Source organism: Burkholderia sp. Z1 (assembly GCF_014893795.1).
In the GTDB taxonomy this organism is placed as follows: Bacteria; Pseudomonadota; Gammaproteobacteria; order Burkholderiales; family Burkholderiaceae; genus Burkholderia; species Burkholderia theae.
Map to the genome: position 1 here is coordinate 3,434,057 of NZ_JACFYL010000002.1, position 41,065 is coordinate 3,475,121.

Here is a 41,065-nt window from a genome sequence, read left to right on the forward strand (position 1 = left end):
GCACCGTCAACCGCAAACGTATGCAGCCTTAATTCCACTCACAAACGCTATGCAAATTTCGACTTTCCCTGCCCCGAATCGCGCATGCGCCCCGGGCGGAAAGCATTTTGAAATACGTCAGGATTTCGAAAGATTCGACGCGATCCGCCGGATTCGGGAGCGCGCGTGCGTCGCCCGGCGCGGCACGTGCCGCCACGCCGGTGTCGAGCCTGCCCTCAAGCCGCCTTCGGCAACGCCGTTTGCGCCGCCCCGATCACATCCGCCGCGACACGCCGGCCTTTCGCGATCATCGGCCGCTCGACGCAGCGATACAGCAGCTCCGTCGCCCCGGCGACGAGCAGCACCATCAACAGCGTGTACTGCGGCCACAGCCGCGCGGTAATGGCAATCTCGTGAGCGCGCGTGTACCGGAACATCAGTTCGTTGGTCAGAAAGAACATCGGCAAATGCACGAGGTACAGCGAGTAGGAGCGCCGGCCGATGCAGTCGAACGCCCATTGCAGCGGCTGCGGAAACGACACGACGCCGCCTTCGCATGCGGCCATGAACACGAGCGCGGCCGACAGCATGCAGACGACCGGCACCGCGACGACGTTGTCGAAGCCGATCGCGGTGATCGAGCCCAGCACCAGCGCGAGCACGAGCACGACGGCGCCGCCGAGATAACCGTTGCCGCGGGCGCTCACGCGTATCGCGGCGAACCAGGGCCGGGTGGTCGCCAGATACAGCAGGCAACCGTACAGCATGCCGTCGCAGCGCGTCTGCGTATAGAAGAACACCTTGAGCGGATCGGCAAGCAGGTACGGGCGAATCGCCACCGAAACGACGAGCAGCGTGAGCGCAAGCCACAGCGCCCGCTGCCGCGTGGAGCGCGTCAGCATCAGAAACAGCGGGAACACGAGATAGAACTGCTCCTCGACCGACAGGCTCCAGTACTGCGCGAGCGGCACGCCCGGCGCGATCTTGTGATCGGGCAGCCAGAAGTTGAACGTGTACGTGAAAATCGACAGCGCCGCCTGCAGGTTGTAAGTGGTGCCGGCGAAATAGCCGCCCGCGTTCAGACATGCCCCGCAGGCGACCACGATCAGGATCACGCACCAGGCAACCGGCAGGATCCGGAACGCGCGGCGCACATAGAACGCCTTGACATGCGCCGCGAGCGCGCCCGGATCGGCGCGCAGCGCATCGAATTCGCTCACGATCGTGCGCGAGATGATGTAGCCGGAAATCACGAAGAACAGGTCGACGCCGGCCCACGCGTTGCTCAGCAGATCCAGCGGGGTCGCGGGCCCGGCGAACTGCATCGTGAACGTCCACGGATAGAACACCTGGCGCCAGTGCACGTAGCAAGTCAGGAGCACGGCGATTGCCCGCAGGCGATCCAGCTCCAGGTTGCGCGGCGTCCGCTGCACGATGTGCGCGAGCGCCGGATGGTCCGGCAATGCCTTCATGATTTCCTCCGTCCGGATAGGGCGGCGCCGGCGCAGCGCATGCGATCCGGCACGCCGGGCCACGTGATTACAGCTTGGTGCCGCCGTCTACCTGGACGATGTCGCCCGTGATCCAGCGTGCGCCGTCCGACGCCAGGAACGCGATGACGTCGGCGATGTCTTCCGGCTGCGCCACCCGCTGCAGCGCCTGGAGCTTGAAGACCTGTTCGCGGCCCGCGTCGCTGCGCACGAACGCCGACATGTCGGTATCGACGACGCCGGGCGCGACGCCGTTCACGCGAATGTCGCGGCTGCCGAGCGCCTGCGCGAAGTGCTTGACGAGCGTGTCGATCGCGCCTTTCGTCGCCGCGTACGCGGAGATCTCGCCCACCGGCGAACGCGCACCGAGCGACGACAGCAGGACGATGCTGGCGCCCTCGCCCATCAACGGCAGCAACTGCTGGGTCAGGAAGTACGGCGCGCGCACGTTGACCGCGAACAGCCGGTCGAAATCGTCGAGCGACATGTCGTCGATCGACGCGTTCATCGCGATGCCCGCGTTCGCGACCAGAATATCGAGGCGGCCGTCGAGGGCCTCGCGCGTCGCGGCGGCCAGCGCATGCGGGCCGTCCGCCGTGCCGAGATCGGCCGCGAGCGCATCGGCGCGCCCGCCTGCGGCCCGGATTTCGGCCACCACGGCCTCCGCTTCCGCCGCCGCGGTCGAGTAATGCACGAGCACGTATGCGTTCTGGCGCGCGAGTGCGAGCGCCGTCGCGCGTCCGATGCCCCGCGACGCACCCGTGACCAGCGCGGTTTTGTTGCCCAGATGTGATTTCATCCGCGATTTCTCCAGCAATGAATGGGAAAGAGGCCGCGCAGCGTGCCGATGCGTGCGATGAGCGGCCTGAAACCGCCGGGGCAGCCCCGGCGTGGAACGTTCGACGCTGCCGGCTCAGCAGACCGCGACCGCAGCCATCGCACCGCTTGCGCGTGCCTCGGCGAGGAGCTGATTCGCGGCAAGCTGCGCGACGGTCAATACGGAGGGCTGAATGTTGACCGCGGGCACTTCGGGAATCACCGAAGCGTCCACGACGCGCAGGTTCTGGATGCCCCACACGCGGAACCGTGCATCGACCACGCTCGTGGCGGGATCGCGGCCCGCCGCGCAGCTGCCGACGAAATGCAGGCCGGGCGCGGCGTTCTGCCGGATGAACGCGAGCTTGTCCGCACGCGTCGCGAGCGGCGCACTCGACTGCAATCCGCCGTTGTACGGCGCCAGCGCGCGCGCCGCGCCGAGCGCCAGCGTGCGGTCGAGTGCCGCGATCATCGTGTCGCGGTCGATCGCCTCGGCCAGGTAGTTCGGATCGAGCGCCAGCGGCTGACGCGGGTCCGCGCTGACGAGCCGGGCCGTTCCCCGGCTGCGCGGCTTCGCGAGGAACGGAATCAGCGTGTAGCCTTCGCCCGCGGCAAGCGGGCCGCCGAACGGATACTGCATGCCGGCCACCTGGATGGTCGGCGCGCTGACCGCCGTGCCGCCGTAATACGCCATCGTCGACACGCCGTTCGACACCTGCGGTGCAATCGCCATGCGGGCCTTGTACGTGACGCTCAACAGCAAGTGATCGTGGAAGTTGCGGCCGACGGCGGGCATGTCCTGCCGCACCTGGATACCGAGCGGCGCCAGTTGATCGAGCGGCCCGAGGCCGGACAGCATCAGCAGTTGCGGCGACACGGCGGTGCCGGCCGACACGATCGTCTCGCGGGTCGCGTGGATCGTGAGCGCGGACGATCCGAGCCGCACCTCGACGCCGCGGCAGGCCGTCCCCTGCAGGACCAGCTTCGAGACCACGGCGTTCGACAGGACCGTCAGGTTCGGCCGGGCCAGCGCGGGCGCCAGGAATGCCTGTGCCGGCCCGGAACGGTGCCCGTCGGCGGTGGCGTTGACTTCGGTCACGCCGGTGCCGTCGAGCCGCCGGCCGGCGTTCAGCTCGATCTGCCCGAGGCCCGTCGACACGCCGGCCGCGAGATAGGCCGCGGTCAGCGGATGCGCGTCGGCATAACGGCCGACCGTGACGTGGCCGGTGGCACCGCCGCAGGTGCGCGACGCCTGCGTCATCTGCAGGTACGCGCGACTCAGTTCGGCCGGATTCCATTCCGGACCGACCAGTTGTTGCCACGCGCGATGATCGCGCGGATCGCCGCGCAGCCAGATCATCGCGTTGATGCTGCCCGAACCGCCCCAGGTCTTCCCGGCCGGCGACGCTTGCTGGCGGCCGTCGAGCTGCCCCTGCGGCACGCTCGTGCGCGCCCAGTCGGTATCGCTGCCGAGATTGCGCAACCAGTCGGCGACGAGTGCGACCTTCGACTGGCCGAGCTGGTTGCTGCCCGCCTCGATCAGCAGGACCGATGCGCCCGACGCGGACAACCGGTCGGCCAGCAGGCATCCGGCCGACCCGGCGCCGACGATGACATAGTCGTAACTGTCGCGCAATTTCCCGGTCTGGCTCGCTTCGGCCGCATCGATGAAATGGCTGAACTCGCCGATCCCGGCAGCCCCCGCGCCCAGCGCGGCCAGTTTCCCCAGAAACGCCCGGCGGCCCCCGGGCCTGCCGGGGTTCGAATCGTTCAGTTGCGGATGCTGCGGATGGTGCTCGGCCTCGTGACTCATGGTCGTCCCGGCAATTGGAATTGGAGAAGGAAGTGGAATGAACGGGCGACGCGACCGCGCCGCCCGATGGACAACCGATCAGGTGCGCGTGATCGACACGCCGCCTTCGACGAGCAGCGCCGTACCCGTCACAAAGCTCGACAGGTCGGACGCGAGGTACAGCGCCGACTTCGCGATCTCTTCCGGATTGGCCATCCGCTTCAGCGCGTGAATGCTCTCGACGAACGCCTTCTGCTCCGGCGTGCTGGCCGCTTCGCGACCCATCTCGGTGTCGGTCCCGCCCGGCATCAGCACGTTGACGCGCAGGCCCGACGGGCCATACTCGGCAGCGAGCGTCTTGGTCAGGCCGACCAGCCCGGCCTTGCTCGCGGCGTACGCCGCCATGCCCGGAAAGCCGACCGTGTGACCGACGAACGACGACGTGAAGATCAGCGAACCGCGCTTGCGCGCGAGCAGCGCCGGAATCTGATACTTCGCGCCGAGGAACGCGCTCGTCAGGTTGGTTTCGAGCGTGTCGCGCCAGCCGTCCAGCGTGATGTCGGTGACGCTGCCGAGCGCGCCCATCGTCGCGGCATTGTTGAACGCGACGTCGAGCCCGCCGAACTTGCCGACGGCCAGTTCAACGGCTTCCTTCGCGCAACGCTCGTCCTTCACGTCGCCTGCCAGTGCAATCGCCTTGCCGCCGAATCCGGCGATCTCGTCGACCAGTGCGTTGAGCTGCGCCGCACGGCGCGCCACCAGGACGACGCTCGCGCCTTCTTTCGCGAACAGCTTCGCCGCCTCGCGGCCGATACCCGAGCTGGCGCCCGTCACGATTGCGGTCTTGTCAGCGAGAAGAGTCATTTTCTTTACCTTGATTAGCATTGCGTATTAACAGATCGCGCCGGCAGATGCGTCCGGCGCTTTCACTCACGAACCTTCGCCCGATTTGAACAGCTTGATCAGGCCCGGCAGGTTCTTGCCGAACGGAGCGACGCCCTCCTCGACCTTCTCGGCGTAGCTCCAGAAATCGGTGCTGAACATCATCCCGAATTCACGCGCCTCGCTGACGGCCTTCAGCTGCACGATCGGGTTGTTCAGCGCGCCCTTGACGCCCGGCAGCATGGGCTTCGCGATCGACTTGAAGTAACCGAGCAGCGACTCGCCCGGCGTGTCGGGCGTCCACACCAGTTGCACGACGACGGTCTTGTCCGACACGTTGAGAAAACCGTGGATGTGATTGCGCGGACCGAACACGAGGCTGCCCTTCTTCATCGGGATCATCCGGATCGTGTCGCGCCCGGCGATGTTCGGCGGCTGGTCGAGATCCTTGTACTTCTTCGTGCCCATCAGCATCACGATTCCGCCTTCCGGCGCGTAGAACCACTCGTCGGTCAGCGTATGCAGGTGCAGCGGCGGCCCCGATCCCGGCGGAATCTCGACCTTCGCCATCAGATACCGGCCGCCCGTGCTGTCGCCGGTGCGGACGAACTTGATCGACGCGCCCTCCGGCTCGCCGTTGACGACCAGCGGCTCGGGGTCGTCCTCGACAAGCGCGAAGGCGGCCGCGTTGGCCTGCGCGTCTTCCGCCCAATCCGACTCGACGTCGTGATCCGCCCGGTGGTGCTGCGAACCGGCGTGATCGGCCGACCCGGTCGACGTTTGCGCTTCCTCCAGCATTTCACTCATGGTCGCTCCTCAGTTGAACTTCCGTGTTAAACCCGTGTGCTGCGCCGGCCGGATGCCCGACGGCGGCCGAACCGGTCGCGCGCCCGGCCACGCGATCGAGCAGTTCGCCTGCGTGGCGCGGCACGAAGTCGCCTCGCCACGCGACATGCTGGTCGGGCCGAACCAGGACCAGCCGCCGCTCGTACAACACCGGTGCCGCGTCCGATACGATCTCGACGATCGACAGCGGGATGGCGCGTGCGTGTGCGGCATCGACGAGCCGCGCCACGCCGTCGTCAGACGCCGACGGTTCAGCCGCCGTCCTCACCCGCAACAACGTGAAACCCATGCCGAGCAGGTCGAATACCGAGCGGCGCACACCGTCCGCGCCGGTCAGCCAAAGATGCGGCAGACGACCGCCCGGCACGCTGCTTGGCCGGTAGGTCAGCGGGTCGTCGTCCGGCGCGTCGCCATCCGGCCAGACGATCGTCGAGCCGTCGTATCGCGCCCCCAGCTCCACACCGATCGCTTCGAACTGCGCACGAAACGCCTGCAGCGCTTCGCCCATCCGTGCGCGCGCCGCGTCGCCCTGCGCGCCCGCCGCCTCCACTTCCGCCGGAACCTGCACCTCGCCGACGCGCTGTGTCAGCCGGCGCGCCGCCGCCGTGTTGCGCAGCGCGATCGGCCGGCGCTCCGCCTCGTAACTCGCGAGCAATGCCGTGCCGCCCCAGCCCTGCACCGCGCCTGCCAGCTTCCACGCCAGGTTCGCGGCGTCGTCGATGCCGGTGTTCATGCCGAAGCCGCCCGTCGGCGAAAACAGGTGAATGGCGTCGCCGCAGAGGAACACGCGCCCGTCCGAGTAACGCTCCGCCACCAGCGCGACACCGCCCTGCCACGGCGCGTGAGCGAGCACGTCCACCTCGACCGGCCGGCCGACCCCTTCGCGAATCCGGCGAATCACCATCGCATCGTCCGGCAGCCCGTCCTCGTCGTCCGCCTTCGACATCAGCAGAAACTCATCCGCTCCGTCGAGACTGATCAGCAGCATCCGCGAGCCGGGCGCCATCACGTTGTACATCCACGACTCGCGCCCCTTGAGCAGCTCGCGATGCAGCGCCGGAATCCGCACATGGCTCGAGATCATCCGGCCGCTCAGAAACCCGTCGCTCGCGCCGCTCGGGCCGAGATAACGAATGCCGAGCGCACGCCGCACGAAACTCTGTCCGCCATCGCAGCCGACCAGGTACGCGGCCCGCCATGACTCGCCCGGCGCCGTGCCGTCCGTGACGTGCGCGTCGAGCGTGACGCCCGCGTCGTCCTGCTCGAACCGGCTCACGCACCAGCCGAACCGCAAGTCGATGTTCGGCCGGGTGCGTGCATGGGCGAGCAGGAACTGCTCCACATACATCTGGTTCGCGCGCAACAGTGGCTCGGGCACCTGGTCGGCGTCTTCGGCGGTGCGCGCCGCCTGCGTCCGTTCGCACTCCGAACCCATCGCGAGCCGCGCCAGCTCCCAGTCGGCGAGCCGCGTGAAATACGCGACATCGCGCGGATGATCGGGCGGCAAGCCCAGCGCGCGCACGGCGTCCGCTATGCCGAGGCGGCGATAGTGCTCCATCGTCCGGGAATTGTGCGTGCTTCCCTTCGGATGCCAGCGACTGTCGGATTCCCGGTTGAACACGACCGACGCGATGCCATGGCGATCGAGAAACAACGCGAGCAACAGCCCTACCGGGCCGCCGCCCACGATCGCCACGGGACGTTCGTGCATTGTTCCGGACCGGGGGCGCGCTTCACATGCAGCGTTCGACATGCACGCTCCGGATTCACGCCGCGTCGACCGCGGACGGCTGCCCGCCCGGCCACAGCCGCAGGATGTCGTAGCGGTGCGCGCCGGCCCCCTCGCCGTAAGCGGACGCCACGATCGTCGACGAGTAGTCGTGTTCGGCCAGCATGTCCGTCAGCGCCCGTTCGTCGCCGAGGCTGCTGAAGCCGATCAGCAACTGCCCGTCCGGCGTCAGGTGCTGCGACGCCTCGCGCAGGAACCGGCGATGCGCGAGATACCCCGCGTCGCAGAACGCCTGCAGGATCGGCTTCTCGAACACGTAGTCTTCCGGGACGAACACGAAATTCGAGTTCCAGAAGATCTGGTCGAACCGCTCGCCGGGCTGCAATACGTCGAACAGGTCGCCGTGCCGCGCCGACACCCGGTCCGCCACGCCGTGCAACAGCACGTTGGCCTGCGTGTTGCGCACGGCGGCCGCGCTGATGTCCGCGGCGACGACCCGCGCGCAACCGGAGAGGGCGGCCATCACCGATGTCACGCCCGCGCCGCAGCCGATTTCGAGAAAGCTGCCCCCGCTGCGGTACGGCAGGTGCCGCGTGAAGATGCCCGTCGACTGAAAATGCGTCGGCGGGAACACCCCCGCATGTACTTCGAAACTGCGGCCGTCGCACACGTAGTGGACAATGCCGTCCGCCTCGGCGGCGGCCAGCCTGCGCCGCACCGATGCAAACGCGTCGGATTCGTAGTCTTGATCGTTCATGTGTCGCTTATCCCTTGTTCAAACGCGCGCGGCCGAACCGCGCGCGACATACAGGACGTCGCGCGTCCCGGCCGCACCGTCGAACGCATCGCGCAGCAGCGAACCCGCCGAATCGCGCAGCAGCCGCTTCAGCACCTTGCCGGTCGCGCCCACCGGCAGGAACGCCAGGCTGCGCACGATCGCCACGGCCACGCCGCGTTCCGGCAGCACCGCGCCGCATTCGGCAAGCAGCGCCTCGAGCACGCCGTCCGCCACACTCGCCGGATCGCCGGCATGCCGGTCGGGCAGCACCAGCGCGAGCAGCGCCGGATCGTCGGCCGTGCCGCCGCCCACGCCGACCACGGCCACGTCGCACACGCCTTCCACCTGCTGGGCCACTTCCTCCAGCTGCAACGTATAGAGCCGGCCCGCCGCCGTCTCGACCACGTCGACTTCGCGGTCGATCTGATAGAAGATGCCGTCCTCGCAGTACGCCACGTCGCCGGTCAGGAAATAACCGCCTTGCCATGCGCCGGCCGTACGCTCCGGCTGCTGCCAGTAACCCGACGTGATCGTCGGCGCACGCACCGCGAGCAGGCCGCGCTGGCCCGGCGCCACTTCGCGGCCCGTCACCGGATCGAGGATCTTCGCGACCGCGATATCCACCGGCCGGCCGATCGCGCGTTGCGGCGCCAGCGCGGCGGCGGTCGATTCGCAGCGGAACAGCGCCATGCCCAGCTCGGAGCTGCCGAACGCATCGATGAAGCGCGATTCCGGCGCGCCGACCAGAAGGCGGCGCGTATGGCTCTGGTGCGCCGCGTCGCCCATGCTGAACCAGCGCCGGACGGAGTCGAATTCACGCGCGCCGACACCGCCCTCGACCAGCTGCATGTAGCTCTTCGGGAACGCGACGACCGTGGTCGGACGAAACGCGCGGATGGCCGCACGCACCGCGTCGCCTTCCTGCGTCCCCATCACGTAGGTCGGAATGCCATGCAGCACGGCCGTTTCGAGATGACTGATCGCCGCCGAATGCGATTGCGGCAGCGCCGTCAGCAGGCGCTCGTCCGGGCCCTCGGCAAAGCGCCCGATGCGGGCCCGCTTGCCCATGAAGAATTGCCGGTGCTCGAAGCGCACCGCTTTCGGGATCCCGGTCGTGCCCGACGTATGGCTCAGCATCACCAGCGTCGAATCCTCCGGCGCCACCGGCCACCAGGCCGGCAACTGCGCATCGCGCCGCAACGCCGCGCGCGATGCGTCCACCAGCCGGCCCGCGTTCGACGCGCGCCAGTGCTGCACGAATGCGCTCGTCGCCTGCGTGTGCGTGTCCGCCACCAGCGTGTCGAAGCCGTTCTCGCTCATGTACGCCGCGCCCACTTCGGCCGGCATCGCGGGATTGATCAGCGCGATCGCGGCGCCGAGGCTCGTCAGCGCGAGGTAGTGGAGAAACGGCGCGATGCCGTCCTCGACGCACACGGCCACCACGTCGCCGCGGCCCACGCCCTGGCCCAGGTACCAGTCCGCCAGTGCCGCGCGATACTGCTGCAGGGTCGCGAGGCTGAACGCCCGGACCGGCACACCGTCGCCATAGTTCACCGGCTTGTCCAGCTGCAGGAACTCGACCTCCTTCGCCGGATTCAGCGCGAGGCACAGATCGACGAAGTTGCCGCTGCCCAGCGACGCATCGGCGCGCAGCATCGCCAGTTCGGGTTCGGGCAAGCGGGCGTCGGTATCGGGCACGTCCTCGCCCGGATACGACAGCAGCTCGGTCAGCATCGCCATCCGGCGCCGCACCATCTCCTCGCCGACCGCGATCACGCGCGCACGCCGGTAGGGCTTCTCGGCCAGCATCCGGTCGATGATTTCGCGCATCACGATCGCGTGCTGCTCATCCTCCTCGACGTGAATCTGGAAGAATCGCGTGGCCTGCAGCGGCGCATCGCGGTGCCGCAGCGCGTCCAGGATCGGGCCATAGACGATCGGCACGATCGCTTCCGCCCCGAGGCACAGCGCGGCCAGGCCATCCAGCGGATCGGCGCCGCGGCAATAGAGGAACATGACGTCGATCAGCGCGCGCGTGCTCGACAGCATCGGCAGGCTGCGCGGCGCCGCCGACATCGCGTCCATCGACTGAAGATACAGTTCCGCGTGCGACACCTGGTCCGTGCCGTCACCCAGCAACTCCTCCGCCAGGTTGTGCGACAGCGCCTTGAACTCGTTCAGCTCGGTCAGGCCGCCCATCAACGAGCACAGGTAACGTGTGAAGTACTGCGAATAATATTGGTGCTGAATCAGGAAGCCGCGCAATTGCGCGTCACTGACGGTGCCGTCGCGGCACGCCGCGAGAAACGGGTTCGCGCCCAGCTCCTCGAGCAGCCCTTCCGGAAACATGTCCGCCCAAAGCTGCGACAGCTGCATGGGGTCGGTCATGACCTGCCCCGCTGCCGGTCGATCGTTCATTGCATTCATCGGATTGGTTCTCCACGGCCGCGCCCCCATGGCGCGGCGAACGGAATCACACGACATCGAGTTCGGCCACCTGCTCGGACCGGCCTTTTACGCTGTCCGCCAGCCTCCTGAGGAGCGCCTGCGGCCGCGCATGCTGAAACACGTTCCGGCCGATGCAGAGGCCAGTTGCGCCATGCCGGATCGCGGCCTGCGACATCGCGACCAGCACCTCCTCGTCCGCCTTTTCGCCACCCGCGAAGAAGATCCGGATGTCGCGTCCGTGAACGGAAGCCAGCTCCTCGATCTCGTCCACCGACGCATACGCGAGCTTCACGGCGTCCGAGCCCAGCTCCGTCACGACCCGCACCAGGTGATGCAGGCGGGCCAGACGTTCCGCGGCAGTCGGCGCCTTCACCTTGTCGTACAGCATCGTCAGCAACGGCAGCCCGGCGGCATGCGCCGCGTCCGTCACCGCGCCGAGCATGGCGAAGTTGTGCGCGAAATTGCTGGTCGTGAAGTTCACCTGAATCGACACCGCGTCCGCGCCCAGCTTCAACGCCGTGTCGATATCGGCCACCATGATCTTCGTGTCCGCATCGGGCGACAGGCTCGCCATGCCGTTCAGGTGCACGATCACGCCCGTTGCCGGATGCAGGCATTGACGCACGATCAGGCGCTCGATCAGCCCCTTGTGACCGAGCACCGCGCTGAGGTCGCGGCTTCCGACCCAGCTTTCCAGTGCCTCCGTCGCCTGCATGCCCGCGATCGGACCCAGCGTCAGTCCATGGTCCACCGGCACGATCAGCCCGCGCTGCGAATCCGGGAACAGGATCCGGCGCTCTCTCAGTTTTCTACCGACGTAGCCCATCGACGTCTCCTACTGTTCGATGATCGTCTCGTTGATCTTGATGCCCACGTGACGCCCCGGCTCCGTCACGTAGCCCAGTACCTTGTCGCCAGGTTTCAGTTCCGAGATGTTGAGCGGCTTGGCGGCGTCGGAAAACACGCGCACGTGCCAGTCGTCCTGCATCAGGACGTTGACGCGCTCTTTGCCCGGAAACTCCACCTCGATCAGGCGCAACGGACGTTGCTCGATCTTCATCCGGCCCACCGTCGCGCGCCGTACGCGGCCCTTCGCGTTCACGAGCATCACCGGCGAGCCCGCCTTGAGCTCGCTCATGTAGTCGGTGCGGTTGCCGGTATTGAAGACATAGGAATGCACGGCCCCCGCGTTGACGCGGAACGGACGCAACTCCATGTAAGGCAGGAAGAACACTTCCGGACAGGCCAGCAGGCCGCCTTGCGACGTGCTGCCCACCAGCATCCCCTCGTCCGGCGCAAACAGCGTCGACGTATCGATGCATGCGCGGTAGCCCATGCCCACCGGGCGGCTCTGGATCACCGTGCCGGTCTGGATCGACAGGTTCTCGTGTTCCGCGTCCGCCATCTGCTCGAGGAACGAGGTCATCGCCTGATGGTCGCGCGGCGAGAAGATCACGCCTTCCGCGCCGTACTCCATCACGCCGTACGACACGATCGCGTCGTCGACGTTGGTCGGCTCGTTGATCTCCTTCATCAGGATCGTGCCCGTCGATTGCAGCGACGCGATCACCAGTTCCAGCGGAATGTTGGTCGGGTCACGGAAACGGATCCACAGATAGTCGAACCCCAGCCCGTCGTTGATGGCGCCGAGCAGGCTGTCGCGATCGTCGACGTAGCTCGTGTAGCAGGTCGAAATGCCTTCCGCACCCAGTTGCCGCAGCGCCGCGATATCCGCGCAGGCCACGCTGCGCCGGCGCTTGCCGTCGTCCTTGAACTCGGCGAACAGCGGACCTTCCCGAAACGCGTTGATGTCCGCGGCATTGCGCAGGCGGAGCACGATCCGCATCCGGGCCGGAATGGCCGGCAGCAGGTTGGCCGCGTTGTCCGGGTAGACCACCACGCCGCTGTACAGCGAATTGACGACCCGCACGAACATGCTGTCGTCGGGATGCGGCCGGGCCAGTTGCGCCGTGTCGTACCATACCAGTTGCCCGTCCAGGGCCGCGCGCTTCGACTGGCCGTTCGCCGACACGTTGGTCAGCTTCACCGATGTCCGCTTCGCAACCGTCTCCTGAGTCTCGAACGGAGTCGGAATCGTCGTCGGTTCTTTCGGCGCGGGCGTTTCCTTGATCTTCGCTGTCACACTCGCATTGCTCATGCGCATCCTCTCCAGGTGGATAAACAAAGACACGGCGCGGCTACTGGCGCCATGCCACGAACTGTCGACGCTCAAGCCTGAACCAGCTCGCAAGGCATCCCTGACTGCGAGACACGGTCGATCTTTTTATTGGAAACCAGTATTTCTCTCGGTGGCGCCTGTTTCAGGCAGTGACGCAACGCGGCGATTGCCGCGGCCATACCGTCGGGAGTAAAGCCAATTGGCTCTCCCGGATAACAGATGTAACTTTTGCGGCAGCTGAAAAATATGTATCCGTGATTCGGAATATTTGACGAATCGAAAAATTCAACCACCCAACGGATTTGCGGTGATTCATTCATCATTGACTCGCCGGAAAAACGTACGCACTCGATGCAGCGACCGAAGATGTCCATTCGCCAATGCCGATGCAAGGCGAACCGGATGATTCAACTCCCAACGATTCCGCGGTGATTAATTCGTCAGCAACCTGGCTCCCGGGCCAGCACCAGCGCCGCCCCGGCAGACATGCCTTTCTCGTCTCACGCTGCCGTCTCTCGCCGGCAGGTCATCGCCACTCGTCAAACCCTGGATGCGCGCATCGCTTCACATGACGAAACAATGATTTCGTTAGTTACTCGAGATGCGAAAATCGATTAATTTCCTGAACCGATTTAATGCAGCCGATTTTTTCAGCATTACGGAATAAACGGACTTCTTTCACACGACCAACCCTCTTTCAAACGGCTTGATCCGGTGAATTATTCACATTCCTTCAACCTCATTGGCATCGCGTCGCTAGTGTAAATGGAAGTTGCTCTGCAATTGAATAACATCTCAAAAAAATTTATCGGAATGAGAGAGCAAGAACGCTATTGACGTGGGGCGAGATTTTCTGTCACCGAAATACGCTCGATTTCAGGATGGCGATGCGCGTGCGGACCGGGCGGTCGCTGCCTGACCGACTGTGGAAAAAGGGGCCGGACAGCGCCGGAAGAGGAAGCAGCGGACACCCCGGGGCAGCGGCGTTGGCATGCGCGGAGCTGGCGTGCCGACGCCTGTACCCGATGCGTGGGATCCGCTTATCGGAGATCGTTCGCGAACGGACGTACGTGCGCGCCGCCGCATTGGCGTAGCTGTTTGATGTTGGTCACGTCCACGTCAACCTTAATGTCAGGAATACAGATTTTTATATTGATACGGTATCCCTATCATTAGGCATATTGATAACGTGCAACGGGTTTTCGCCGGACATGTTTGAAGAAGTTCGGTGTGCTCATCCAGACGGAGATTTCGGGCACGTTTCCCGAGGCCGAGCGACAATCGCCGGGGGTCGCGAACGGTCGTCGAACGATGCGGAGCGAACCGTTCATGCCAGTCATCGCCGTGGAGACCTGGCCCTTCCGCTGCCACGAAAGGGCCATCGGTCCAGTCACAGAAACAGCAGTGCCGGGTTCAGCTCCTGTTCGACGCACGGCTGCGCGCGCCAACCCAGCGCCACCGGAACCGAGTAGAGCCGTCGCGCGCCAAAACGCGGCCAGAAATGGCACAGCCCCGGCGCGATGACCTGCACCACGGACAAGCCGATGTCGGGCCGCGTCTTGTCGACGACGAGCACGTCCATGCCGGCCTCCGCGATGCGCCCGACGCAATGCGCAAGCGCCGTGGGCAACGATGCAGCGTCGGTCGGCTGCCATGTCGCGCGCGTCGTGCAGCGCACGCCGTTCGCCGGATACAGGAAACCGGTTGCCAAGAGTTTGTCGCGATCCCACGGGTGCGGAGCATCCGCTGCGATATCGAGCAACTGGTTGACTTCGGTCAGCGCCCGCTGCACTGCGATTTGACCGTCCGGATGGCAGCCGAAGCCGATCGAGAATCGCCCGTCTTGCGGATTTTCCGCCAGCGCGGCCACGGTCGGCACCCCGAGATCGGTGGTGATGTCGAGCGCCCACAAACGCCATCCGAACGCCGCGTATTCGCTCACGAGCGCATCGAAATACGGATCGTCGAAACTCGCGAGATCGATGCCGGGGCGCGGGATCCGGTTGTACCACCAGATCGCGACCGCATCGCGTTCGATCAATTCGAGCATGCCCTGCAAAATCGCCTCGTCGACGCTCGATCCCGCCGCGCAGCCGTTGGGATTGTGCACGCATGCGGCATGAGCCTGCGCGCTGTCGGGCGTTTCCGCATAGCAGTAGCTCAGCGGTACCAGATGGCGCCTGCCGGTCACGAGCGACCAGGCCGGTGTCCAGTCGATGACGTCGTGCGCCGTGAAACGCGGCGGCACCTGCTTTCGAACATCGTGGTTCAACGCGTTGATCGCATCGCGCGCGTCGAATTGCCGTTCGCTGAACTGCTGAAGATCGTTCACATGAATCGGTACGGCGTCGCATGCCGGATCGGCGAGCAGGCTTTCGATGCTTCCGGCCAGCGTCGCCTCGTCGCCTTGATACACGCTGCTGAATCGTTCGAGCGCCTCGCATAGCGCGCTCGCACGGGCTTGATCGTCGGTGCGGCCCTTGCCGGAGCAGAGCCTGTCGAACCGGTTGCTGCCCGGGACGGCCGCCGGGCACACGAGAAAGCCCGACGCATAGACCTTGCGCAGGCCCGCATGTCGCTTCGGCATCGGGTGCAGATACGCGATCGCGCCGCTGACCGGCGAGATCAGATGCGCATAACGCTCGAACACCTGTTGCGGATCGGCGCTACGGTAACCGCCGTCGGTACGCATCAACGGCGCATGGTCGGCGAGCCGCGGCGCATGCGCCGCCTGTTCGCGCATCCACGCGGGATTGCCACAGCACGAGCATTGCGGACGCCTCGTCACGCGGTGCCGCTCGGCGGTCGACGTGTCGATGCGCTGCACCACGAGATGCGTTTGCAGCCGTTCCGACGCCGTGCGGTTGACCGCGATCTGCTCGACCGTCGCCGCCACCAGCGCCGCCGCGGCGGCGGCCCCGGCGCGCGAGGCGGCCGGCGGCAGATGCGTCGCGTCGCTGCCGTGATGGCGTGCAAGCAGCGCCTCGACCGGCCGGTTGATGCGAATCCAGTAGCGTACGCATTCGATGCACGGCGCGTCGGCCAACGCGCCGCCGCCGGCCAGCAACGGCCCGATCAGCGTCTGCACGCCACTGGCCGCGACGACGAGCAATGCCCCGCCACGCGCCGCCGTGCGGGCCGCGCATGCGGCGAGATCGTCGCGGTCGTGCGTATCGGTGATCGCGACGGTCAATTCGGCGTCCGGCACGACTTCGATGCCGGCCGTGTCGAGCGCGCGCCTGAGCGCGGCATCGTCGGCGCCGAACGCCTCGACCGCAACACGCAGTTGAACGACGTGCGCACAAGCCGCGTCGCCGTCGAGTCCGGCGCGCTCGAAGAAGCCGCGCGCCGCATCGTCGTCGTGCGGCGAGTCGGCACGCAGGTACCCGCGCTGCACCAGGTGATCGAGCCGCGCGAGCACGTCCCATTCTCCGAACGTGCCGGCGAGCGATGCCACGATCTCGGCGATCGTCATCCGCGCCCGCAAGCAGGCGGCGATCTGCACGAAGTGCGCGCCGGACAGCATCGCGCGCTTGAATTCATCGACGACGAACAGCGTCTCGGGCCCCGCATCGAGCACGAGCAAATGCGGTTTGAAGCGCAACACGCGCGAAAAGTCATCAAGCATCGTCTGGTTCCGTGCAGCGGGTCAACAAACATCGCGGTCGCGCCGCGCGACTGTGCGCGGCGCGACCGCGCCGGGTCAGCAGCAGGTGAACAGGTAAGTCGACCCGGCGTCGCTGTACGCCGCGAGTGCAACGGCCTCTTCGTCCCGGCTCAACGGCTTTTCCGGTATGCCGACCGTCATCACGTTGCGCGGCAGGTGCCAGCTCCCGCCGTCTCTCCCGTGGTCCCTCCAGCCATGATCGCCGTCCGGTGGTTCGACGACCTCGATGTCGATGATCCACGGACACTGGTAACCGAAGTATTTCGCGAGCGTATCCAGCGGCTTCTTCAGCAACTCGCGCTTGAAGTCCGGGTTTCGCCATGAAAGCGCGATCGCACGCAGATAGACCTTCTGAAACTCCAGCATCGATTCGAGCGTCGGATTAGCGTTTTCCTTTGCCATGTCGGTTTCCCTGAAGTCATTCCATGATGGTGATGTGGTTCGCGTTGTAGGCGGCCAGCGCCTGCGCGAAGTGCTTCTCGTTCGCCGGCGCGGGCGGCAGAAACAACGTGAGCTTGTTTTTCTGGCCGGCCGTCCAGTCGCCGTTGACGCCCGGTGTCCAGGCCGACGACTTGGTCTGCACCTTCAGGTCGAGATCGAACGGAAAGTGATAGTCGAAATGCTCGCGCAACGCGTGGATCGGATTGGCCTCGAGTTCGTCGAGAAACGCTTTGGAATGCCACGCGAGCGCTATCGCCCGAATGACGGTTGCCCGGTATTCGAGAAACTCTTCGTACGTCGGTAATCGATTATCCGTGCTCATCAGTATGTTCTCCTGATTGATGAATGGAACCACTTACGGCAACGACTGCAACATCGTTTCGGCGAGCCTGGCAATGCGGCCCATGCCCGCCGTCGTTGCAACTTCGATTGCGCGCCGGCACGCGGCCAGCGCGGCCACGCCACCGCATCGCGGATCGGCGCGGCGCAAGTACTCGCACTTCTTCAGCAGCAGCTGTGCTTCGTAATACCGTTCGCCGGTCGACTCGCACCACGCGAGGCACTGCTCGACCTGCGCGAGCGCGGCAGGGTAGTCGCCGCGCCCGGCGTCCAGTTCGGCAAGCAGCGACGCGTAGTAGGTCAGCCCGAGCAGGCCGCCCGATTGCCGCTGCGCGTCGAGATGCGCGACGATGCCCGCGCGATCCCCTTGCGTCCACGCAAGCATGATCGCGGCGTAGTGCTCGACCGCGCGCAGCCGATGCACCTCCGACAGACGGAGAATCGCTTCCGACAACGTGCGTGCCGCGTCGCGATCGCCCGCCAGCTGGTACGTGCGTGCGAGGTACATCATCGTGACGCCGAGCGTCGGCAAATGGTCGAGGCAGGTCGCGCAATACACCGCGTCGCGCGCCATCACGAGTGAGGCCTGCGGATCGTCGTCCATGCACCAGCGCACGCTCGCGAGCGACGCCATCGTCCACGCGCGCGTATCGATTCCCAGGAGGCGCCGATGGTCCACGTCGCGCCGTACGTCGTAGCCAGCCAGCACGGCGTCGAACGCGGCGCGGGCGCGCGTATAGTCGCCGTCGACCCACAGGCTCATGCCGCGCATCGCGTCCGCCGCGACCTGGACGCCGGCGTCGCCGCGCTCGGTCGCGAGCGCGTCCAGCCGCGTGCCGATCCTGCGCACGGTGGGACGATCGCCCGCGACGTGGTAGTAGGTCGACAGCGTCCACAGCGCGCTGATCTCGAGCGCCGGGTCGTCGAGCGTCTGCATCTGCCGCAACAGTTGCTCCGCATGCTCGCGCACCTGCGGATCCGCCCAGCCGAACCGTGCCATCGTCGCGTGCGTCAACGTGGCGCGGATGCGCGCGCTGTCGTGCTCGCGCTGCGCGTAGTCGGCGTTGCCGAGCCAGTCGAACACCGACTGCCCGTAGCGGATCGCGTCGTCGTACCGGGAACGTTCGAGTGCGCGGCGCGCCGCGTCGCTACCGTGGGCGATCGCGTCGGCGAAGGCACCCGAGCGCGCGAAGTGTCCGGCAACGCCGAACGCATGCGCGCCGGCGCCTCGATCGCCTTGCGCGAGCAGCGCGCGGCCGACGCGCGCATGGTTGCCGCGCCGCACGGCGGGCGGCATCGATTCGTACGCCGCGTCGCGAATCAATGCGTGGCGAAACGAATAGAACACGCGATCGCGCCGATGTTGCGCGTACACGATCCGCTCTTCGAGCAGCAGCCGCAGATGCGCGTCGAGCGTGGCCCGATCATGCGGCGATGCGTCGGCGAGCAGTTGCGCATCCACCTCGAGCCCGATGGTCGCGGCGAGCTGCGCGGTGTCGCGCGCGTCGTCGATCCGGTCGAACGCGAGACCGAGCATGCCACCGAGACTGAGCGGAAGCGGATACGGGTCGGTTGCCCGCAGCTCCGCGAGCGAGCCGTCCGCGCCGCTCATCGTCAACTCTCGCGCGACGGCCTCGATGAACAGCGGGATGCCCGCCGTGCGATGGGCGAGCCGGTCGAGCCAGGCCGGATCGAGCGTGCCGTGGCCCACACACGCCGAGATCAGGCGCTGCGCGTCGTCGCGCGGCAGGCGGCGCAGCACGAGGCGTTCGGTCGCGCCGCGCCAGCGCCCGAGCTTGACGGGGCGCGACGTGTACACGATGCCGAGGGCCGCCGCGCGCGGCGAGCGCTGCAGGTACGCAAGAAAGTCCTCGGTCGAGCGATCGATCCACTGGACATCCTCGACCACGAGCAGCACCGGCGCGCCGTTGCCGAGCGACACGATCAGTTGCTCGAGGACGTCGAACAGCGCGTGCTGTTCGCGCGCACTCGACCACAGAAACCCGTTCGCATCGCAGGGTAGCCCCAGCCAGGTCGCAAGCGCGACACGGGCCGCCGCATGATCGCATTCGAGCGGCGCGATCATGGTGTCGATCGCCGCGAGCGCGAGACCGGGCGGGCTGTCGGCGTCGATATGCCAATGCGCGCCGATAAATCGCAGGATCGGAAACAGCGCATGATTTTCCCGCTCGGGCAGGCACCCGCAATGCGCGAAGGTGTGGCCCCGGCTCCGGACGGCCTCGCACAGCTCGTGCACGAGGCGCGACTTGCCGATTCCCGCATCGCCGACAACGAGCCGCGGCACGCCGCGTGGCGCAGGCTCGCCGCGCATCGCGCGACGATGCCATCCGAGCGTCTCCTGCCACGCGCGCATCAGCGCGTCGAATTCGCGCGCGCGGCCGACCATCGGCGCCCGCATGCCGGCGTCGAGCGAATCGAACGGCGTATCGGCACGACGCTCGCCGAGCAATTCATGAACCGGCTGCGGCACGAGGCCCGCCCGCGCCAGCCGCAACGAGGTCGGCCGATAGTCGGCATGCCGTTCGAGCGCGAGCCGCGCATCGTCACTGATCAGGATCTGCCCGGGCCCGGCAAGCCGCAGCAGCCGCGCCGCCGCCGCGGGCGTCGATACGCCCGACATGCGCGACGCATGGGCGAGCACTTGCCCGACGTGAATCGCGGCGGCCACTTCGACGCGCCAGCTTTCGCCACCGGCGCGGCCGCCGGGCGCCGTCGGCAGCCGTGCGCGCTCGGTCACCCGCACCATGTCGAGTGCCGCGCGCGCCGCGCGGCGCGCCGGCCGGTCGATGTCGCCGCGCAGGCCGAAATGGAACAGCAGCGTGTCGCCGAGCCGTCCGTCGACCTGCGCGCCATAACCGACGGCGATATCGGCGCACTTCGTCAGCCATTGCTCCTCGTAACCGTCGAGCAGGTCGCCGTGATCGGTTCCGGCATGACGTTGCCGGCCCACGCCGGTGATCGTCACGCAACAGCACAGCGTGGTGATCTGCCGGTACTCGCCAACCGTCGCGATCGTCTCGCTGCGCGGCGCGAACGGGCGCGGACGGGCCTGCACGCTGATGCGGCTGGCATCGAACTGGCCGACGAGCGCGGCGAAGTTGAGCGCGCGAAACGGCACCGCGAGTTCGTCGGCCGACGCGGCGCGCTGCTCCGGATTCTTGCTCAACGCGCGCCGCAATACCGAGCCGAGCGGATGCGACGCGATCGACGGCGGGAGCGCGACATCCACCGGACTGAGCTGCTGATAGAGAATGTCGGCCACGCTCGCGCCGTGCATGACGACCTCGCCCGTCAGGCATTCGATCACGATCAGGCCCCACGCATACAGATCGGTTCTGGGCGTCGGCGGCTCGTTGCGCAATTGCTCGGGCGCGCAATAGGGCGGCGAACCGAGCACCTCGGTCGCCAGCGTCGAGGTCTGGCGCGCGATGTCTTCCGTGCCGGGCAACAACGCGCCGATGCCGAAATCGAGGAGCTTCGCGTGCGGCCCGTCTTCGGCCATCGTGATCACGATGTTCTGCGGCGTCAGGTCCCGATGCACGATGCCCTGCCGATGCGCGGCCGCGAGCGCGTCCAGCACCTCCGTCATCAGCCGGCCCGTGTCGACGGCCGACAGCGGCCCCTCCGCCGCGAGCCGGTCGCGCAGGGTCCGGCCCTGTACCAGCTCGAATACGGCGAACAGCCGGCCGTCGGGCGCTTCCCCCTTGTCCAGCAACGCGACGATGTTCGGGTGCCGCAGCGCCTCACACAGGCTCGTCTCACGCTGAAAGCGCGCACGCTGGCGCGCGCGCTCCGCTGCGGTGCGCGCGGCGTCATCCCGCATCAGCTTGATCGCGACGGCTTGCCCCGTCTCGCCGCAGGTCGCGCGAAACACCACGCCATTGCCGCCTTCGCCGAGCAGCGCGCCGAGCCGGTAATGCCGGGTGCCGACCAGCTCCGCGAAAGGCGCGGCGGGCTGCCGCGGTTCACGTGCTTCCTGCACGACGGGCGCGCGGGACGGGGTCAGCAACACGGCCGGTTCTCCCGTGTTCACGAGTAGTGGGCGACCAGGCTCGGCGCCGGACGAGGCGCGCCGATACGCGGCTGGACGCCCGGCACCGACTGGCATTCGAGGTGCTCGCCGCGCATGACGCGGAACGGAAAATCACCGAACCGGACGCTGCCGCGCCGGCGTTCGACGAGCTGGCTCCCGTCCAGCCCCGGCAGCGCCGCGAACTGGGCCCGGGCGCGGTGAATCTGCACGTTGACATGGGACGTATCGATGCCGAGCATGCGCGCCAGCCGGTCGAGTTCGATCCAGCCTTGCGTGGCGGCGTCGTGGCCGGCCTGCATGTCGGCCGAGCGCGCGCGGGCGAGCGTCACGAGGCTGTAGTGATGGGCGCGCTCGCCGAGGTCGACCACGCCGCCGCGGACATGCAGCAGCATCCGCACGTGTTCTTCGTTCCGGCTGACGAAAAATTCGAGCAATCGCGCCGGCACGGCCGGATCGGCGGGCGCGGCGAGCATCACCGTCGAGCCGCTGCGCACGAGGGCCAGGCGCCACGTGATGCCGCCGGTCGACACTTCATCGCCGTCATGGAGCGCACGCGGCGGCAACGTGTCGTCGCACAGCCATTCGCCGGCCGGCGACCGGACGATCGTGACCGGCTGCGCGGCCTGTGCCGGCAGGATCTGCCGCGACGCAAGCACGATCGGAGGCGCGGCACCCCGGACCGGCCACAGCGTGTCGGCCGGATCATCGAGCGCCTCGACGCGCCACGGCGCGACACCGGCCCTGCCGAACCGGATCACGTCACCCTGTTGCAGCACCACATGCTCGCCGTCGCGCAACGGCACACCCGATACCGACGTGCCGTTGCTGCTGTGATCGTGGAGTTCCCATGAGCCGCCGATCCAGCGGATATGGGCATGGACGCGGGACACCGACCCATCCCGGATGACCGTGTCGCAGCGTGCGGCATCGCGCCCGAACACGTGATACGCGCGGAGCAGGCATGCTTCTCCGGAGGTATCGTTCTTGAGTATCGCCATGGCCGCCCCGTATCGGATTCGCCCGGATCGCCCGAGTCACGCATCGGCGCTGCCGGGCAAGCGATTGATTCATTGATCGCGAACAATCTCGACTGTTCGCCGCCTCGTTACCTGTTTTCTCGTCAGCTTCCTTTCGAATCGTTGCTCATCCGGCACGTGTTATTTCGGTTAATAGAATTGCCGACCGTTTCGCCGTTTTAAAACCGAGCAACTTGATGAAAATCCTGCCAAATAAAATCGCGCATCGCAACCGGAATACTCGATCCGGGATTTTATATTGCAATGCTTTACATTTTCGGCGAATTTCCGGGCTGCAAATAAAGGGTCGAAAATCTTCATCGACGCGCGATCCATGGCCGACGTACGTTGTCTGGGTGAGATCACATTGAATGATGCGCCTGACTTGAATACCTTTGCTGGCGCGGAAATTCTGTTTGATGAAACGGAAATCAATTAATTCATTTCAATCGGCTTAAAAAACATTCCGGCAATTTAAATAATGATCGCCAGTGTTTTGAAAATCAGCATTGCCTCATTTATTTCATCAAGGCGTGCATCACGACGAGTTTCTCGAAGTGTCTTCGGTAGTCGAATAAGGGTCGGTACGACTGTGCCTTTCGATTAATAGCTCGCAGCCACTGCGAAATCGGATCTTGCGCCGACCGCCAGATCATCCAACCTTCCAGTCGTCAGGAGCGACCCGCCCAGAAGGTTGACGGAACGCATCGGCGGGAATCCTCGTCGCAACCAGACGGCCGCGGCCCCCCATCCCACCCCAAATAATCTCCTTGACGCTCTATCTTTCGATATATATCTTTAGATATGTTTTACGACATATAGGACACGATCATGCGACACAACCACTTCCGCGGCCATGCACGATGCGACGGGCAAGGTGCGCATGCAGGCCCTGACTGGTTCGCCGGTCTCTGGCACGCGATCGGCCGCCACCGCCGCGGCCACGATTCGTTCGGTGGCGGCCCGTTCGGCGGCCGGGGCGGGCGCGGCGGCTTTGGCGATTTCGGCGACGACGGCATGCCGCGCGGCCGCCAGTTCAGCTCCGACGATCTCCAGCTGCTGCTGCTCGCGCTGGTTGCCGAGCAACCGAGCCACGGCTACGAGCTGATCAAGGCGCTCGACACGCGTTCGAACGGTTTCTACAGCCCGAGCCCCGGCATGGTGTATCCGGCGCTCACGTATCTCGAGGAAGGCGGCTTCGTCGCGTCGCAGGCGGAAGGCAACCGCAAGCGCTATGCGCTGACCGACGCCGGCCGCGTGCATCTCGACGCGCAACGCGAACGCGTCGACACGCTATTCGCACGCCTCACGCACCTCGCACGCAAGATGGAGTTCATGCGCCGCGCCTTCGCCGGGGAATCGGCCGGCAACGAAGCGCAGGACGAATCGCAGGCCGGCTGGCTGCCGGAGTTCGTCGAAGCGCGCGTCGCGCTCAAGCGGGCGCTGCTGCACAAGAGCGCAGCCGGCCCCGACGAACAGCGCCGCATCGCGGCAATCATGCGCCGCGCGACGGCCGAAATCGAAGGCGGCACCGACGCGTCATCCGCGCCGCCCGCCAACATATAAGGAGTACGGATCGATGCAGAATACATCCGAGCGCACCGTGACCCGCGTGCGCCACACCCTCAAGTTCCGCCTGCTGCAGGTGCTGCGCGTACACGCCGTGACGCCGCATCTGCTGCGCGTCACGCTCGGCGGCCCCGATCTCGCGGATTTCGAATCCGCGTCGTTCGACGACCACGTGAAAGTGTTTTTCCCGCCGCCCGGCGCCGAACGTCCCGCGATGCCGACGCTCGGCGCGAACGGCCCCGAGTTCCCGGAAGGCGAGCCGAAGCCCGTCGCGCGCGACTTCACGCCGCGCCGCTTCGACCGCGCCGCGTGCGAGCTCGATCTGGAATTCGTGCTGAACCATCCGGGCCCCGCGTCGCAGTGGGCCGCGCAGGCGCGCGTCGGCCAATGGCTCGGCATCGGCGGCCCGCGCGGTTCGTTCGTCGTCCCGACCGGTTTCGACTGGCATCTGCTGATCGGCGACGATACCGCGCTGCCGGCGGTTGCGCGGCGTCTCGAGGAATTGCCGGCCGGTGCGCGCGCGGCGGTCGTGCTGGAAGTCGCGGATCGCACCGCGCAGATCTCGTTCGATACGCACGCCGACGTGCATGAAATCTGGCGCTTCCGCGCCGAAGCCGACGCGGCGGACGGCGACGTGCTGCTGGATGCGGTCCGCGACCTGCCGCTGCCGCCGTCGGGCGATGGCTACGTGTGGGCGGCCGGCGAAGCGCTGTCGATGCGCGCGGTGCGCCAGCACCTGACCGGCGAGCGCGGTGTCGACAAGTCGCGCATCCGCGCGGCGGCCTACTGGAAGCGCGGCGCGGCGGCCGTACACGAAACGCTGGAAGACTGAAGCATACGGGCAGCCGGCGTACGGGCTGCCGGCTTACGGGCACCCGACGGCTTGACGGGTGATACGACCGTGGCGCCGGCGCGCCGACGGGCTTGGCATCGGCATCGCGGCTGGTATATATGTATGTCTGCGACGCCGCTGTCAGGCGACAGCCGCCGCAGCCCGCCCAGGAGCGCCCGGTCATGACAAAAGAAAGCCACGCTTCGCCTTTCGTTCGCAACCTGAAGATCGCCGGTTATTGCGGCCTCGCGGCAGTCGTACTCGCGCTGTTCGTCGCGATGTGCGCGATCCTGAAGGAAAGCGCCCTTGACCGCGACGCCGCGCAGCATCCGGCCGATACACCCGAACTGCACGATGCGGGCGGCGGCCCGTCCGCGGCGGCCGAACCGGCCCGCACGCCCGGCTCACCCGGCTGACGGCGTCCTGCCCGGCTTCCTTCCGCTTACGGCGCGTGCCGGCGCCCCATCACGACCGCATGCACCGAATCGCCGAGCCGTTCGAGCAGCGCGGTCACGCGTTGCCCGTACAGGTGAGCGGCCAGCGCGCCGGCCGTCCCGACCAGCACACCGCCCGCCATGTCGAACGGCCAGTGCACGCCCGCATAGACGCGCCCCCAGGCAATCGCCACGGCCATCGCGGCCATCACGAACCCGGTGAGCCGGGTCGTGCCGCCGAGCATCAGGCCGACCGCCAGGCTCCACGCGAACGTCATGTGATCGCTCGGAAACGAGCTGTCCGGCGAATGCGGAATCAGCTGCGTGCCGACGCCGGCCATGAACGGACGCGGCGAGAACCAGAAATGCCCGATCACCTGCGCGAGCACGAGCGCCACGCATACACCGACGCCGGCTTCGATCGCCTGGCGCCGCGTCGGGCGCGCGCCGAATATCCAGGTCAGCAACAGCATCGCGGGCAGCGCATAGACGAGCCAGTCGGCGGCAAAGATGGCGAGGCGGGCCACGCCCGGCTGCGGCGCAACCCCGGCGTTGATGGCGGAAAAGAGGGTGAGATTGAGGTTCTGCATGAATCCGGTTGCGTGGGACGTAAAGATTTCGACCGGTTACCCGGTCGGACAGGAACGATGCTAGGGGGCGCCCGCTTAAGCGATGCTTAATTCGGCGGGCATGCGGGACAGGGCCCACCCGCCGCGGCGAACGCACTTAGAGCCTGCACCGCAGCACAAGTTCACACAATTGACATATTCCCGCGCGACCGTCTCCCGAAAAGGCTCACCCAGCATCCCGTAAAGGCTCACCTTTTTCACATCGTGACGTCATCGACGTGTGCGAAGATCGGGCCGCCGGGCGCCATCCGAGCCGTTTGCATCGTTCATCTCAATATTTACGCCGCAAATACTTTGAAATCGGCAACAATTAATTCCAAATGCGGCATCGCACAACGGCAACGCACAGGCATACGATTACGAGCACTCATCCACGAAGCGATCAACAACAAGGAGTCCGCATGAAAACCAGCGATGTCCGATCGAAAGCGTTTGCGATGCCGTTGACCAGCCCTGCCTTCCCGATGGGCCCCTACCGTTTCGTCGACCGTGAGTTCCTGATCATCACGTATCGCACCGATCCGGACCGTCTCCGTGAAATTGTCCCCGAGCCGCTGCAGGTCACCGAGCCGCTCGTGCATTACGAATTCATTCGCATGGCCGATTCGACCGGCTTCGGCGACTACACCGAAAGCGGCCAGGTGATTCCCGTCGAATACAACGGCCAGCCGGGCGGCTACACGCTCGCGATGTATCTCGACGATCACCCGCCGATCGCCGGCGGCCGTGAGCTGTGGGGCTTTCCGAAGAAGCTCGCCTCGCCCACCCTGCACGTGAACACCGACCACCTGCTCGGCACGCTCGACTACGGCAAGGTGCGCGTCGCAACCGGCACGATGGGCTACAAGCACAAGGAACTGGATATCGACGAGCAGACGAAGCGTCTCGCCGGCCCCAATTTCCTGCTGAAGATCATTCCGCACGTCGACGGCACCGCACGTGTGTGCGAACTGGTGCGCTACTACCTGCAGGACATCAAGATGAAGGGCGCGTGGACGGGCCCCGCATCGCTCGAGCTGGCGCCGCACGCGCTCGCGCCCGTGGCCGACCTGCCCGTGCTCGAGATCGTCGAAGCCCGGCACCTCGTCGCAGATTTGACACTGGGCCTTGGCGAAGTCGTCTACGATTACCTGGCTCAGTAACACGTCCGCAGTCCTTTCTCCCTGTCAAACCTTTCACCACGGGAATTCGAAATGAGCAACCTGAATGGCAAGACCGCAGTCGTCACGGGCGCCGCGAGCGGCATCGGCAAGGAAATCGCACTCGAGCTCGCCAAGGCAGGCGCGGCCGTCGCGATCGCCGACCTGAACCAGGACGGCGCGAATGCGGTCGCCGACGAGATCATCAAGGCGGGCGGCAAGGCGATCGGCGTCGCGATGGACGTGACGAACGAGGAAGCCGTGAACAGCGGCATCGACAAGGTGGCCGAAGCGTTCGGCTCGGTCGACATCCTCGTGTCGAACGCGGGCATCCAGATCGTCAACCCGATCGAGAACTACTCGTTCGCCGACTGGAAGAAGATGCAGGCGATCCACGTCGACGGCGCATTCCTGACGACGAAGGCCGCGCTCAAGCACATGTACAAGGACGATCGCGGCGGCGTCGTGATCTACATGGGTTCGGTGCACTCGCACGAAGCGTCGCCGCTGAAGTCGGCATACGTGACGGCCAAGCACGGGCTGCTCGGCCTCGCCCGCGTGCTCGCAAAGGAAGGCGCGAAGCACAACGTGCGTTCGCACGTCGTGTGTCCGGGCTTCGTGCGCACGCCGCTGGTCGACAAGCAGATTCCGGAGCAGGCGAAGGAGCTCGGCATCAGCGAGGAAGAAGTGATCAAGAAGGTGATGCTCGGCAACACGGTCGACGGCGTGTTCACGACGGTGCAGGACGTCGCGCAGACGGTGCTGTTCCTGTCGGCGTTCCCGAGCGCCGCGCTCACGGGCCAGTCGTTCGTCGTCAGCCACGGCTGGTTCATGCAGTAACGTCCTCGCCTCCCTGACGGGAGGCAATTCCCGCACCTTGCCTTTCCTCTCCGCCATCCATGGCGGGATTTCCCGGAGCAATTGATGAAGCCGCACGCCCGAACAGAAAAGCAGGCCGTCGACGCGGCGGACCTGCAACACGAAGCCGGCGCGCCGGCCCCTGCGCGGTCGCTGCCGTACGAGACGATCGCGCTCGTCCTGCAGGGCGGCGGCGCGCTCGGCGCGTATCAGGCCGGCGTGTTCGAAGGGCTGCACGAGGCGGATGTTCCGCTCGACTGGATCGCGGGCATCTCGATCGGCGCGCTCAACACCGCGCTGATCGCCGGCAATGCGCCCGAGCATCGCGTCGAGCGCCTGCGCGAATTCTGGGAAACGATCTGCCAGCCGGCGTTCTTTCCCACGATTCCGGCCGCGTTCGAATTCGCGCTGTTCAACAGCATCGACCAGATCCGCACGTTCTTCACCGCGTCGCAGGCTGCCAGCGCGATGATGCAGGGCCAGCAGGGATTCTTCGTGCCGCGCTTCCCGCCGCCGCTGCCGGGCGTGTCCGACCATCCTGAAAAGATCAGCTGGTACGACACGTCGGCGCTGCGCGCAACGCTGCTGAAGCTGTGCGACTTCGACCGGATCAATTCGGGCGAGACGCGCGTGTCGGTCGGCGCGGTCAACGTCGGCACCGGCAACTTCGTGTACTTCGACAACTCGCGTATTCGCCTCGCGCCCGAGCACTTCATGGCGTCCGGCGCGCTGCCGCCCGCGTTCCCGCCCGTCGAGATCGACGGCGAGTATTACTGGGACGGCGGCGTCGTGTCGAACACGCCGCTGATGGAAGTGCTCCGCGCCCGGCCGCGCCGCGACACGCTCGCGTTCCAGGTCGATCTGTGGAGCGCGCGCGGGCCGCTGCCGCGTACGATGGCCGACGTCGCCGAACGTACGAAGGACGTGCAGTATTCGAGCCGCACGCGTTTCGTCACCGACACGCTGCAACGCGAACAGCGTTACCGCAACGTGCTGCGCCACGTGCTCGACCAGGTGCCTGAAGCGCAGCGCAAGGCGGATCCGTGGTGCGTCGAGGCCGATGCGATGTCGTGCAGCAAGAAGTACAACATCCAGCACCTGATCTATCAGCAGAAGGCGTACGAGCATCACTACAAGGACTATCAGTTCGGTCTGTCGACGATGCGTGACCACTGGTCCGCGGGTCTCGACGACATCCGCAAGACGCTCGCGGTGAAGGACGGCCTCGCGCTGCCCAACAACGACGCGGGCTTCGTGACGCACGACATTCACCGCCGCCGGTAATGCGCTGCGCGACGGATCGGCGCGATGCATGCGCCGGTCCGTCCTCCTCTCCGATCAGACATGCCGATTTTCATTGCACTGTTCGCGCTCATCGCTGCTGGATGGGGCGCGGTTCACCTGTTTCACGTCATCGCCGCGCAGTTCGGCCAGCCGGTCGCGATCGCCGCCGCCGTGCTCGCCGCCGCGATCCTGATCGCGCTGGTCGCGTGGTGGATCAAGCGCCGCCGCGACATCGCACCGAACACGAAGGAAGAAGGCTGGACCCACGTCGTGCATCGCGCGTGGGGCGAGTTGCGCGTGTCCGCGACGCAAGGGCTGCTGTGGCTGTCGCATGACGGCGCGGACGGTCGTTATACGCTGTCGCAGCTCGACGGCTGCCAGGCCGCGCCGATCGGCGGCCGCTGGCATCTCGTCGTGCGCGTGCGCGACGCCGTGCGCAGCGAATGGAAACTGCCGATGACGGACAAGCGCGATGCGCAGCGCTGGGCGCGCGTGCTGATGCTCGCGAAGAACAACCGGCTGTGACGGGCGAATCGTGTGGCGCCGTTATCACGCAAGTTCAACGGTGATTTGCACAGCGTTGCGCCGCTCACGTTTCGACGTAAAACGCGCCGCCGCGCACGCACGGTTCAACTTCCCGTAAAAGCTCACCTTTGGCCGTTCTCAGGCCGTATCGTCACTCGCTGCGGCATTCAGGCCGGCCAGCGTCTCCGCCAGAAAATCCACGCATACGCGTACTTTCGCCGACGCCGCGACACGTTCCGGATAAACGGCCCAGATGTTCGCGGGCTGGGTTGCGTCCGGCAGCACGCGACACAACGCGCCGCTTTCAATCAGCGGCCCCGCTTCCCAGATCGAACGCAACACGATCCCGCGTCCGGCCAGCGCCCATTGCACGGCGACCTCGCCGTGGTTCGTCGACAGCGCGCCGCCGACCTTCACCGTTGCCGTTTCTCCTCGCACGTTCAGCCGCCACACGCCGAACGGGTGATCGCGCTCCTTGATGGCAAGGCAATCGTGCGACGCGAGATCCGCGAGCGAGCGCGGCGTGCCGCGCCTGGCGAGATAGTCGGGCGACGCGCACAGCACGCGGTAGTTCGCGGCGAGGCGGCGCGCGATCAGATGATCGGAGATGTCGTCGCCGATGCGCACGTCGAGGTCGTAGCCTTCGCCCGCGACGTCGACGAGCCGGTCGAACAGATCGAGGCGCACGTTCAGCTGCGGATAGCGCACGGTGAAGTCGAGCAGCGCCGGCGCGACGACGTGCCGGCCGAAGCCGAAGCTGCTCGACATGCGCAGCGTGCCGCGTGGCACCGTGCGCGTCGTCGACACGTCCTCGACGAGATGATCGACGTCGTCGAGAATCTTTTCAGCGCGCGCGAACACGCGTTCGCCGGCTTCCGTGACCGTCACGCGGCGCGTCGAGCGATGCAGCAGGCGCGTGCCGAGCTGCGCCTCGAGCAACGCGATACGCTTGCTGACATAGGCGGGCGACACCGCGAGCTGCTCGGCAGCCGCGCTGAAGCTCGTCAGGCGGACGACCAGGCTGAACACGCGCAGGTCGTCGAGGTTCGGCGATTTGTTCACGATTCGTGGAAAGTCGATTAACCTTTCGCGCGATTTTAATCCAGATGGAAATAAATAGAATGACGTCACGCGCCGCTGCCTCCCCCGGCAGCCGGCCGACCAGCCAAGGAGCTTTGCATGACCGACAGGACCTACAGAATTGCCGTGATCCCCGGCGACGGCATCGGCCGTGAAGTGATGCCCGAGGGCCTGCGCGCACTCACCGCCGTGACCGCGCGTTTCGGCATTCGATTCGATTTCGTGCAGATCGACTGGGCCAGCTGCGACTACTACGCGCAGCACGGCAAGATGATGCCGGACGACTGGAAGGCGCAGTTGTCGGGCATGGACGCGATCCTGTTCGGCGCGGTCGGCTGGCCCGCGACGGTGCCCGATCACATTTCGCTGTGGGGCTCGCTGCTGAAATTCCGCCGCGAGTTCGACCAGTACATCAACCTGCGGCCCGCGCGCCTGTTCGACGGCGTGCCGTCGCCGCTTGCCGGCCGCCATGCGGGCGACATCGACTTCATGATCGTGCGCGAGAACACCGAGGGCGAATACTCGTCGGTCGGCGGCACGATGTTCGAAGGCACCGAGCGCGAAGTCGTGATGCAGCAGTCGATCTTCACGCGTCACGGCACCGAGCGCGTGCTGAAATTCGCGTTCGAACTCGCGCAGCGGCGCGCAAAGCGCCTCACCGTCGCGACGAAAAGCAACGGCATCGCGATCAGCATGCCGTGGTGGGACGCGCGCGCGGCCGAGATGGCCGAACGCTATCCGGAGATCGCCGTCGACAAGCAGCACATCGACATCCTGTGCGCGCGCTTCGTGCTGCAGCCGGACCGCTTCGACGTCGTCGTCGCATCGAACCTGTTCGGCGACATCCTGTCGGATCTCGGGCCGGCCTGTACCGGCACGATCGGCATCGCGCCGTCGGCGAACCTCAACCCCGACCGCACGTTTCCGTCGCTGTTCGAACCCGTGCATGGCTCCGCGCCCGACATCGCGGGGCAATACATCGCGAATCCGGTCGCGATGATCTGGTCGGCGGCGATGATGCTCGACTTCCTCGGCAATGGCGCGGGCCCCGAACACGAAGCGCACGATGCGATCGTCGCCGCGATCGAGGACGTGCTGCGCACCGGGCCGCATACGCGCGATCTCGGCGGCCAAGCAGGCACGCAGGAAGTGGGCGAGGCGATCGCCGCGCGGATTGCGGGCTGACGGTCGAACCCGGCGCGAGTGATCGCGCCGGGCAAGTTTCATGCATCAGCCGGCGGTGAGCAACACGCGATGTGTTTGCGCACCCGTGCAAGTTCCGATGCGCATGCGGTGAAGTCGAGCGGTGAGCAACGACACACCGCAACGCGCACTGCTTGCGCTGTCTCTCGTCGCAATCGATTCGATCGGTGAGTTGCACATCACGTGCACGCACACCGATCGCCAACACAGCGCCAAATCCGCTCGATGGGTGAGATGCACCGCGCGGTGAAGCACACCGTTGCACGTCGACACGTGCATCACGCGATATCGATGTGCACAACAGGTCCCGCATGCACGGTGCAATGCCACGTCGATCTGTTCGAAACACACAGTCCGACGCGACATTTCACCTCGTCCCGAAAAACCTCACCTTTGGCGCGCAGCTCCCGAATTTCCTCACCATCGAACCCGGGTGATGCGTCCAACGATCCGTTGAACGGATGCGAACCTCACAGCCCGAGATCGGACAGCTCGGGATGATCGTCCGGACGGCGGCCGAGCGGCCAGTGATAAAGACGATCTTCCTCGCGAATCGGCAGGTCGTTGATGCACGCGTAACGATGCGCCATCAGGCCGTTTTCGTCGAACTCCCAGTTTTCGTTGCCGTACGAACGGAACCAGTTGCCTGCATCGTCATGCCATTCATACGCAAAGCGCACCGCGATGCGATTGCCGCCGAACGCCCACAGCTCCTTGATCAGCCGGTAGTCGAGTTCGCGCGTCCATTTCCGCTGCAGCAGCCCGACGATCTCGTCGCGGCCGGTCACGAATTCCGCGCGATTGCGCCATTGGCTTTGCGGCGTATAAGCGAGCGACACGCGCTGCGGGTCGCGCGTATTCCACCCATCCTCGGCAGCGCGCACCTTCTGGCGCGCCGATTCGAGCGTAAAAGGCGGAACGGGCGGACGGACTTCGGGGGAAGCTGACATGAGTTGCTCCTGTTCAGGGTTCTGGCCGCGGACACCCGCGGCCGGTTCGGATTCGCTGCTTCGGCTACCGTGACACGGTGTCGAGCAGCAGTTCGGCTGTCGCGCGCGCATCGCGCGCCGCGTTTGCATCGCCGCTGACGAGCGCCACGCCGATCGCGCCGTCGATCAGCACGAGCCACTGACGCGCGATGCGCGCGAGCCCGCGGCGCTCAATGCCGGCTTCGTCCGCATACGCATCGAACCGCTCGCGTACGAACGCCAGCAGGCGTGCCTTGTGCGCCCGCGCGACGACGCGCACGGGATCGTCGGCGTCGGGCATCTCGCCCGACGCGTTCAGGAACGCGCAGCCGTGAAAGTCGGGCTGCCCGAACCAGTCGCGCAGCACCTCGAACATGCCGAGCAGCTGCGCGCGCGGCGTCTTGCCGCGCGCATGGGTTGCGTCGACGAACCAGCGCATCCAGCGCTCGTCGCGGCGTTCGAGCGCGGCCACCACCAGCGCCTCTTTCGATTCGAAATGCGAATAAAAGCTTTTCCGTGCGGCGCCGGAGCGCTTCACGATCGCATCGACGCCGGTCGCGTGGATGCCGCCCGAATAAATCAGCGCTTCGGCCGCATCGAGCAGCCGGTCGCGAACGCCTGGTTCGCCGGAGGGGTCGTGATGTGTGTTCATGGGTTTACGGTAGAACGATCGTTCTCCATCGTCAACACCCATGTGAAAAAGCCCTGCCAGCGAGAGGGCTGATCCGCTGTGTGAGCGCGCGACGAGGCCCGCCGCGTTTACGACATTTTTTCTTGAAGCGGATACGTGACGCTCACTACACTTCGGTCACCCTGTCTGGGCGAAAGGACATCATGCAGCGACCGGAATCCGCGCGCCCCGCGCGCGCCTATGCGGCTTATGCGAAGCGGCTCGACGGCCGCGTCGTCGTGCGGCGCTTCGACCCGCGCAGCGATTCGTACGACGCGTTGACCGCACTGCTGCATCGCGCGTTCGCACCGCTCGGCGCACTGGGCTTCAATTGCCCGTGCGTCGATCAGCCGCCCTCGGCGACGCGCGAACGCGTGCTCACCAGCGAGTGCTTCGTCGCGCTCGGCAACGCGCATCTGGTTGCGACGATGACGATGCATTCGCACGATCCCGATTCCCGCTGCGATCCGTATCGCAGCCGGCACGTCGCGACGCTCGGCCAACTGGCCGTCGATCCTGTCTGGCAGGATCGCGGCATCGGCCGTTCGCTGCTCGCGTTCGCACAGCGGCGGGCCGCCGCGCGCGGCGCGACGCACCTCGCGCTCGATGCGCCGTACGCGGCGGTCCGGCTCATCGATTTCTATCGTCGCGAAGGCTTTCAACCGGTCGACGTGATGCGCTTCCCGGGACACAACTACGACAGCACGATCCTGTGCAAATCCGTCGGCATCGCGTACGACCGCATGCCTGCCTGCGACACGACGCAGATCGACGTCGCGCGGCAAGCCGGTGCGACATCATGAAACACGATATGCCGAAGCACGACGGCGGCGACGATCGCGCGCACCTCGACGTGAAGCAAGCACGCGTGCGTGCGGCGCTGCGGCTGCGCGGCGTGATGAAGCTGACGCTCATCACGATCGCGGTTGCGCAGGTGCTGACGCTCGCGTTCGAGAGCCTGCTGGTCGCGGCCGGCTTCGCGCCGGAAGCGGCGACCTTGCTGCTGTTCCGCTTCGTGACCTGCGCGCTCGTCAGCTTCTGGCTGCAGGCGGATGCGCTACGCGCCTATCAGTCCGCGGCGCAACACGGGTTCGTCACGACTCCCGGCACGCACGGCAATCTGATCGACGTGGCGCCGCAGTGCCCGAAACGCTGGCTCGTCGTGTTGAGTCTTCAGCTCGACCCGCGCGGGTTGAATGGTGAACGGATCAAGTAGCGGTCCGCGCACCGCACGATGCCGATCGCATCGCGCATGAGTGAGTTGCAACGAGGCTCGCGGGCTCACGGTTGGCATCGCGGTTCGGCACGGCACGGCATCGCAGACGGTGCGCAGCGAACGATCGCCATGCAAGTGAAGCAGGGGAGTACGCGGAAGAGGAAAAACAGGCGCCGAATGGCGTGATGGGGAAGCGATGCGGAAGCGGCAGGCCGGCGCCGACAGGTGAAGCGAACGTGCGATTGCAGGTCACCGATGCGCGATCGCGTCGCGATTCGGCACGCCAACACAGCTCCCGAAAAATCTCACCTCAAGCCCGGATGCGCGCGTTCCGGCCTCGAAAACGCAGCGGCAAACGAAAGCGGGGCAGGCGGCGAACGAGCCGCGCTGCCCCTTCGGCACTCAGGCCGTCCAGTCGAGAATCACCTTGCCGCTTTCGCCGGACAGCATCGCGGCGAAGCCTTTCTCGTAATCGTCGGCCGCAAAGCGATGCGTGATGATCGGCGACAGGTCGAGGCCGCTCTGCAGCATCGCGACCATCTTGTACCAGGTCTCGAACATCTCGCGGCCGTAGATGCCCTTGATCTCGAGCCCCTTGAAGATCACCTGGTTCCAGTCGATCGCCGTCTGCGCGGGCGGAATGCCGAGCAGCGCGACCTTGCCGCCGTGGTTCATCGCCTCGAGCATGCTCGTGAACGCGCTCGGCACGCCCGACATCTCGAGACCGACGTCGAAGCCTTCGGTCATGTGCAGGTCGGTCATCACGTCGCGCAGCGACTCGCGTGCGACGTTGACCGCGCGCGTCGCGCCCATCTTGCGCGCGAGTTCCAGCCGGTAGTCGTTGATGTCGGTGATGACGACGTTGCGCGCGCCGACGTGCTTCGCGATCGCGACGGCCATGATGCCGATCGGGCCCGCGCCGGTGATCAGCACGTCTTCGCCGACGAGGTTGAACGACAGCGCCGTGTGCGTCGCGTTGCCGAACGGATCGAAGATCGACGCGAGATCGTCGGAGATCTCGGGCGGAATCTTGAACGCGTTGAACGCCGGGATCGCCAGATACTCGGCGAACGCGCCTTCGCGGTTCACGCCGACGCCGACCGTGTTGCGGCACAGATGCCGGCGCCCCGCGCGACAGTTGCGGCAGAAACCGCACGTGATGTGCCCTTCGCCGGATACGCGATCGCCGATCGCGAAGCCGCGCACTTCCTGCCCCATCTCGACGATCTCGCCGACATATTCGTGACCGACGTGCATCGGCACGGGAATCGTCTTCTGCGCCCAGTCGTCCCACTTCCAGATATGGATGTCGGTGCCGCAGATCGCCGTACGGCGGATCTTGATCAGCACGTCGTTGTGGCCGACTTCGGGACGCTTCACGCGGGTGAGCGTAAGGCCGGGGCCGCGCTCGAGCTTTGCCAGTGCTTTCATGGTCGCGCCTCCGTCAAATGATGCCGAGCGACTTGCCGACGCGCACGAACGCGGCGACCGTCTGGTCGATCTGTTCGGGCGTATGCGCGGCGCTCATCTGCGTACGGATGCGCGCGCGGCCGCGCGGCACGACGGGGAACGAGAAGCCGATCACGTAGACGCCCTCGCCGAGCAGCTGGTCGGCCATGTTCGTCGCGAGCTGCGCGTCGCCGAGCATCACCGGGATGATCGGATGCGCGCCGGGCACGAGCGTGAAGCCGGCTTCGGTCATCTGCTCGCGGAAACGCGCGCCGTTCTCGCGCACGCGCTCGCGCAGCTTCGCACCTTCGTCGCTGCCGAGCAGTTCCAGCACCTTCAGCGATGCCGCGGCGATGCTCGGCGTGAGCGTGTTCGAGAACAGATACGGACGCGAGCGCTGGCGCAGCAGTTCGACGACCTCGCGGCGCGCGGCGACATAACCGCCCGATGCGCCGCCGAGCGCCTTGCCGAGCGTGCCCGTGATGATGTCGACGCGGCCTTCGACGCCGCAGTGCTCGGGCGTGCCGCGACCGTTCGCGCCGATGAAGCCGACCGCGTGCGAATCGTCGACCATCACGAGCGCGCCGTAGCGATCGGCGAGATCGCAGATGCCTTTCAGGTCGGCGATGATGCCGTCCATCGAGAACACGCCGTCGGTCGCGATCAGCTTGTGGCGCGCGCCCGCCGCATCGGCTTCCTTGAGCTTCGCCTCGAGGTCGGACAGGTCGTTGTTCTTGTAGCGAAAGCGCTTCGCCTTGCACAGGCGGATGCCGTCGATGATGCTCGCGTGGTTCAGTTCATCGCTGATCACCGCATCGTTCTCGTCGAGCAGCGTTTCGAACAGCCCGCCGTTCGCATCGAAGCAGCTCGAGTAGAGGATGCTGTCCTCGGTGCCGAGAAACGCGGCCAGCGCGCTTTCCAGTTGCTTGTGCACGGATTGCGTGCCGCAAATGAAGCGCACCGATGCCATGCCGAAGCCGTCCTGGTCGAGGCCGGCCTTCGCCGCGCCGATCAGGCGCGGATCGTTCGCCAGCCCCAGATAGTTGTTCGCGCAGAAATTGAGCACGCCGGCGCCGCCGGCGAGCCGCACGGCCGCCGCCTGGGGACTCGCGATCTCGCGTTCGGTCTTGTAAAAACCGTCCGCGCGGATCTGGTCGAGCGTCCCGCGCACCTGGGCGAGAAAAGCATCACGCATCGCAAAGCTCCTGACAGGGATTCGCATTCCGCGGCGCGCCGCTCGTGGCGGCGGCGCAACGGCCTGCTACTGTTATAGTCGGTCGTTCGGTTGACCGCATTTATCCGATATTCCGAACTAGAATTCGAAATACCGAACAACTCTAAGCGAACGGAATCCAAATGGCAAGTTCCTCCGGATCGCGGCGCACGCCTGCCAGCGCCGCACCGCAGCCGCCGGCCGTCACGCCGCCGCGTGTCGGCGAGCAGATCCAGCGGCTGCGCAACGAGCGCAAGCTGACCCTCGACGACCTGTCGCGCGCCGCCGGCGTATCGAAATCGATGCTCTCCGAAATCGAACGCGACAAGGCCAATCCGACCATCGCCGTGGCCTGGCGGCTGACGAACGCGCTCGGCATCACGCTCGACGAGCTGTTCTCGCAGCCGAAGGCGCCCGAGACGATCCGCGTGGACGGCCCACACGACATTCCGACGCTCGCCGGCCACGACGGCCGGTACCAGTTGCGCGTGTGGGGCCCGATCGACCTCGCCGGCAAGTTCGAGTGGTACGAGCTGACGCTGCCGGGCGGCGGCGCGCTGGTATCGAACGCACACGAACCCGGCACGCGCGAGCACCTCACCGTGCTGCAAGGCGCGATGGAGATCGAGGCCGCCGCGGCAAGCCGGCGCCTGAAGGTCGGCGACACCGCGCGCTACCCGGCCGACGAGCCGCACGCGATCCGCAACCCCGGCAAGGCCGAGGCGCGGGCACTGTTGATCGTGATACACCGCTGACGGCGCGTATAGCTGGCCAAAGGGCCAGTTGCGGAAAAGACTGTATATTTGTACAGTATACGGACATTCCGCCATGCATGGGCCGGAGCTGGCGCACCGAGGCGCCCGCCCCGGTCGACAGGAGCCTGCAATGACAGAAGAACAAGATTTGGCCGCGCTCAGCTTCAAGGCTGCCGCACACGACCTCGAGCTGATCGTCCGCCATATTGCCGGGCGCTACATCCGCCAGCGCGTGCCGCTGACGTGGCGCCTGCTGCACGCCATCGAAGCCGAGGCGCTCGCCGATCTCGGCTTTGCCAGCCGCCACGAGGCCGGCATGCGTCAATTGTTCGAACGGCCGTCGGACATGACGTTTCCCGAAACGGACGACCCGATCGACTTCGGGCGCTCGAATGCGCTGCCCGCCGTCTTTTCGTTCGCGGTGCTCGCGTACGAAGCCGCGGCAACGTCGCACGACACCGCGTCTCGCGCGCGCGCTCACCGTCCGTCCAAGGCGTGGGGCGACTGACTGCCAACCCGGGCCGCCGCGCATGGCGGCTTGTCCAGCCTCTTGCTGCCCGAGACGTTGCGGAAAGGGCTACCATATACGCAACTAACGGAATAAATCACATGTCCCTTCCCGCCTCTCCCGACACCCCGGCACGCCCGGAAGAAAAGGATCTGTTCGATCGCGGCGCATCCGACTGGATCGTGTCGCCCGAAGCCGCATTCGACGCGTGGCTGGCCATGCAGGACTATCGCCGCTCGTCCGCCGACGTCTATCGCGCACAATGGGGCGCATTTCTCACGTGGATGCGCACGCATCAAAAGAATCTGGCCACGGTCGATACGGCAACGATCGCGAACTTCGTCGGTGAGCTGTCGATCCGGAAAACCCAGAAAATGCGTTATCTGCGGCTGATCGAACGCGTGCTCGACCACATCCGGCGCACCGAGTACGCATCGACCAACCCGGCCCGCTTCATCGCTCAGGATGGCGAAGCGAACTGGCGCAAGGCACGCGACAACGAGCCGACCGGTTTCCTGACACCGGCCGAACGCGCAACGTTGCTCGCGTATCTGTTTTCGCCGATCGGCGTATCCGGTTCCGCGTACTGGAAGGAGCGCCGCGATCGCGCGCTCGTGGCGGCATTTCTCGGCGCCGGCATTAAAACCGGCGAAGCGCGCGCACTTACGATTAGTTGCATCAATACGAGCAACACGTCGCTGCAGATCCAGGCGACGCACCCGGATTTCGCACGCGAAACCCATCTGGCCTCGTTCGCGATCGCACTGCTCGAGGCATGGCTCACCGAACGCAAGCGCCAGGAAATTCCGGGGGAACTCGTGTTCCCGGCATCGCATGCCGGGCGGCCGATGCACAAGGCGACGATGCTGCGCGCCATCGACGCGATCGTCGAATCGGCCGGGCTCACGTCGTCACGCACCGCTCGCGCGAGCCCGCAGACACTGCGCAATACCTACGCGGCCGAACTGTTCGAAAACGACGTGCCGCCCGAACGGGTCGGCAAATGGCTGGGCTTCATGCGGCCGATCTCGTCGAACCGCCTGCATCGCGCCTGGAAAAACTGGCGCGACGGGCTGGTTGACGGTGACGCGTCCGACAGCGACGAAACTCACTGATCCGGAAACGGCTGCTCACGCGAAGCGATCCGTGAGCAGCCTTGCGTGACGCAGCCTCACCGTTCCACTCCTCCCGAAAAACCTCACCTCAAGCGCGCCGGACCGTCTTGCCTGTGCGGTGTCGCCGTCCGCGGATCAGGTGTGTGCAAAGCGAGTGATGGCTTCGAATCGGGACGGCCACGCGCCCGAAGCGTGTTCACACTCAGGGCACGCCACTTCAAAACCCTCTTCACCATGCGACAGTTCCGGCTCGCCATCGCAATGCGGGCACTGAGTCGGTACCGTGATCTCGGAATCCAGTGAGGTCCCGATCGCGGAAAACGCGTCCGCATCCAGTTGCCCCGCATCGGCCAGGCGCCGGATCAGCACGGCGATTTCCGGATTCATTTCACGGCTCGCGCGCAACGAACTCACGTCGCGCGTCGCCCGTTCCAGTTCATCGCTCTGGGTGCGCAACTGTTCTTCGAGCCGATCGGCGCGAGCCTTGGCCGAGCTCAATTGCTGCAGGAAATCGAATTCCTTGCGCTGAACGTCGCGCAAACCGCTCTGGTAGGTCGACGCCATGCTGCGCAGCGAGTCCAGCTCGACCAGCATCGGCTTCACGCGGCGTTCGGCTTCGGCCACCGCGTCCTTGATTTGCTGCGCGTAGTGCTCGGTGCGTTGCTGCAATTCGGCTTGCAGCGCATCGATGCGGTCGCGCAGCGTGGCGTTCTGCGCCTGCTCGGCGTCGATACGGCCGGCGGCCGCGGTCAGCTCCTTCTCCAGTCGGGCGACTGTGGTGAGCAACGTCGCTTCGTTTGCCGAACCGTGCGTCGTCTGCGACGCGAGTTGAACCTCGAGTTCGGTCACGCGTGCCTGCAATTGCTCGTTGCGGGTTTCGCCGCGGGCGAGCGCGCCTTCGAGCGTCTCCTGGCGCACGGTTGCGTCGCGCAACCGTTGTTCGGCGTCTGCGACGCCGGCGCGAACCTGCTCGCGATCGCCGTCGAGACTGTCGCGGGCCGCTTTCAACGCTTCTTCATATAGTGCGCCGAGCAACGCGCCGGCCTTTTCCTCGACGGCCTTCGGGATTGCCGCACCGTCGAGCCTGATCTTGGACGCGGAACGGATGCGCTCCCAGAAATGATCGATGTCTTTCGGGATGTCGCTGGCGCTGCCGGTTTGG

At 66.1% G+C, this 41,065-nt stretch carries 37 protein-coding genes; 14 read left to right on the forward strand and 23 right to left on the reverse strand.

The genetic code is table 11. The features are described 5' to 3' along the window. Nucleotides 1-215: 215 nt before the first annotated feature. The 16 genes from H3H55_RS32270 to H3H55_RS32345 form a co-directional block, all read right to left on the reverse strand. A complete protein-coding gene (locus tag H3H55_RS32270) occupies nucleotides 216-1,451 on the reverse strand; it encodes an acyltransferase family protein (RefSeq protein ID WP_193101984.1) in 1,236 nt (411 codons plus the stop codon). A 67-nt stretch (nucleotides 1,452-1,518) separates the two neighbouring features. Then, complete coding sequence (locus tag H3H55_RS32275) at nucleotides 1,519-2,268, reverse strand: SDR family NAD(P)-dependent oxidoreductase (RefSeq protein WP_193101986.1); 750 nt, start codon at nucleotides 2,266-2,268, stop codon at nucleotides 1,519-1,521. Nucleotides 2,269-2,382: 114 nt separating this feature from the next. Beyond that, complete coding sequence (locus H3H55_RS32280) at nucleotides 2,383-4,098, reverse strand: GMC family oxidoreductase (protein WP_193101988.1); 1,716 nt, start codon at nucleotides 4,096-4,098, stop codon at nucleotides 2,383-2,385. A 78-nt stretch (nucleotides 4,099-4,176) separates the two neighbouring features. After that, nucleotides 4,177-4,941, reverse strand: coding sequence for an SDR family oxidoreductase (locus H3H55_RS32285; protein ID WP_048250630.1), 765 nt, complete (start codon nucleotides 4,939-4,941; stop codon nucleotides 4,177-4,179). Nucleotides 4,942-5,007: 66 nt separating this feature from the next. Next, nucleotides 5,008-5,766: a cupin domain-containing protein gene (locus H3H55_RS32290; protein WP_129516137.1), complete on the reverse strand. Its 759-nt coding sequence runs from the start codon at nucleotides 5,764-5,766 to the stop codon at nucleotides 5,008-5,010. Then, entirely contained in the window at nucleotides 5,759-7,516 is a 1,758-nt protein-coding gene (locus H3H55_RS32295; protein ID WP_193101990.1) for an FAD-dependent monooxygenase, read from the reverse strand. Before H3H55_RS32295 ends, H3H55_RS32290 begins: the two co-directional genes overlap by 8 nt. A gap of 55 nt (nucleotides 7,517-7,571) precedes the next feature. Then, nucleotides 7,572-8,291, reverse strand: coding sequence for a methyltransferase (locus H3H55_RS32300; protein ID WP_193101992.1), 720 nt, complete (start codon nucleotides 8,289-8,291; stop codon nucleotides 7,572-7,574). Nucleotides 8,292-8,309: 18 nt separating this feature from the next. Beyond that, entirely contained in the window at nucleotides 8,310-10,700 is a 2,391-nt protein-coding gene (locus tag H3H55_RS32305; protein WP_193101994.1) for an AMP-binding protein, read from the reverse strand. Nucleotides 10,701-10,785: 85 nt separating this feature from the next. Next, nucleotides 10,786-11,586 (reverse strand): class I fructose-bisphosphate aldolase, encoded by an 801-nt coding sequence (locus H3H55_RS32310; protein WP_129516133.1) that lies wholly within the window; start codon nucleotides 11,584-11,586, stop codon nucleotides 10,786-10,788. Between the two features lie 9 nt (nucleotides 11,587-11,595). Beyond that, nucleotides 11,596-12,918, reverse strand: a complete 1,323-nt coding sequence (locus H3H55_RS32315; protein WP_193101996.1) for a 3-dehydroquinate synthase II — start codon at nucleotides 12,916-12,918, stop codon at nucleotides 11,596-11,598. A 71-nt stretch (nucleotides 12,919-12,989) separates the two neighbouring features. Then, the gene (locus H3H55_RS32320; RefSeq protein WP_193101999.1) at nucleotides 12,990-13,313 is read right to left on the reverse strand and encodes a hypothetical protein; all 324 of its coding nucleotides are present in this window, start codon (nucleotides 13,311-13,313) and stop codon (nucleotides 12,990-12,992) included. 1,016 nt (nucleotides 13,314-14,329) lie between these two features. Next, complete coding sequence (locus tag H3H55_RS32325; protein WP_193102001.1) at nucleotides 14,330-16,567, reverse strand: TOMM precursor leader peptide-binding protein; 2,238 nt, start codon at nucleotides 16,565-16,567, stop codon at nucleotides 14,330-14,332. Between the two features lie 75 nt (nucleotides 16,568-16,642). Next, nucleotides 16,643-17,008 (reverse strand): BMA_0021/BMA_0022 family TOMM bacteriocin, encoded by a 366-nt coding sequence (locus tag H3H55_RS32330; protein ID WP_193102003.1) that lies wholly within the window; start codon nucleotides 17,006-17,008, stop codon nucleotides 16,643-16,645. 16 nt (nucleotides 17,009-17,024) lie between these two features. Then, nucleotides 17,025-17,369 (reverse strand): BMA_0021/BMA_0022 family TOMM bacteriocin, encoded by a 345-nt coding sequence (locus H3H55_RS32335; protein ID WP_193102005.1) that lies wholly within the window; start codon nucleotides 17,367-17,369, stop codon nucleotides 17,025-17,027. A gap of 33 nt (nucleotides 17,370-17,402) precedes the next feature. Further along, nucleotides 17,403-21,440: a TOMM system kinase/cyclase fusion protein gene (locus H3H55_RS32340; RefSeq protein WP_193102007.1), complete on the reverse strand. Its 4,038-nt coding sequence runs from the start codon at nucleotides 21,438-21,440 to the stop codon at nucleotides 17,403-17,405. Then, on the reverse strand, nucleotides 21,437-22,381 hold the full coding sequence (locus tag H3H55_RS32345) for an FHA domain-containing protein (RefSeq protein ID WP_319022348.1): 945 nt from the start codon (nucleotides 22,379-22,381) through the stop codon (nucleotides 21,437-21,439). Before H3H55_RS32345 ends, H3H55_RS32340 begins: the two co-directional genes overlap by 4 nt. Between H3H55_RS32345 and H3H55_RS37465 the strand changes: the two genes are divergently transcribed. The 4 genes from H3H55_RS37465 (at nucleotide 22,316) to H3H55_RS32360 (ending at nucleotide 25,273) form a co-directional block, all read left to right on the forward strand. Further along, complete coding sequence (locus tag H3H55_RS37465; protein ID WP_226800656.1) at nucleotides 22,316-22,639, forward strand: hypothetical protein; 324 nt, start codon at nucleotides 22,316-22,318, stop codon at nucleotides 22,637-22,639. The genes H3H55_RS32345 and H3H55_RS37465 overlap by 66 nt on opposite strands. 648 nt (nucleotides 22,640-23,287) lie before the next feature. Further along, complete coding sequence (locus H3H55_RS32350) at nucleotides 23,288-24,022, forward strand: PadR family transcriptional regulator (RefSeq protein ID WP_193102011.1); 735 nt, start codon at nucleotides 23,288-23,290, stop codon at nucleotides 24,020-24,022. A 13-nt stretch (nucleotides 24,023-24,035) separates the two neighbouring features. Then, nucleotides 24,036-24,857 carry a siderophore-interacting protein gene (locus H3H55_RS32355; protein ID WP_193102012.1) on the forward strand — a complete coding sequence of 274 codons (822 nt, stop codon included), beginning with the start codon at nucleotides 24,036-24,038 and terminating at the stop codon, nucleotides 24,855-24,857. Nucleotides 24,858-25,039: 182 nt separating this feature from the next. Next, the gene (locus H3H55_RS32360) at nucleotides 25,040-25,273 is read left to right on the forward strand and encodes a hypothetical protein (RefSeq protein ID WP_193102014.1); all 234 of its coding nucleotides are present in this window, start codon (nucleotides 25,040-25,042) and stop codon (nucleotides 25,271-25,273) included. Nucleotides 25,274-25,299: 26 nt separating this feature from the next. Here H3H55_RS32360 and H3H55_RS32365 read toward each other — a convergent pair whose 3' ends face one another. Then, nucleotides 25,300-25,881: an undecaprenyl-diphosphatase gene (locus tag H3H55_RS32365; RefSeq protein WP_193102016.1), complete on the reverse strand. Its 582-nt coding sequence runs from the start codon at nucleotides 25,879-25,881 to the stop codon at nucleotides 25,300-25,302. Between the two features lie 440 nt (nucleotides 25,882-26,321). Between H3H55_RS32365 and H3H55_RS32370 the strand changes: the two genes are divergently transcribed. The 4 genes from H3H55_RS32370 (at nucleotide 26,322) to H3H55_RS32385 (ending at nucleotide 29,726) form a co-directional block, all read left to right on the forward strand. Next, a complete protein-coding gene (locus H3H55_RS32370; RefSeq protein ID WP_048250644.1) occupies nucleotides 26,322-27,062 on the forward strand; it encodes an acetoacetate decarboxylase in 741 nt (246 codons plus the stop codon). 51 nt (nucleotides 27,063-27,113) lie between these two features. Further along, nucleotides 27,114-27,899 (forward strand): 3-hydroxybutyrate dehydrogenase, encoded by a 786-nt coding sequence (locus tag H3H55_RS32375; protein WP_048250646.1) that lies wholly within the window; start codon nucleotides 27,114-27,116, stop codon nucleotides 27,897-27,899. A gap of 84 nt (nucleotides 27,900-27,983) precedes the next feature. Next, the gene (locus tag H3H55_RS32380) at nucleotides 27,984-29,201 is read left to right on the forward strand and encodes a patatin-like phospholipase family protein (RefSeq protein WP_048250647.1); all 1,218 of its coding nucleotides are present in this window, start codon (nucleotides 27,984-27,986) and stop codon (nucleotides 29,199-29,201) included. A 60-nt stretch (nucleotides 29,202-29,261) separates the two neighbouring features. After that, a complete protein-coding gene (locus H3H55_RS32385; protein ID WP_193102018.1) occupies nucleotides 29,262-29,726 on the forward strand; it encodes a hypothetical protein in 465 nt (154 codons plus the stop codon). Between the two features lie 138 nt (nucleotides 29,727-29,864). Here the strand turns inward: H3H55_RS32385 and H3H55_RS32390 are convergent, their stop codons facing one another. Beyond that, entirely contained in the window at nucleotides 29,865-30,788 is a 924-nt protein-coding gene (locus H3H55_RS32390; RefSeq protein WP_193102020.1) for a LysR substrate-binding domain-containing protein, read from the reverse strand. Nucleotides 30,789-30,905: 117 nt separating this feature from the next. On the opposite strand from H3H55_RS32390, the gene H3H55_RS32395 reads away from it, so the two are divergent. Beyond that, complete coding sequence (locus H3H55_RS32395; protein WP_193102022.1) at nucleotides 30,906-31,991, forward strand: tartrate dehydrogenase; 1,086 nt, start codon at nucleotides 30,906-30,908, stop codon at nucleotides 31,989-31,991. Between the two features lie 488 nt (nucleotides 31,992-32,479). Here H3H55_RS32395 and H3H55_RS32400 read toward each other — a convergent pair whose 3' ends face one another. Beyond that, the gene (locus tag H3H55_RS32400) at nucleotides 32,480-32,959 is read right to left on the reverse strand and encodes a DUF1348 family protein (protein WP_193102024.1); all 480 of its coding nucleotides are present in this window, start codon (nucleotides 32,957-32,959) and stop codon (nucleotides 32,480-32,482) included. Nucleotides 32,960-33,023: 64 nt separating this feature from the next. Further along, complete coding sequence (locus tag H3H55_RS32405; RefSeq protein ID WP_193102026.1) at nucleotides 33,024-33,629, reverse strand: TetR/AcrR family transcriptional regulator; 606 nt, start codon at nucleotides 33,627-33,629, stop codon at nucleotides 33,024-33,026. A gap of 182 nt (nucleotides 33,630-33,811) precedes the next feature. Here H3H55_RS32405 and H3H55_RS32410 point away from each other — a divergent pair, with 182 nt between their 5' ends. Beyond that, a complete protein-coding gene (locus H3H55_RS32410) occupies nucleotides 33,812-34,450 on the forward strand; it encodes a GNAT family N-acetyltransferase (RefSeq protein WP_193102028.1) in 639 nt (212 codons plus the stop codon). Beyond that, on the forward strand, nucleotides 34,447-34,863 hold the full coding sequence (locus tag H3H55_RS32415) for a hypothetical protein (RefSeq protein WP_193102030.1): 417 nt from the start codon (nucleotides 34,447-34,449) through the stop codon (nucleotides 34,861-34,863). Before H3H55_RS32410 ends, H3H55_RS32415 begins: the two co-directional genes overlap by 4 nt. A gap of 402 nt (nucleotides 34,864-35,265) precedes the next feature. Here the strand turns inward: H3H55_RS32415 and tdh are convergent, their stop codons facing one another. Together tdh and H3H55_RS32425 are read right to left on the reverse strand one after the other, a co-directional pair. Further along, nucleotides 35,266-36,294 (reverse strand): L-threonine 3-dehydrogenase, encoded by a 1,029-nt coding sequence (gene tdh / locus H3H55_RS32420; protein WP_021163717.1) that lies wholly within the window; start codon nucleotides 36,292-36,294, stop codon nucleotides 35,266-35,268. A gap of 13 nt (nucleotides 36,295-36,307) precedes the next feature. Further along, complete coding sequence (locus H3H55_RS32425) at nucleotides 36,308-37,507, reverse strand: glycine C-acetyltransferase (protein WP_129516114.1); 1,200 nt, start codon at nucleotides 37,505-37,507, stop codon at nucleotides 36,308-36,310. 161 nt (nucleotides 37,508-37,668) lie between these two features. On the opposite strand from H3H55_RS32425, the gene H3H55_RS32430 reads away from it, so the two are divergent. The 3 genes from H3H55_RS32430 (at nucleotide 37,669) to H3H55_RS32440 (ending at nucleotide 39,903) form a co-directional block, all read left to right on the forward strand. Beyond that, nucleotides 37,669-38,280: a helix-turn-helix domain-containing protein gene (locus H3H55_RS32430; RefSeq protein WP_193102032.1), complete on the forward strand. Its 612-nt coding sequence runs from the start codon at nucleotides 37,669-37,671 to the stop codon at nucleotides 38,278-38,280. A gap of 130 nt (nucleotides 38,281-38,410) precedes the next feature. Continuing rightward, entirely contained in the window at nucleotides 38,411-38,788 is a 378-nt protein-coding gene (locus H3H55_RS32435; RefSeq protein ID WP_129516113.1) for a DUF2471 family protein, read from the forward strand. A 101-nt stretch (nucleotides 38,789-38,889) separates the two neighbouring features. Beyond that, nucleotides 38,890-39,903 carry a tyrosine-type recombinase/integrase gene (locus H3H55_RS32440; RefSeq protein WP_193102034.1) on the forward strand — a complete coding sequence of 338 codons (1,014 nt, stop codon included), beginning with the start codon at nucleotides 38,890-38,892 and terminating at the stop codon, nucleotides 39,901-39,903. A gap of 135 nt (nucleotides 39,904-40,038) precedes the next feature. Here H3H55_RS32440 and H3H55_RS32445 read toward each other — a convergent pair. Next, the coding region (locus tag H3H55_RS32445) for a DNA-binding protein (RefSeq protein ID WP_193102036.1) at nucleotides 40,039-41,065 on the reverse strand (1,027 nt) is incomplete at its 5' end.

Bases quoted from the DNA above. Each gene is read 5' to 3' on its own strand.
- H3H55_RS32270 (WP_193101984.1), bottom strand. From the start codon at position 1,451: ATGAAGGCATTGCCGGACCATCCGGCGCTCGCGCACATCGTGCAGCGG.
- H3H55_RS32275 (WP_193101986.1), bottom strand. From the start codon at position 2,268: ATGAAATCACATCTGGGCAACAAAACCGCGCTGGTCACGGGTGCGTCG.
- H3H55_RS32280 (WP_193101988.1), bottom strand. From the start codon at position 4,098: ATGAGTCACGAGGCCGAGCACCATCCGCAGCATCCGCAACTGAACGAT.
- H3H55_RS32285 (WP_048250630.1), bottom strand. From the start codon at position 4,941: ATGACTCTTCTCGCTGACAAGACCGCAATCGTGACGGGCGCCAGCTCG.
- H3H55_RS32290 (WP_129516137.1), bottom strand. From the start codon at position 5,766: ATGAGTGAAATGCTGGAGGAAGCGCAAACGTCGACCGGGTCGGCCGAT.
- H3H55_RS32295 (WP_193101990.1), bottom strand. From the start codon at position 7,516: ATGCACGAACGTCCCGTGGCGATCGTGGGCGGCGGCCCGGTAGGGCTG.
- H3H55_RS32300 (WP_193101992.1), bottom strand. From the start codon at position 8,291: ATGAACGATCAAGACTACGAATCCGACGCGTTTGCATCGGTGCGGCGC.
- H3H55_RS32305 (WP_193101994.1), bottom strand. From the start codon at position 10,700: ATGACCGACCCCATGCAGCTGTCGCAGCTTTGGGCGGACATGTTTCCG.
- H3H55_RS32310 (WP_129516133.1), bottom strand. From the start codon at position 11,586: ATGGGCTACGTCGGTAGAAAACTGAGAGAGCGCCGGATCCTGTTCCCG.
- H3H55_RS32315 (WP_193101996.1), bottom strand. From the start codon at position 12,918: ATGAGCAATGCGAGTGTGACAGCGAAGATCAAGGAAACGCCCGCGCCG.
- H3H55_RS32320 (WP_193101999.1), bottom strand. From the start codon at position 13,313: ATGGACATCTTCGGTCGCTGCATCGAGTGCGTACGTTTTTCCGGCGAG.
- H3H55_RS32325 (WP_193102001.1), bottom strand. From the start codon at position 16,567: ATGCTTGATGACTTTTCGCGCGTGTTGCGCTTCAAACCGCATTTGCTC.
- H3H55_RS32330 (WP_193102003.1), bottom strand. From the start codon at position 17,008: ATGGCAAAGGAAAACGCTAATCCGACGCTCGAATCGATGCTGGAGTTT.
- H3H55_RS32335 (WP_193102005.1), bottom strand. From the start codon at position 17,369: ATGAGCACGGATAATCGATTACCGACGTACGAAGAGTTTCTCGAATAC.
- H3H55_RS37465 (WP_226800656.1), top strand. From the start codon at position 22,316: ATGGACGCGGGACACCGACCCATCCCGGATGACCGTGTCGCAGCGTGC.
- H3H55_RS32350 (WP_193102011.1), top strand. From the start codon at position 23,288: ATGCGACACAACCACTTCCGCGGCCATGCACGATGCGACGGGCAAGGT.
- H3H55_RS32355 (WP_193102012.1), top strand. From the start codon at position 24,036: ATGCAGAATACATCCGAGCGCACCGTGACCCGCGTGCGCCACACCCTC.
- H3H55_RS32360 (WP_193102014.1), top strand. From the start codon at position 25,040: ATGACAAAAGAAAGCCACGCTTCGCCTTTCGTTCGCAACCTGAAGATC.
- H3H55_RS32365 (WP_193102016.1), bottom strand. From the start codon at position 25,881: ATGCAGAACCTCAATCTCACCCTCTTTTCCGCCATCAACGCCGGGGTT.
- H3H55_RS32370 (WP_048250644.1), top strand. From the start codon at position 26,322: ATGAAAACCAGCGATGTCCGATCGAAAGCGTTTGCGATGCCGTTGACC.
- H3H55_RS32375 (WP_048250646.1), top strand. From the start codon at position 27,114: ATGAGCAACCTGAATGGCAAGACCGCAGTCGTCACGGGCGCCGCGAGC.
- H3H55_RS32380 (WP_048250647.1), top strand. From the start codon at position 27,984: ATGAAGCCGCACGCCCGAACAGAAAAGCAGGCCGTCGACGCGGCGGAC.
- H3H55_RS32385 (WP_193102018.1), top strand. From the start codon at position 29,262: ATGCCGATTTTCATTGCACTGTTCGCGCTCATCGCTGCTGGATGGGGC.
- H3H55_RS32395 (WP_193102022.1), top strand. From the start codon at position 30,906: ATGACCGACAGGACCTACAGAATTGCCGTGATCCCCGGCGACGGCATC.
- H3H55_RS32400 (WP_193102024.1), bottom strand. From the start codon at position 32,959: ATGTCAGCTTCCCCCGAAGTCCGTCCGCCCGTTCCGCCTTTTACGCTC.
- H3H55_RS32405 (WP_193102026.1), bottom strand. From the start codon at position 33,629: ATGAACACACATCACGACCCCTCCGGCGAACCAGGCGTTCGCGACCGG.
- H3H55_RS32410 (WP_193102028.1), top strand. From the start codon at position 33,812: ATGCAGCGACCGGAATCCGCGCGCCCCGCGCGCGCCTATGCGGCTTAT.
- H3H55_RS32415 (WP_193102030.1), top strand. From the start codon at position 34,447: ATGAAACACGATATGCCGAAGCACGACGGCGGCGACGATCGCGCGCAC.
- tdh (WP_021163717.1), bottom strand. From the start codon at position 36,294: ATGAAAGCACTGGCAAAGCTCGAGCGCGGCCCCGGCCTTACGCTCACC.
- H3H55_RS32425 (WP_129516114.1), bottom strand. From the start codon at position 37,507: ATGCGTGATGCTTTTCTCGCCCAGGTGCGCGGGACGCTCGACCAGATC.
- H3H55_RS32430 (WP_193102032.1), top strand. From the start codon at position 37,669: ATGGCAAGTTCCTCCGGATCGCGGCGCACGCCTGCCAGCGCCGCACCG.
- H3H55_RS32435 (WP_129516113.1), top strand. From the start codon at position 38,411: ATGACAGAAGAACAAGATTTGGCCGCGCTCAGCTTCAAGGCTGCCGCA.
- H3H55_RS32440 (WP_193102034.1), top strand. From the start codon at position 38,890: ATGTCCCTTCCCGCCTCTCCCGACACCCCGGCACGCCCGGAAGAAAAG.